The 57,671-nt window shown below is 45.9% G+C and carries 54 protein-coding genes and 1 pseudogene (1 of these 55 running past the window's edge); 23 read left to right on the plus strand and 32 right to left on the minus strand.

Translation table 11 applies throughout. The features are described 5' to 3' along the window. On the plus strand, window positions 1–290 hold a 290-nt coding region (locus tag RIB93_RS26610), incomplete at its 5' end, for a hypothetical protein (RefSeq protein WP_446377330.1). A gap of 360 nt (window positions 291–650) precedes the next feature. On the opposite strand, the gene RIB93_RS26615 is transcribed toward RIB93_RS26610, so the two are convergent. Further along, window positions 651–863 carry a hypothetical protein gene (locus RIB93_RS26615; protein ID WP_446377332.1) on the minus strand — a complete coding sequence of 71 codons (213 nt, stop codon included), beginning with the start codon at window positions 861–863 and terminating at the stop codon, window positions 651–653. 123 nt (window positions 864–986) lie between these two features. Beyond that, on the minus strand, window positions 987–1,655 hold the full coding sequence (locus RIB93_RS26620; RefSeq protein ID WP_446377334.1) for a histidine phosphatase family protein: 669 nt from the start codon (window positions 1,653–1,655) through the stop codon (window positions 987–989). A gap of 140 nt (window positions 1,656–1,795) precedes the next feature. Here RIB93_RS26620 and RIB93_RS26625 point away from each other — a divergent pair, with 140 nt between their 5' ends. Then, entirely contained in the window at window positions 1,796–5,743 is a 3,948-nt protein-coding gene (locus RIB93_RS26625; protein WP_446377336.1) for a PAS domain S-box protein, read from the plus strand. 638 nt (window positions 5,744–6,381) lie between these two features. Further along, window positions 6,382–8,859, plus strand: coding sequence for a response regulator (locus RIB93_RS26630; protein ID WP_446377338.1), 2,478 nt, complete (start codon window positions 6,382–6,384; stop codon window positions 8,857–8,859). 331 nt (window positions 8,860–9,190) lie between these two features. On the opposite strand, the gene RIB93_RS26635 is transcribed toward RIB93_RS26630, so the two are convergent. The 3 genes from RIB93_RS26635 to RIB93_RS26645 form a co-directional block, all read right to left on the minus strand. Continuing rightward, window positions 9,191–10,207, minus strand: coding sequence for a serine/threonine protein kinase (locus tag RIB93_RS26635; RefSeq protein WP_446377340.1), 1,017 nt, complete (start codon window positions 10,205–10,207; stop codon window positions 9,191–9,193). Window positions 10,208–10,292: 85 nt separating this feature from the next. Further along, window positions 10,293–10,538 (minus strand): hypothetical protein, encoded by a 246-nt coding sequence (locus RIB93_RS26640; RefSeq protein WP_446377342.1) that lies wholly within the window; start codon window positions 10,536–10,538, stop codon window positions 10,293–10,295. Window positions 10,539–10,540: 2 nt separating this feature from the next. Further along, window positions 10,541–12,001, minus strand: a complete 1,461-nt coding sequence (locus RIB93_RS26645) for a PAS domain-containing sensor histidine kinase (protein WP_446377344.1) — start codon at window positions 11,999–12,001, stop codon at window positions 10,541–10,543. A gap of 523 nt (window positions 12,002–12,524) precedes the next feature. On the opposite strand from RIB93_RS26645, the gene petJ reads away from it, so the two are divergent. Next, complete coding sequence (gene petJ, locus RIB93_RS26650; RefSeq protein ID WP_446377346.1) at window positions 12,525–12,857, plus strand: cytochrome c6 PetJ; 333 nt, start codon at window positions 12,525–12,527, stop codon at window positions 12,855–12,857. Between the two features lie 273 nt (window positions 12,858–13,130). Here petJ and RIB93_RS26655 read toward each other — a convergent pair whose 3' ends face one another. The 10 genes from RIB93_RS26655 to RIB93_RS26700 form a co-directional block, all read right to left on the minus strand. Beyond that, window positions 13,131–13,601 carry a DUF29 domain-containing protein gene (locus tag RIB93_RS26655; RefSeq protein WP_446377348.1) on the minus strand — a complete coding sequence of 157 codons (471 nt, stop codon included), beginning with the start codon at window positions 13,599–13,601 and terminating at the stop codon, window positions 13,131–13,133. A gap of 131 nt (window positions 13,602–13,732) precedes the next feature. Beyond that, a complete protein-coding gene (locus RIB93_RS26660; protein ID WP_446377349.1) occupies window positions 13,733–14,683 on the minus strand; it encodes a F0F1 ATP synthase subunit gamma in 951 nt (316 codons plus the stop codon). Window positions 14,684–14,757: 74 nt separating this feature from the next. Then, on the minus strand, window positions 14,758–16,275 hold the full coding sequence (gene atpA / locus RIB93_RS26665; RefSeq protein WP_446377351.1) for a F0F1 ATP synthase subunit alpha: 1,518 nt from the start codon (window positions 16,273–16,275) through the stop codon (window positions 14,758–14,760). Between the two features lie 133 nt (window positions 16,276–16,408). After that, the gene (gene atpH, locus RIB93_RS26670) at window positions 16,409–16,966 is read right to left on the minus strand and encodes an ATP synthase F1 subunit delta (RefSeq protein ID WP_446377353.1); all 558 of its coding nucleotides are present in this window, start codon (window positions 16,964–16,966) and stop codon (window positions 16,409–16,411) included. Window positions 16,967–16,968: 2 nt separating this feature from the next. Further along, a complete protein-coding gene (locus tag RIB93_RS26675) occupies window positions 16,969–17,499 on the minus strand; it encodes a F0F1 ATP synthase subunit B (RefSeq protein WP_446377355.1) in 531 nt (176 codons plus the stop codon). Between the two features lie 169 nt (window positions 17,500–17,668). Beyond that, window positions 17,669–18,163, minus strand: coding sequence for a F0F1 ATP synthase subunit B' (locus RIB93_RS26680; protein ID WP_446377357.1), 495 nt, complete (start codon window positions 18,161–18,163; stop codon window positions 17,669–17,671). 151 nt (window positions 18,164–18,314) lie between these two features. Then, window positions 18,315–18,560 carry an ATP synthase F0 subunit C gene (atpE, locus tag RIB93_RS26685; RefSeq protein WP_006102085.1) on the minus strand — a complete coding sequence of 82 codons (246 nt, stop codon included), beginning with the start codon at window positions 18,558–18,560 and terminating at the stop codon, window positions 18,315–18,317. Window positions 18,561–18,707: 147 nt separating this feature from the next. Beyond that, window positions 18,708–19,448 carry a F0F1 ATP synthase subunit A gene (gene atpB, locus RIB93_RS26690; RefSeq protein ID WP_446377359.1) on the minus strand — a complete coding sequence of 247 codons (741 nt, stop codon included), beginning with the start codon at window positions 19,446–19,448 and terminating at the stop codon, window positions 18,708–18,710. Window positions 19,449–19,644: 196 nt separating this feature from the next. Further along, entirely contained in the window at window positions 19,645–19,998 is a 354-nt protein-coding gene (locus tag RIB93_RS26695) for an ATP synthase subunit I (RefSeq protein ID WP_446377361.1), read from the minus strand. Window positions 19,999–20,262: 264 nt separating this feature from the next. Further along, window positions 20,263–20,478: a hypothetical protein gene (locus RIB93_RS26700; RefSeq protein ID WP_446377363.1), complete on the minus strand. Its 216-nt coding sequence runs from the start codon at window positions 20,476–20,478 to the stop codon at window positions 20,263–20,265. A gap of 6 nt (window positions 20,479–20,484) precedes the next feature. Between RIB93_RS26700 and larC the strand changes: the two genes are divergently transcribed. The 7 genes from larC to RIB93_RS26735 all read left to right on the plus strand — a co-directional run bounded on the left by larC (window position 20,485) and on the right by RIB93_RS26735 (window position 28,238). Next, the gene (larC, locus tag RIB93_RS26705; RefSeq protein ID WP_446377365.1) at window positions 20,485–21,774 is read left to right on the plus strand and encodes a nickel pincer cofactor biosynthesis protein LarC; all 1,290 of its coding nucleotides are present in this window, start codon (window positions 20,485–20,487) and stop codon (window positions 21,772–21,774) included. 89 nt (window positions 21,775–21,863) lie between these two features. Continuing rightward, on the plus strand, window positions 21,864–22,076 hold the full coding sequence (locus RIB93_RS26710) for a DUF2997 domain-containing protein (protein WP_446376848.1): 213 nt from the start codon (window positions 21,864–21,866) through the stop codon (window positions 22,074–22,076). Between the two features lie 13 nt (window positions 22,077–22,089). Further along, window positions 22,090–22,632, plus strand: a complete 543-nt coding sequence (locus tag RIB93_RS26715; RefSeq protein ID WP_446377367.1) for a nucleotide exchange factor GrpE — start codon at window positions 22,090–22,092, stop codon at window positions 22,630–22,632. A 128-nt stretch (window positions 22,633–22,760) separates the two neighbouring features. After that, window positions 22,761–24,371 (plus strand): Hsp70 family protein, encoded by a 1,611-nt coding sequence (locus RIB93_RS26720; protein ID WP_446377369.1) that lies wholly within the window; start codon window positions 22,761–22,763, stop codon window positions 24,369–24,371. 192 nt (window positions 24,372–24,563) lie between these two features. Further along, window positions 24,564–25,382: an aminotransferase class IV gene (locus tag RIB93_RS26725; RefSeq protein WP_446377371.1), complete on the plus strand. Its 819-nt coding sequence runs from the start codon at window positions 24,564–24,566 to the stop codon at window positions 25,380–25,382. Between the two features lie 163 nt (window positions 25,383–25,545). Beyond that, window positions 25,546–27,384, plus strand: a complete 1,839-nt coding sequence (ftsH3, locus tag RIB93_RS26730; protein ID WP_446377373.1) for an ATP-dependent zinc metalloprotease FtsH3 — start codon at window positions 25,546–25,548, stop codon at window positions 27,382–27,384. A gap of 200 nt (window positions 27,385–27,584) precedes the next feature. Beyond that, complete coding sequence (locus RIB93_RS26735) at window positions 27,585–28,238, plus strand: Uma2 family endonuclease (RefSeq protein ID WP_446377542.1); 654 nt, start codon at window positions 27,585–27,587, stop codon at window positions 28,236–28,238. A 92-nt stretch (window positions 28,239–28,330) separates the two neighbouring features. On the opposite strand, the gene RIB93_RS26740 is transcribed toward RIB93_RS26735, so the two are convergent. The 4 genes from RIB93_RS26740 to RIB93_RS26755 form a co-directional block, all read right to left on the minus strand. Continuing rightward, window positions 28,331–29,878: a hypothetical protein gene (locus tag RIB93_RS26740; protein WP_446377375.1), complete on the minus strand. Its 1,548-nt coding sequence runs from the start codon at window positions 29,876–29,878 to the stop codon at window positions 28,331–28,333. Next, on the minus strand, window positions 29,875–30,621 hold the full coding sequence (locus RIB93_RS26745) for an ABC transporter ATP-binding protein (protein WP_446377377.1): 747 nt from the start codon (window positions 30,619–30,621) through the stop codon (window positions 29,875–29,877). The genes RIB93_RS26740 and RIB93_RS26745 overlap by 4 nt, the downstream gene beginning before the upstream one ends. Window positions 30,622–30,633: 12 nt before the next feature. Beyond that, window positions 30,634–30,765 carry a hypothetical protein gene (locus RIB93_RS26750; protein ID WP_446377379.1) on the minus strand — a complete coding sequence of 44 codons (132 nt, stop codon included), beginning with the start codon at window positions 30,763–30,765 and terminating at the stop codon, window positions 30,634–30,636. Between the two features lie 414 nt (window positions 30,766–31,179). Beyond that, window positions 31,180–31,683, minus strand: coding sequence for a hypothetical protein (locus tag RIB93_RS26755; RefSeq protein ID WP_446377381.1), 504 nt, complete (start codon window positions 31,681–31,683; stop codon window positions 31,180–31,182). A gap of 167 nt (window positions 31,684–31,850) precedes the next feature. Here RIB93_RS26755 and RIB93_RS26760 point away from each other — a divergent pair, with 167 nt between their 5' ends. Continuing rightward, entirely contained in the window at window positions 31,851–32,381 is a 531-nt protein-coding gene (locus RIB93_RS26760; protein ID WP_446377383.1) for an NUDIX hydrolase, read from the plus strand. Between the two features lie 119 nt (window positions 32,382–32,500). On the opposite strand, the gene RIB93_RS26765 is transcribed toward RIB93_RS26760, so the two are convergent. From RIB93_RS26765 to RIB93_RS26780, 4 genes are all read right to left on the minus strand, one after another. After that, the gene (locus RIB93_RS26765) at window positions 32,501–32,749 is read right to left on the minus strand and encodes a DUF2283 domain-containing protein (protein WP_446377385.1); all 249 of its coding nucleotides are present in this window, start codon (window positions 32,747–32,749) and stop codon (window positions 32,501–32,503) included. Further along, window positions 32,746–33,009: a DUF4258 domain-containing protein gene (locus RIB93_RS26770; protein WP_446377387.1), complete on the minus strand. Its 264-nt coding sequence runs from the start codon at window positions 33,007–33,009 to the stop codon at window positions 32,746–32,748. The genes RIB93_RS26765 and RIB93_RS26770 overlap by 4 nt, the downstream gene beginning before the upstream one ends. 148 nt (window positions 33,010–33,157) lie before the next feature. Continuing rightward, the gene (locus RIB93_RS26775; protein ID WP_446377389.1) at window positions 33,158–33,400 is read right to left on the minus strand and encodes a toll/interleukin-1 receptor domain-containing protein; all 243 of its coding nucleotides are present in this window, start codon (window positions 33,398–33,400) and stop codon (window positions 33,158–33,160) included. Window positions 33,401–33,977: 577 nt separating this feature from the next. Next, window positions 33,978–35,054 carry an ATP-dependent 6-phosphofructokinase gene (locus RIB93_RS26780; RefSeq protein WP_446377391.1) on the minus strand — a complete coding sequence of 359 codons (1,077 nt, stop codon included), beginning with the start codon at window positions 35,052–35,054 and terminating at the stop codon, window positions 33,978–33,980. Window positions 35,055–35,669: 615 nt separating this feature from the next. Here RIB93_RS26780 and RIB93_RS26785 point away from each other — a divergent pair. The 4 genes from RIB93_RS26785 (at window position 35,670) to RIB93_RS26800 (ending at window position 40,053) form a co-directional block, all read left to right on the plus strand. Beyond that, entirely contained in the window at window positions 35,670–36,215 is a 546-nt protein-coding gene (locus tag RIB93_RS26785; protein WP_446377393.1) for a hypothetical protein, read from the plus strand. Window positions 36,216–36,349: 134 nt separating this feature from the next. Then, complete coding sequence (gene pstS, locus RIB93_RS26790) at window positions 36,350–37,369, plus strand: phosphate ABC transporter substrate-binding protein PstS (RefSeq protein ID WP_446377395.1); 1,020 nt, start codon at window positions 36,350–36,352, stop codon at window positions 37,367–37,369. A gap of 217 nt (window positions 37,370–37,586) precedes the next feature. Further along, window positions 37,587–39,233, plus strand: coding sequence for an iron uptake porin (locus RIB93_RS26795; RefSeq protein ID WP_446377397.1), 1,647 nt, complete (start codon window positions 37,587–37,589; stop codon window positions 39,231–39,233). 46 nt (window positions 39,234–39,279) lie between these two features. Further along, the gene (locus tag RIB93_RS26800; RefSeq protein ID WP_446377399.1) at window positions 39,280–40,053 is read left to right on the plus strand and encodes an HAD-IIA family hydrolase; all 774 of its coding nucleotides are present in this window, start codon (window positions 39,280–39,282) and stop codon (window positions 40,051–40,053) included. A gap of 148 nt (window positions 40,054–40,201) precedes the next feature. Here the strand turns inward: RIB93_RS26800 and thrC are convergent, their stop codons facing one another. The 3 genes from thrC to rimO form a co-directional block, all read right to left on the minus strand. Continuing rightward, window positions 40,202–41,320: a threonine synthase gene (gene thrC, locus RIB93_RS26805; protein ID WP_446377401.1), complete on the minus strand. Its 1,119-nt coding sequence runs from the start codon at window positions 41,318–41,320 to the stop codon at window positions 40,202–40,204. Window positions 41,321–41,573: 253 nt separating this feature from the next. Then, complete coding sequence (locus RIB93_RS26810; protein WP_446377403.1) at window positions 41,574–42,968, minus strand: DEAD/DEAH box helicase; 1,395 nt, start codon at window positions 42,966–42,968, stop codon at window positions 41,574–41,576. Between the two features lie 115 nt (window positions 42,969–43,083). Further along, window positions 43,084–44,421, minus strand: coding sequence for a 30S ribosomal protein S12 methylthiotransferase RimO (gene rimO, locus RIB93_RS26815; protein WP_446377405.1), 1,338 nt, complete (start codon window positions 44,419–44,421; stop codon window positions 43,084–43,086). A gap of 537 nt (window positions 44,422–44,958) precedes the next feature. On the opposite strand from rimO, the gene btpA reads away from it, so the two are divergent. Together btpA and RIB93_RS26825 are read left to right on the plus strand one after the other, a co-directional pair. Further along, window positions 44,959–45,810: a photosystem I biogenesis protein BtpA gene (gene btpA / locus RIB93_RS26820; RefSeq protein WP_446377407.1), complete on the plus strand. Its 852-nt coding sequence runs from the start codon at window positions 44,959–44,961 to the stop codon at window positions 45,808–45,810. A 57-nt stretch (window positions 45,811–45,867) separates the two neighbouring features. Beyond that, window positions 45,868–46,839 carry a vitamin K epoxide reductase family protein gene (locus RIB93_RS26825; RefSeq protein ID WP_446377409.1) on the plus strand — a complete coding sequence of 324 codons (972 nt, stop codon included), beginning with the start codon at window positions 45,868–45,870 and terminating at the stop codon, window positions 46,837–46,839. Between the two features lie 40 nt (window positions 46,840–46,879). Here the strand turns inward: RIB93_RS26825 and RIB93_RS26830 are convergent, their stop codons facing one another. Next, entirely contained in the window at window positions 46,880–47,305 is a 426-nt protein-coding gene (locus RIB93_RS26830; RefSeq protein ID WP_446377411.1) for a DUF1824 family protein, read from the minus strand. A gap of 261 nt (window positions 47,306–47,566) precedes the next feature. Here RIB93_RS26830 and RIB93_RS26835 point away from each other — a divergent pair, with 261 nt between their 5' ends. The 5 genes from RIB93_RS26835 to RIB93_RS26855 all read left to right on the plus strand — a co-directional run bounded on the left by RIB93_RS26835 (window position 47,567) and on the right by RIB93_RS26855 (window position 51,130). After that, on the plus strand, window positions 47,567–47,761 hold the full coding sequence (locus tag RIB93_RS26835) for a hypothetical protein (RefSeq protein ID WP_446377413.1): 195 nt from the start codon (window positions 47,567–47,569) through the stop codon (window positions 47,759–47,761). A gap of 108 nt (window positions 47,762–47,869) precedes the next feature. Then, on the plus strand, window positions 47,870–48,757 hold the full coding sequence (locus RIB93_RS26840; RefSeq protein ID WP_446377415.1) for an inositol monophosphatase family protein: 888 nt from the start codon (window positions 47,870–47,872) through the stop codon (window positions 48,755–48,757). 144 nt (window positions 48,758–48,901) lie between these two features. Beyond that, window positions 48,902–50,263, plus strand: coding sequence for a D-alanyl-D-alanine carboxypeptidase (locus RIB93_RS26845; RefSeq protein ID WP_446377417.1), 1,362 nt, complete (start codon window positions 48,902–48,904; stop codon window positions 50,261–50,263). A 210-nt stretch (window positions 50,264–50,473) separates the two neighbouring features. Further along, window positions 50,474–50,686: a hypothetical protein gene (locus RIB93_RS26850; RefSeq protein WP_446377419.1), complete on the plus strand. Its 213-nt coding sequence runs from the start codon at window positions 50,474–50,476 to the stop codon at window positions 50,684–50,686. A gap of 18 nt (window positions 50,687–50,704) precedes the next feature. Then, on the plus strand, window positions 50,705–51,130 hold the full coding sequence (locus tag RIB93_RS26855; RefSeq protein ID WP_446377421.1) for a type II toxin-antitoxin system VapC family toxin: 426 nt from the start codon (window positions 50,705–50,707) through the stop codon (window positions 51,128–51,130). Between the two features lie 76 nt (window positions 51,131–51,206). Here the strand turns inward: RIB93_RS26855 and RIB93_RS26860 are convergent, their stop codons facing one another. The 5 genes and pseudogenes from RIB93_RS26860 to RIB93_RS26880 all read right to left on the minus strand — a co-directional run. Further along, window positions 51,207–53,513 (minus strand): pentapeptide repeat-containing protein, encoded by a 2,307-nt coding sequence (locus RIB93_RS26860; protein ID WP_446377423.1) that lies wholly within the window; start codon window positions 53,511–53,513, stop codon window positions 51,207–51,209. Window positions 53,514–53,874: 361 nt separating this feature from the next. Beyond that, on the minus strand, window positions 53,875–56,010 hold the full coding sequence (locus RIB93_RS26865; RefSeq protein ID WP_446377425.1) for a pentapeptide repeat-containing protein: 2,136 nt from the start codon (window positions 56,008–56,010) through the stop codon (window positions 53,875–53,877). Between the two features lie 32 nt (window positions 56,011–56,042). Further along, the gene (locus RIB93_RS26870) at window positions 56,043–56,222 is read right to left on the minus strand and encodes an RRXRR domain-containing protein (protein WP_446377427.1); all 180 of its coding nucleotides are present in this window, start codon (window positions 56,220–56,222) and stop codon (window positions 56,043–56,045) included. A 491-nt stretch (window positions 56,223–56,713) separates the two neighbouring features. Then, complete coding sequence (locus RIB93_RS26875) at window positions 56,714–57,361, minus strand: GTP-binding protein (RefSeq protein ID WP_446377429.1); 648 nt, start codon at window positions 57,359–57,361, stop codon at window positions 56,714–56,716. A gap of 198 nt (window positions 57,362–57,559) precedes the next feature. Continuing rightward, window positions 57,560–57,671 (minus strand): annotated as a pseudogene (locus tag RIB93_RS26880) (protoglobin domain-containing protein); its annotated part runs 143 nt beyond the window's last position; the annotation flags it as partial.

Here is a 57,671-nt window from a genome sequence, read left to right on the forward strand (position 1 = left end):
ACGCGATCGCACACCAATCCTCCCAATCCTGTAGGGGCGGGTTTAGGGATTCAATCATCACACACACCGCAAACCAAACAACGAAACCCGCCCTTCTCCACCACCAAACCACGAAATCTAAATCCTTCACGCGATCGCACACCAATCCTCCCAATCCTGTAGGGGCGGGTTTAGGGATTCAATCATCACACACACCGCAAACCAAACAACGAAACCCGCCCTTCTCCACCACCAAACCACGAAATCTAAATCCTTCACGCGATCGCACGCCAATCCTCCCAATCCTGTAGGGGCGGGTTTAGGAATTTAATGATCACACACACCCCAAACCAAACAACGAAACCCGCCCTTCCCCACCACCAAACCACGAAATCTATCCTAATCCTTCACGCGATCGCACACCAATCCTCCCAATCCTGTAGGGGCGGGTTTAGGGATTCAATGATGATACACACCTCAAACAAAACAACGAAACCCGCCCTTCTCCACCACCAAACCACGAAATCTATCCTAAGATTTCAGGCGATCGCACGCCAATCATCCCCATCATGTAGGGGCGGGTTTAGGGATTCAATCATCACACACACCCCAAATAAAACAACGAAACCCGCCCTTCTCCACCACCAAACCACGAAATCTATCCTAAGATTTCAGGCGATCGCACGCCAATCATCCCCATCATGTAGGGGCGGGTTTAGGGATTCAATGATGATACACACCTCAAACAAAACAACGAAACCCGCCCTTCTCCACCACCAGATCACGAAATCTATCCTAATCCTTAACGCGATCGCATCCATTAATCGAATGTTATTGGTGACGCAGGGCGGGTTTTGGATAAATGTTATTGGTTTTTTCGCCAATTTTGTCCCTAAACCCGCCCCTACAGATTAATCGAATGTTATCGGTGGGGTAGGGCGGGTTTTGTATGAATGTTATTGGTTTTCCCGTAAATTTTGTCCCTAAACCCGCCCCTACATATTCATTTATTGAAAAATTCCACCTTTCTCTATAAAATCTGGGATAATTAAACGATGCCATTCTAGTTTGATCAACTCAGTATTACCAAATTTCTGACCCAATACATCCACCGAACTGGTATTTTCCGTGATGATCCCAACCAGAATGCGGATTGAACCGATGTGACTACAAATCATAACTTTATTCACGTCACTGGTTTGTGTCACCTGAGCCAGATCAATCAAAAACGAGAAAATTCGTTGGGCTAATTGGGCATAACTTTCGCCATTTTCTGGTGCATAATTTAAATCGCCAGCCGCATATTCGGGAATAAATCGGAGTTTGCAACCTTCTAAAACACCCAAATTACGTTCATTCAGTCGCTTATCTTTGTGGATGCTGCTCACGCTAATATTGCCGTTATTTATAGCAATATCTAACGTTTTATAGGCACGTTTTAATCCAGAGGCAAAAGCTAAACTGTACTCTGGATCAAGTTGAGTTCCTAATACCCTAGCTTGTGCTTCGCCTTGCGGCGTTAAGTCTACATCCTGAGAACCCGCAATTCGCTTTTCGGCATTGACGGTACTTTGAGCATGACGGAAGATGTGTAAAGTTACCGGAGTTGCTAAAATCAAAGGGTGCTGTAGGTGGTTGCGGATGTCTTGCCAACTGAGAATTTTGTCATTTGCCATGCGTCACTTGTCCTTTGAGGCAATCGGGAACAGGGAATGGGGAATACCCCATTTTAATGCGTCATACTACTATTTAGCATTTAGGTGAACGTCTTACACAAAAGTAATACACCCTAAGATACTCGACGCAACGACTAATCATGCGAAACATCATCAAAAAAAATCGCCCATTTTCTCTGAAAACTGTTCTAATTGTTCCCTTCGTTTTACAAATTATTACTGCTGTGGGATTAGTCGGATATTTGTCCTATCGCAGTGGGCAAAAAGCCGTTGAATATCTGGCAAACCAATTACTTGAAGAAACCGCCGAACGAGTCAGCGATCGCGTCAACAGTTATTTTGCCCAATCTCGTCAATTTATTGCCCTGAATCAATTGGCGGTTGAACAAGGGGATTTAGATCTAACCGATGTTGATCAAGTTTACAGGCGACTCTGGCAGCAAATACAGGTCTTTGATGCTCCGACTGCACTGGGCTATACGAGTCCCACAGGAGTGCATATTGGGGTGGGACGGGATAAGTTAGGTCTAATTTCTCCTCCAGGTTCTTATATTAAATCTGAGTTAAAAGGGACTGCCCCAGGAACGCGAATCTATTCTCTACTTGATCAAGCGGGTCAAGTGATTAAAACGCTTCAAACACTGCCCAACTGGGACCCCAGAAAACGCTCCTGGTATCAAGAAACCCTTCAGAAAAACACCCAGATTTGGACAGAACTTTATCCGTATGTCGGGCTACCTGTTGCCGGGATAGATCTATCTGCTCCCGTTGGTCGAAACGGCGTTTTTAAAGGCATATTCAATTCTGTTTTTATGCTTAATCACATTAGTTCGTTCCTGGAAGAATTAGACATTTCTAGCTCTGGACAAGTATTCATTATAGAACGTTCTGGAAATTTAGTCGCCACCTCAACGCAAGAACAGGCTTTTGTAAAAAATATTCAGGGCAAACAACTAATCCGACTCAAAGCCACTGAAAGTCGTGAGCAGTTAACGCGGACGACGATGCAAGCTTTACTCAATCAAGAGGATAATCTGGCATCAATTCAAAACGCAAATTTTACCTTTATCGGTGATAATTCTATCCCAACCTTATCCCAACGCCATTTTGTTCACGTTGAGCCCTATCAAGATGACTATGGCTTGGATTGGTTGATTGTCTCGGTTGTGCCAGAGTCGGACTTTATGACGCAAATTTATGCGAATACTCGCACGACAATTATCCTGTGTATCGCCACTCTCATTATCGCCACAGGATTGGGTATTATCACTGCCCGTTGGGTGACTCAACCGCTACTTAAATTAAACCAATCTGCCCAAAAACTTGCTCAAGGAGAATGGGACAACCCTATTGTAATCCAGCGCCACGATGAAGTCGGAGAATTAGCGAACTCCTTTGCTCAGATGGCAACTCAACTGCAAACCTCGTTTACTGAACTTCAGACTCTAAATACGGCATTAATTGAGAGTGAAAACCGCCTGAACCAAATCCTAGAAGCGATTCCAGTTGGGGTATCCGTTCATGATATTAGCGGACAAATTATCTACGCCAATCAGACATCAAAGCAACTCTTGGGGATGGAAACGTTACCGGAAGCGACAACCGCAGACTTATCGGTAACCTTTCATGTTTATCAGATGGGAAGTGAAGACTTGTATCCTGTCGAACAAATGCCTCTGGTTCGGGCATTTCAGGGTGAAAAAGTGAGAGTTGATGACATAGAAATTCGCTTACCCGATCGCAGGATTCCTCTAGAAGTCTATGGCACCCCAATCTGGGATAAAACCGGAACCATTGTCGCCGCGATCGCCACATTTTTTGATGTCACGGAACGTAAGCAAACGGAGCAGATTTTAGCCGACTATAACCAGACTTTAGCGACTCAAATTCGCGAACGAACAGTAGAACTCAATGAAGCTCAACGCCTCGCTCATTTAGGCAATTGGTCATTCGATATAAACAGTCATAAAATTGTTTGGTCGGATGAGATTTTCCGCATTTACGGACGTGATCCGAGTCAAGGTGAACCCAGCTACGAACAGCTTGTGCAACAAATCCATCCCGATGATGTTGCCCTGTTTCAGCATTATGTTGAACAAGCCATTACCCAAGGAAAATCCTACGAAAATGAAATGCGAATTTTGCTGAGTGATGGTTCAATGCGGTATGTTTTTGGCAAAGGAGAAGCCGTGTTTAATTCATCAGGACAGGTGGTTCAACTGTTTGGCACGGTGCAAGATATTAGCGATCGCAAATTGATCGAGCAACAGTTACGGGAGAGTGAAGAAAAATTCCGCCAATTGGCAGAAAATATCCAAGATGTTTTCTTTATTCTCTCCCACAGCGGAGAAATGCTCTATATTAACCCCGCCTACGAACAAATTTGGCAGAGAACTCGTCAAAGTTTGTATGACAATTCTCGTTCTTGGTTAGACTCCGTTTTCCCAGAAGACTATCCGTCAACGGTTGCTGCAATGGAACGACAATTACAGGATGCGACTGACTTTGATCAAGTCTATCGAATTACTCGACCCAATGGAGAAATCCGTTGGATTCGCGCTCGTTCATTTCCGGTTCCTCATCAAAATACTTACCGCTTTGTCGGGATTGCGGAAGATATTACCGATCGCAAACAAATCGAACTGGCATTAACAGAAGCCAAAGACGCGGCTGAAGCAGCGAACCGGGCGAAAAGTACATTCCTGGCGAATATGAGTCACGAATTGCGAACCCCCTTGAACGCGATTATGGGGTTTACTCAATTGATGCAGCGCAGTAGCACGTTTCCGGCTGACTATCAAGAGAATGTTGATATTATTTACCGCAGTAGCGAACATCTACTCACCCTAATCAATCAGGTATTAGATTTATCCAAAATTGAAGCGGGACGGATCACCCTAAATGAAACCGTTTTTGACCTGTATGCCTTGTTGCACGACGTAGAAAAATTGTTTCAAATTAAGGCAAGGGACAAGGGATTACAGTTACTGTTTGATTACTCCGATCAAGTGCCTCAATATGTACAAACCGATGTGGTGAAACTGCGCCAGGTGTTGATTAATTTACTCTCGAATGGCTTTAAATTTACTCAGGAAGGCGGGATATCGGTGAGAGTTTCACGGGGTATCGATGCCGGGGAAACGTCCACAACTAATGAAGCAGACAATATATCCCTCAAGTTTGAAATTGAAGATACAGGCGCGGGAATGGCGGCGGCGGAATTAGAGAATATCTTTGATGCATTTGCTCAAAGCCAAACCGGGAAACAGCATCAGGAAGGAACGGGTTTAGGGTTATCGATTAGCCGTGAATTTGTCCGACTCATGGGCGGTGATATGATAGTGGCGTCTCAAGTGGGACAAGGTACTGTTTTTAGGTTTGAGATTAGAGTTAAATTAGCACAAGCAACTCACGTTCCCAGCCAACACTCTCAACGACGTATTATTGCTTTAGAACCGAACCAACCCTGTTATCGAATTCTAATTGTTGATGATCAGATCGATAACCGCAAACTGCTGATCCAACTCCTCAATCCCCTGGGATTTCTCCTCCAAGAAGCGACAAATGGCAAAGACGCGATCGCGATTTGGCAGCGTTGGCAACCTCACTTAATCTTTATGGATATGCGGATGCCGATTATGGATGGGTATGAAGCCACGCAACGAATTAAAGCCACCACTCAAGGGCAAGCCACGGCGATTATTGCCGTCACCGCTAGCAGTCTCGACTCCGAGAAGGCAATTGTTCTCTCCATCGGGTGTGATGGATTTATTCGCAAACCCTTCCGGGATGGGGAGATTTTTGAGGCGATTCACCAGCATCTGGGTGTGAACTATGTTTATGAAGACACAACAACATCAACTCCACCCAGCCAAACCCAAGCCCATTCCTTAACCCCAGACTCTCTAGCTGTCTTACCCGCCGATTGGCTACAGGCTTTTAGTCAAGCGACAATATTGGGTGATATTGAGTTGATGCTGAGTCTGATTGAGGAAATTCGCACCTCTCACGAGTCTCTTGCCAATGCCTTAGCTGAGTTAACCAATCGATTCGAGTTGGAGGAACTATTAACCTTGATCGGCTTGTAGTAAGGGAACCTCAGCTATAAATTCCGTTGGGTTGAGCGAAGTCGAAACCCAACCAATCCCAATGTAGGGGCGCATGGCGTGCGCCCATAAAATCGGTGAGCCAGTAGGGTGGGCATTGCCCACCAGCCATAAGTCATATCATGTCCGGTTGAATACCCATAATTACGGTGAGGGTTAGTAGGGGCTTGGTTACCAAGCCCGATTTACACCAAGCCCGATTTACGAATTTTCATAGAAGGAGCAGTTTTGTAAAGATTTTGTAAAGATTTTGAGATATCTGCTGTATAATTGAATCTGGTATTCAAATTTAGTTAATATAACTTCAAGCAATAAATCCTCCGGGTCAAAACGCTGACGTTATGACTAATGTGACGGAACCTCAGAAATTCAGTCTCTTATACTCTTCCTCTTGAATCGTAAAACGAATACATCCCCTAGATTATCGTTTCCAGGGGTCAGATAGGGTGCAACATTCTGGAAAATTAGGATGACAGAATAAAATTTAGTCACGACTACGACTAAATTTTAATGGCATAAAAAAAGTAAATGCTAATTAATATAGCATTTTCCCATTAAAAAATATTGCCGTCTGTGTCTTTTGACACAGCGATTGAGCACAACAAGCTTAAATTTAACAAATGATCAAAAGATTATTTTCTAGTCCCCAAATCTTAACCCGCCAAAATAACATTTCAAAAGAAACCATCTTAATCGTTGATGACTCTCCTGACAGTTTAAGTGTTTTACGAAAACTTTTAATCGAACAAGGATATACCGTCAGAGTATCCCTGAATGGGCGACAGGCACTTCAGTCTGTTGACCTGATGCAGCCCGATTTAATTTTACTTGATATTTTAATGCCCGACATGGATGGGTATCAAGTCTGTCAACAGTTAAAAGCCAATCCGGAAACCCAAGCCATTCCGATTATTTTTATCAGCGCCTTAAAGGAAACCTTGGATAAAGTCAAAGCCTTTGAAACGGGCGCGGCTGACTACATCAGTAAACCCATTGAAATCCAAGAAGTTTTAGCCCGAATCGAGCATCAGTTACACATCTTACGACTACAACGGCAACTGAAGCAAGAAAATGCCCGATTAACCGAGGAAATCCAAGACCGCCAAAACACTGAAGCCAAATTGTGTAAAAGTGAAGCGTCACTCTTGCAAGCCCAAAGAATTGCTCAAATCGGGAATTGGGAATTTGATGTCCGTACCCGCCGCATTACTTGGTCAAGGGAACAAGATCGTATCTTTGGACTTGATCCCAACCAGTCAGAGATTACCTACGAAGACGTGGTTCAACGCATTCATCCCGATGATCAACCCCTATTTGAAGACAGTGTGCAGGAGGCGATCGCCTCAGGACAACCTTACGATATCGAGTTTCGAGTTGTACGTCCTAATGGTCAAATTCGCTATGTTGAATCCAGAGGAGAAGCAATTATTAATGACCAAGAACAAGTGATTCAACTTTTCGGTATTTCCGTGGATGTGACCGAACGCAAGCGGCGAAAAGAAGCGTTGCGATTACTAGCAGAAGGAACCGCCCCCACCACAGGGGATGAATTCCTGCATTCTTGTGTGCGTTATTTAGCGGAAGTTCTCCAAGTTCGTTACGCCTTAATTGCGACATTTGCCAATCCTGCGGGTACGCGAGTTCGCACATTATCCTATTGGACGGGTGAAACTTGGCATGAAAACATTGAGCATGATCTGAAAGATACTCCCTGTGAAAATGTATTGGCGGGTAACGATTGCCACTATCCTCAAAACCTGCAACACCTGTTTCCCCAGGCTCGCTTTTTACAAGAAATTAATGCTCACAGCTACTTTGGCAGTCCCTTGAAAGATTCTGAGGGGAATGTGATCGGTATTTTAGCAGTGTTAGACGATAAAAAAATGCCACTATCCGTTGAAAAACGGATTATTTTACAGATTTTTATCGCCCGTGCGGGGGCGGAACTGGAACGCATGCAAGCTGAAGCAGAACTGCAACAATCGGAAGCACGAGAACGGCAAAAAGCACGAGAACTGAAACTGACGCTATCGGAATTAAAACAAACTCAGTCTCAACTGGTGCAATCCAAAAAAATGTCTAGTCTGGGGCAAATGGTTGCCGGAGTCGCCCACGAAATTAACAATCCAGCGACGTTTATTGCTGGAAATATTCCAATCGCTCGTCAATATTTTGAGGATTTACTTAAATTAGTTCAACTGTACCAGGATGTTTGCCCTGAGGCTCATTCAGAGATTCAAGACTGTATAGAAGAGATTGAATTAGAGTTCTTACAAGCGGATCTGCCGCAAATAATGCACTCTATGAATGTCGGTGTGAATCGAATTCATCAGATTGTCACATCACTACGGCGATTTTCTGGGCTGGATGAAGCCAAACAGAAAGCGGTGAATATTCATGAGGGGATTGATACAACGCTGGTTTTATTAGAACACCGTTTGCGGGAAGCTAATATTCAAGTGATTAAAGCGTATAGTCAATTTCCCTTAGTGACCTGTTACAGCAGTCAGTTCAATCAAGTTATTATGATGTTGATGGAAAATGCGATTGATGCGTTGCAAGCCGATCGCAAATTTCACAATTCCGAATTAGGATTGGTTCCCACGATTAAAATTAGCACCGAACTCAGGCAAAGTAAGACGAAAGCAGGGGAAGCTGGGGGAGCTGGGGGAGCTGGGGGAGCTGGGGGAGCTGGGGGAGCAGGGAAAGCTGGGGAAGCTGGGGGAGCTGGGAAAGCTGGGGAAGCTGGGGGAGCAGGGGAAGCTGGGGGAGCTGGGAAAGCTGGGGGAGCTGGGGGAGAAAAAATTAAACTTAGAGCTTATCCGAGCCGTATTGAGAGTCAAGGGTTTTCAAGTGCTATTCCTGCTGCCCCGGAGTTTATCGTGATTCGGATTTCTGATAATGGAATCGGCATAAGTGAGGAGATACAAGAAAAAATATTTGACCCATTTTTTACGACTAAACCTGTGGGAAGTGGTACAGGTTTGGGGTTAGCGATTAGCCACCAGATTATCGTGGACAAACACAAGGGTAATATTCAGTGTGTTTCTGTACCGCGTCAAGGAACCGAGTTTATCTTAGAAATTCCTTTAACTTAAAGCGACTGAGGGACACAGACAGATCCCCGACTTCTCCAAGAAGTCGGGGATCTTGCTTAGAAACCTGAAATATGCTGTATCTAATAATCATCGCAGAGTTATAGCAACCGCCATAGCGGTTAGGACACATCATTTATGTAGAGACGTTGCATGCAACGTCTCTACAATGGTGCCGAAAGTCCTAATCGATGTGTCTACTGCTATAAGTAGTCGGACAAAAGAAAACGGTACTGTATTAAGTTTTGTAGATTAACCTCAAACCCTTACTGTTCCCTGTTCCCCGTTCCCTGTTCCCTAATCTCAACCGTTAACTTTAATTGTGTCCACCCACTTATTCTTCGGTTTCTAGTGATTTTAAGTATAAGGGAGATGAGGTGGAGGAGTTGCCGTCTGGAGAGGATTCTGGAATAGTATTATCCCAAAATCCTGTTCCGCCAAGACTGGCAGATACCACGCCAGCAACAATGCCAACTACCCCTAAAATCCCAACAACCATCGCCCAACGGGGTTTTTTGCCTAATCCAGAAATCACACCATCTCGCTGTAGTCCCAACAATTTTAACCAATCCAGCACCGACTTGGGACGTGCTTCTGGTTCGAGTTTCATTCCCGCCAAAATCGCTTTATTGACGCGCTTAGAAATTTGAGGATTAATCTGTTTTGGGGGAATTAAATCCGCCTTACCCTTTTGGCGATCGCTAGAGGTGGCGGGTAGCTTCCCGGTTAAGAGTACATACAGCGTTGCAGCCAGAGAATAGACATCCGTAAAGGTTCCGCGCGATCGCGTCTTCGACTTGAGTTCAATCGGGGCAAAAACTTCATCTTGCCATCCCAAGGTTAAGGGATACTCAAATTTCCCGCCTAGGTCAAAATCAATCAGTACCGCCTGATATTGACCCGCCCTCACCATAATATTGGCAGGTTTTACATTCTGATGTAGCAATCCCCGCTGATGGGTGGCGATCAGCGCTTCCCCCATCTGCTGGATATAACTCAACGCTTCCTTTTCGGGTAACACTCGTTGAGACAGGTTCCCTAGACTCTTTCCCCGAATGAACTCCATCGCCAGACAAAAAAACTGTCCTTCAACGAATGTCTTGTACACCTTGACGACATGAGGATGCCGACAGCCTTCTAGCCGCCGCGCCTCATTGACAAACTTACATTTGAGACTTTCCCGACGTAAAGGAGTCAGCTTTTTGAGTCGATCCTCATTCAGCGTTTTGATCACCAGTTCGTTTCCTTGTGCGTCTGTCGCTAGGTAGGTAATACTGAAACCCGCCTTGCCTAATGTTTTCTCAATGGTGTATTGACCATTGTGTAGTTTCTGCCCTATTGTCCACGCCATCGCCTGTGCATTTAAACCCTTTGTTCCTATTTTGGCAGATTTATTATTCGTTATTTGTCATTCGTCTTATGTCATTCGTCTTATGTCATACTCGCTTCGCCAGAAGCAAGCTACGTAAAGTCGGGGCGGGTGTAGGGTGCGTTAGCGTTCGCGCAGCGTTCCCGTTCGCGCAGCGTTCCCGAAGGGTAGGGTAGCGTAACGCACCATTTCCAACGATAGTAGTCAAACCCGCCCCTACACAATTTCCCTCATCTCCCCCATCTCCCTCATCTCCCTCATCTCCCCCTGCTCCCCCCGCTCCCCCTGCTCCCCCTGCTTCCATCTCCCCCATCCCTACTGCACCAAGGGAATCGCCACGATAAACTGGGTTCCCTTTCCCTCCTGGCAAATACAGCGGATTTGACCCTGATGCTTGTCCACGACGATATTATGGGCGATGGATAACCCTAACCCTGTCCCTTTGCCCGTGGGTTTGGTTGTAAAGAAGGGATCAAATAATTGCTCCTGAGTCGCTTTTGGCATTCCGGGTCCATTATCAGCAATGGTAATCACCACCCACTGCGTCTGAGAAGCGCGATCGCACTCTAACACCATCCCCGGCTTCTGCCAATCCTCTCCGCTTTTTACCGCAGTGGAAATTGTAATGTGTCGCGGTTCTGGCTGATTTTCAAAGGCGTCAATCGCATTGGCGATCAGATTCATAAACACTTGATTAAGCTGACTGCCATAACACATTACAGGTGGCAATTCCCCATACTGTTTAATCACCTCAATTTCCGGGCGTTCCGCTTTGGCTTTGAGGCGATTGTGCAGAATCAATAAGGTACTTTCTAACCCTTGATGAATATCAACTCGTTGCATCTGTTGCTCATCCAGCCGTGAGAAGTTTCGCAAAGACAACACAATGTCTCGAATCCGGTTGGCTCCGACTTGCATCGATGACACCATTTTCGGTAAATCTTCAACAATAAACTCGATATCTTCTTCCTCAACAACCGCTTGAATTTCCGGTATCTCCATTGGGCAATGTTTCTGATAAAGCGCCAACACTTGTAACAAAGTGTTCACATCCTCGCGAGTATGCACCAGATTTCCGTAAATAAAATTGACCGGATTATTAATTTCGTGAGCAATTCCAGCCAGCAGTTGACCCACACTGGACATCTTTTCGCTTTGAATCAGTTGACTTTGGGTGAGTTTAAGCTTCTCCAATGCCTCTTCGAGTTGTTGAGCCTGTTGTCGCGCCTTCAGTTCCGATTGTTGCAAGGCTTCCTCGACTTGCTTACGCTCGGTGATATCAAAGCGAATGGCTAAATATTGGTAGATTTCTCCCTGTTCATTTAAAAAAGGAACAACAGTAGTATCCACCCAATAATAGGTTCCGTCTTTAGCTTTATTTTTGATTTCGCCTTTCCAGACTTTGCCCGATGCGATCGTCGTCCAGAATTCTTTAAAAAATGCTGGCGGATGATGACCCGATTTGATCAAGCGATGGGTTTTGCCAATTAACTCTTCTCGACGATATTGTGATAGTTCGCAAAATTTATCATTGACATAGCGAATCACACCCTGTTTATCGGTAAGTGCCACAATTGCGGCTCGATCTAAGGCAAATTCTAAATCTGATAATTCTTTAAGTGTTCGCTCCAAATTCCTATTCACAAAGCTTTGTTGTCCAATCCCTAGAGTCGCTAAACTTTCTATGCCTACAGCGTCTTTGAATCCTGTATTCATTCGTCCCTTGGTTTGACAATTATAAGAACTCTCTTGCTGATGAAGCTTTTTTGCTGTCATTTTAGGTTTCCCTTTACTTAACTAAATATATTTAGATTCACGGATTAACCACCGCTTTGAGGATATTTTATGTGTTTTTTAATCAGTAAGATGTGATTTACTTCACCAATTGGCGGTATTTATCGTAAAAAAAATCGAGAAAATTTGAGTTTTGTATCAAATAGTATGAGATTTATTACAAACCGTTTTCAAACTTAATCTTTCCTTGAAAGTTAATCAATGTTCCGGATTGCTGATTCATCGTTCAAGCTCTAATTTAATTTTTTCTCCCCCAGCTCCCAGACGTAGCATGCTACGTCTCTACATCCTCCCCCAGCTCCCTGCTCCCGGCGTCTCGGCTATTTGACTTGGCACGAAACTCTGGATTAGGCGCGTATCCTGGTAAAATTTGTAGAAAGGCAGACACTATTGCATCATGCCTATAGCATCGGATTGATGAATTAGGTCAATTCTGTCCCACATTGCTGCAATTCATAATTGAGCAATAATACTTACTGTCTGTTTTGAGAAGAGGAGAACTACTTTGAAGAAAATTCTGTCCATCATTTTACTCGCCGTCGCTGTGTTTGGTTTGGCATTCAGCCGTCCGGCTCTAGCTGCTGATACGGTAAAGGGTGCCAAAATCTTTGCTGCCAACTGTGCCGCTTGCCATATAGGGGGCAACAACATTGTTATGGCACAGAAAACCCTGAAAAAGGATGCCTTGGAGAAGTATGGCATGGACTCCATCGAGAAGATTGTCTACCAAGCCAAAAATGGCAAAGGGGCTATGCCTGCCTTTATCGGACGCTTAAGCGATTCCGACATTGAAGACGTTGCGGCTTATGTGTTAGAGCAAGCTGAAACGGGCTGGTAATTCAGATCCGTCACACTGTAGAGACGTAGCATGCTACGTCTCTACATTCTTGTTTGGGGTGGGTTAATTCTTGGGAGCAGGGCGGGTTTATTCACATCTGTTGTCAGGAAACATAAGATCATAGTCAAACCTGCCCCTATTGATACCAAATCCTGGTTAACTACCCCCTTTATGGGTGCTGAATGGGGTGTAGGGTATGGGGAATAGCAGCCAAGCAATCAAGGGGGTGACAAAATCGGGCGTTCAAGTTTACACCAATGACGCCCCTACCCCCTACAAGTCTTCAAAAAACCAATCTTCCTTTAACACATCTTCACTCGATGCGGGAGGAACTTCTGGGAAAAATTGTATGGGTTTATCCATTAAACGCGCTATGACTTTTTTGGCATCCTGATACGTGTTAGGGAAAATTTCTACTAAGTAAGGTTTTAAACTGGGACTATCTGACAATTCATCTCGAATCTGTTGCCGAAATGTAGTGATTTCGGATTTCCACTTATTTTTATTGTATTCTTTTTCTGATTCCCAGTAACGCAGCTTGAGCAAGTGTTCCCAAAGTCGGGTCAAGAGACTTTTAACCGCTCTTCTATTGTTTTTTCCCATGCTTTCCAATTCATCCAATAAATTTTCCCAATCAACATGGGTAAATTCTCTGGAGCGGAGTTGTTGTATCGTTGTCTCTAGCCAGAGGTGATAATCTTGATTGTATAAGGTTGAGGTATTTTGCTCTGTTGATGTTTTCATCAGCTTCTGGCAATTATTGGGAAGGGGCGATATTAGTGGTAGAGACGTAGCAGGCTACGTCTCTACATAAATATTAAACTATAGGTGCTGGGCGCGGGCGCTTTCGCATTGCGCCCCTACCTCCCCTACGGCTAACCACCAAGAGCGCTGGCACCGCCAACGACTTCCAGAATTTCTTGAGTAATGGAAGCTTGTCGCGCTTTGTTGTACGACAGGCTGAGCGTGCCAATCAATTCAGTCGCATTATCGCTGGCGTTGTTCATCGCCGTCATCCGGGCAGCTAATTCGCTAGCGGCTGACTCTTGTAATGCCCGCAATAACTGGTTATTCAAATACAACGGCAGTAAGGCATCCAGAATTTGGACTGGATCTTGTTCAAAGATCATGTCACGGGGTAAGGGGCGGTTTTCTGTAGTCACTTTTTCCCGTTCCACCTCAAAGTCACCGCCGCGAGTGGTGAGGCGGAAGATTTCATCATCTTGTGCCTCTAATCCTTGAGCGGTTAAAGGCAACAAGGTTTGTACCACGGGGCGAGAACTAATTAAGGAGACAAACTTGGTATAAACCAGTTCAACCCGATCCACGGTGTCTGATAGGAACAACGAGAGCAATTCATCGGCAATCATTGAGGCTTCGGTGGAGGTGGGGATTTGTTCTAAGCCTGTGTATTTGGCGTCAATCGGCTGATCCCGGCGCTCAAAGTATTGAATGGCTTTGCGCCCGATTAAGACATATTTGTAGTCGATGCCTTCTTTCTGGAGTTCCTTGGCGCGGTTTTCGGCACGGCGGATCACGTTGTTATTGTAACCACCACACAAACCGCGATCGCCGGACACGACGAGTAAGCCAACAGACTTGACGTCCCGTTGTTTGAGCAAAGGCAAATCAGCTTCTTCAAACCGGAGACGATTCTGCAACCCGTAGAGGACTTGCGCCAAGCGATCGGCAAAGGGACGAGTGGATGTCACCTGTTCTTGGGCGCGACGCACTTTCGCCGCTGCCACCAGACGCATCGCTTCGGTAATTTTCTGAGTATTTTTGACGGATTTTATGCGATCGCGAATCGCTTTTAAATTAGGCATAGTTTGTTTATTGTTAACTGTTGATTGTCCATGGTTCATGGCGTATTACCGATGAACCATGAACGATGAACGCATTACGCAGAGACTAAGAAAGTCTGCTTGTACTCAGCTATGGCTTCCTTCAGGACTTTTTCGGCGTCTTCGGTGATAACTTTCTTATCCTTGATAATTTCACCAAACTGGGGCTTGCTGGTCTTCAAGTAATCCCGCAGTCCATTCGCAAACGTGCTAACTTTCTCCACGTCAATGTCATCTAAGTAGCCATTGAGACCTGCGTAAACGATCGCGACTTGCTCATACACGGCTAAGGGTGAGTATTGGGCTTGCTTGAGCAGTTCCCGTAACCGTGCGCCCCGTGATAATTGGTCTTGGGTGGTTTTGTCTAAGTCTGAAGCAAACTGAGCGAAGGCTTGCAGGTCATCAAACTGTGCCAAATCCAGTTTGAGTTTACCAGCTACCTTTTTAATGGCTTTGGTTTGGGCGGCAGAACCCACTCGTGATACAGAAATACCAGGGTTAATCGCCGGACGTAGACCGGAGTTAAATAAGTCAGCCGACAAGAATATCTGACCGTCAGTGATCGAAATCACGTTGGTGGGAATATAGGCGGATACGTCACCGGCTTGGGTTTCAATAATTGGCAGCGCGGTCATACTGCCCCCACCTAAGTCGTCATTCAACTTAGCTGCCCGTTCTAACAAGCGGGAGTGGAGATAGAATACATCCCCAGGATAGGCTTCCCGACCCGGTGGACGACGCAGCAGCAGGGACATCTGGCGATAGGCTTGGGCTTGCTTGGATAGGTCATCGTAGATAACCAGGGTCGCTTTGCCCTTATACATAAAGTATTCGGCAATAGAGGCTCCGGTATAGGGTGCCAGATATTGCAGGGTGGCGGGGTCACTGGCGTTAGCGGCAACGACAACGGTGTAATCTAATGCCCCTCTCTCTTCCAGGGCATCGACAACCTGAGCCACGGTGGATGACTTTTGACCCACGGCGACGTACACACAGATAACGTCTTCTTCTTTCTGGTTGAGAATCGTATCGATCGCGATCGCGGTTTTTCCGGTTTGGCGATCGCCAATAATTAACTCCCGTTGTCCCCGTCCAATGGGAATCATGGCGTCAATGGCGGTAATCCCTGTTTGCAGGGGTTCATACACGGAACGCCGTGCAATAATACCCGGTGCCGAGGATTCAATTAGACGAGATTCTCCGCTTTGAATCTCTCCCTTGCCATCAATCGGTCGTGCTAAGGCATCGACGACACGACCAATTAGTGCTTCACCCACGGGAACCTGAGCGATTTTCCCGGTTGCGGTTACAGAACTCCCTTCCTGGATGTCGCGCCCTTCACCCATAAGTACGGCACCGACATTATCTTCTTCCAAGTTCAGGGCAATCCCAACTGTACCATCTTCAAACTCGACCAGTTCCCCAGCCATGCACTGGTCTAAACCATAGACCCGGGCAATGCCGTCACCGACTTGCAGGACGGTACCCACGTTAGAGACTTTGACCTCTTGGTCGTATTGTTCGATTTGCTGACGAATAATGCTGCTAATTTCGTCGGGTCTAATGCTTACCATTCAACTAATCCCTCTAATTTTTTGTCATTTGTCTTTTGTCATTCGTCCTACTCGCTTGCGCCAGAAGCAAGCTACGTCATGTTCAGAAACCATCAACGATGAACCATGAACCATGAACCATGAACGATGACCATTAAGTCGAGCGACTCAAGCTCACACCAATACGACGCAGTTGTCCGCGCAGACTAGCATCAACCACTTGAGACCCCACTTTAATAATCACACCACCGAGTAAATCGGCGTCAACTTGGGTTTCTAGTTCTACATCTTGAGCATTGGTCATGTTGAGAACTTTTTGACGCACCGCCTGCTTTTGGTCGTCATTGAGTTCAACAGCGGAGACGACTTCAGCTAAAACCGCTTGTTTTAACTCTCGCAAAAGTGCCTGATACTGCTTACATACGTCTGCCAGAAACAGAATACGCCGCCGATCTACAAGAATCTTTAAAAAATTCACCAGATAGGGGTGAAGTTGCTCACCGCCGATTTGTTGTAAGACAGCTTTTTTGTCCTCGGCTTTGACAATCGGATTCCCTAAAAATTGCTGCAATTCCTCTGATTCTTTCAAAGTATCGAGCAACGCGGCAACATCTTCACCGAATTTATCCACGAGGTTATGTTCTTGAGCCACAGACATCAAAGCCTCTGCATAAGGCTCAACCACCTCAGCACTAAATGAACTTCCTTTCATGATTATCTGGCTCCTACTCGCTCGATGCTGCGGTCAACTAAGGTATGCTGTGCCGATTCGTCTAACTGACTTTTAAGTTGGGACTCGACACGCTCCATCGCTAGGGCGACCACTTGCTGGCGAAGTTGTGCGATCGCACGTTCCCGTTCTGAGTTTAAATCCTGAACGGCTGACGCTTTCATCCGTTCCACATCTTTAGCCGATGCAGCCAAAATTGATTCTCTAGCGGCGTTGGCATTTTCTTCTGCTTTTGCCCGAATCTTTTCGGCTTCCCCTTGCGCTTGTGCCAGCTTTTGCTGGGCATCCGCTAAGGCGGCGGCAGCATCTTTCTGCTGCTTTTCGGCATCGCCAATGGATTCTTCAATACTGGAACGTCGCTCCGATAGGGTATTCCCTAAAAATGATCGCCCAAAGTAAATCAGTACCCCGATAATAATCACCAAATTAATTACATTGGTTTCTAAAATATCGAGGTTGAGACCAAAGCCTCCTTCGGCGGTAGCTAACATTGAAAAACTACCCATAATAGCCATATACACCTGCTTGAATTGAGAACTGCTATGCGGCTTTACCGCTAACGCTGGGTAACGTTTAAACGGGCTAGAATTTTTGTCCGGCGTTATTTTTGATCACACCACCGACAAAAGACTAGGGGTTAACCTCTCGCTTTCCCCCTGCTTCGCTACCCTGATAAAGCCGACATTACTTAACCAACTCTGGTCCGACAAGTTTTTCCAGAATCTGACGCGAAAGCGAATCCACTTCTTGTTCTAAGGATGTCATCGCTTCAGCTTTTTGTTGGTCAATTTCTTTTTGGGCTTGCTCTCGTTGTGCCTGGGCTTCCGCTTGAGCTTGAGCCATTTTTTCAGCCGCTATTTTCTGAGCGTCAGCTTGAGCAGCGGCAATAGTCTCTTGTGACTTGCGACGAGTGTTCGCTAGTTCTTGCTCATACTGTTTTGCCAGATTCTGAGCTTTTTTTAACCTTTCCTGTGCTTCTAGTCGGTTCTGGCGGATGTAGTCATCCCGTCCATCAATGGCTTGGCTAAGCGGCTTATAAAACACCGCATTCAATATCGCCACCAAAATTAAAAATTGCAATGCCATCAGAGGTAGGGTGGCATCAAAATCAAATAACCCCCCTTCTGTGGCTGCCTCTTCTGCTGTTTCAACAGCTAGTAAAATTGTCCAATGTATCATGATGTTTTGGTAATCCCACAGCGCACAAAATCGTTAGCTTTTCAGTTGGGATGGGATAGCAATCTTCTATCTTCTATAGGTGTGAGATCTCCATGTCAACAGCATCCAGACCACAGTCATTAGGGTCTGAATGCTCTTGTGGCATAAAGCGTTACGAGAAGGGGTTAGCGAATAATAAGACGAGAGCAACCACCAGACCGTAAATTGTCAGCGCTTCCATGAATGCCAAACTCAGGAGTAAAGTCCCCCGAATTTTACCTTCAGCTTCAGGCTGACGGGCAATCCCTTCTACAGCTTGTCCCGCCGCATTTCCTTGACCAATTCCCGGACCAATTGCCGCTAAACCAACAGCTAAAGCAGCAGCAATAACAGATGCAGCAGAAATTAATGGGTCCATGATATTTTTCCTCGCTTTTGATTTTTGACTAAATAACAAACAAACGTGCGTGAAACGCTTACCCTAAACTAATTCGCTAGACACAGCCGAATTCTTGGATTGTTCACGAGACGGAAGTAGCAAATCTTGATCACTAGCCTTAAATCGCTAATGATGATCTTCCATCGCCTCCCCGATATAAGCCGCTGCTAGGGTAGCAAAGATCAGCGCCTGAATCGCACTGGTAAATAAACCCAATGCCATCACCGGGAGAGGTACGAACAGCGGAACCAACAGCACCAATACTGCCACCACCAGTTCATCTGCCAAAATGTTGCCAAACAGACGGAAACTGAGGGAGAGAGGTTTGGTAAAATCTTCCAGAACCTTAAACGGCAGCAGGATGGGAGTTGGTTGGGCATAACCAGCAAAATACCCCAAGCCCTTCTTGCTCAGACCCGCGTAAAAATACGCTAAGGAGGTCAGCAGCGCAAACGCCACTGTAGTATTAATATCACTGGTTGGTGCCGCTAATTCACCTTCGGGCAGCTCAATCAGCTTCCAGGGAACAAGTGCCCCAGACCAATTTGCCACAAAAATGAACAAAAATAACGTCCCCACAAAGGGCACCCAGGGACGATACTCTTTTTCCCCGATCTGATTTTTGGCTAAATCCCGCAAAAATTCCAGGGCATACTCCATAAAATTTTGGAGCCCACTAGGAATGCGCTGAACGTTTCGGGTAGCAGCAATCGAGGCAATGACAAGAATGGCAATCACGACCCAGGAGGTAATAAACACCTGACCATGAACCTTCAAATTACCAATATGCCAGTACAGATGCTGACCAACTTCTAATTCAGCAAGGGGGAAAGCATTATAGAACGCCAAACCATCTATGATTTCCATCCGGAGATTTCCCCAGCTATCTTCTATCCTTTGGTTGAAACGACTACACAGAACGGATTAACAATTGTCCATCGAACAATTGCTAAGTCTGTTTCCTGCTTCATCCAAGGGAGTTTACTCCTTTGTCCACAGGCGTTGAGTTCGGGTGTAGCCCACCCTACTTTTCGGAAGCGTTTGCTGTCCTGATAACGGGAACTTACTTCGACGTAGGCAACAAGGTGCTTTGCAGTATATAAGCAATGAGCGCAGCTTTATACGTCAGAAATCCTAAAAATATGGGCAGAATGCGTAAACTCTGCCATTGACTGGCAACGACTAATAGCCCAATCAATAAAGCCAACCGAGTCGAACTCGGACGCCTCTTTTGGACACCTAACCGCTCAACGTCTTTCGCCAACATTCTCAAGTAAACCACACCAACGCACGCCCCGATCAAATAATTCAAGGCGATGTTGAGTGAGTAGAAAATCCAGACAGAGACAAAAATCACCCCTGTCATTACTAGAGTCACCGCCAACAACGTTTGTTTAAGTTGGTAGTACTCTTGCATTGAGGAACTTTCAGGGGAAGTCTGAGAACTCCCTGGCGGACTTTCCTCCGGTGTGGGCTTAGGTTGTACAGAGTTGTCTGACAAGTTCACAGGCAGCAGCAAACGCTAGTCCATCTAAATTTGGCTGGATTGCATCTAGCCATAGGCGATCATACCACGCCAAAGTAACAATACTTAAAGAATTTTTAATCGTTAGTGGTCATTGGTCATTAGTCATACTCGCTCCCTTGAGAAGCAAGCTACGTAAAGTCGGGGCGGGTTTAGTTACATCTGGGTGCAACCAAAAAGATAGTAGTGAAACCCGCCCCTACACAATCTCCCCCAGCTGACACGCCGAGCGAAGTCGAGGTGTTCCCCAGCTTCCCCAGCTCCCCCGGCTCCCCCGGCTCCCCCGGCTTCCCCAGCTTCCCCAGCTTCCCCAGCTCCCCCAGCTCCCCATTCCCCGTTCCCTAGAATAGACGTAGACCCTTCAGGATTCAAAACATAATGCCAAAGCTCGCCTACCTTGACTGTCAGAGTGGAATTGCTGGTGATATGTGCTTAGGGGCACTCGTGGCAGCAGGAGTGCCGTTAGAGTATTTAAGTGAAAAGTTAAAAGGGTTGGGAATTGACCATGAGTATTGGTTAAAGTCAGAATCAGTCCACCGCCAAGGTCAATTAGCCACTAAAGTCCATGTGAATTTGCTCACTCAAGCCCATCACCATGATCACGCTGAACCGTCAGACCATGAGCATAGCCGACACCTGGCAGATATTGAACACCTAATTACAACCGCCGGATTACCTTCACAAGTCGTCGATTGGAGTTTGGCAATCTTTCGCAACTTGGCGGAAGCAGAAGGGGCTGTTCACGGGATGGCACCCGAAACCGTGCATTTCCATGAAGTAGGCGCGACAGATGCCTTAGTGGATATTGTCGGCACTTGTTTGGGGTTGGATTGGTTGGGCATTGACCGACTCTACTGTTCTCCCTTACCCACAGGAGGCGGTACAGTACAAGCTGCCCATGGTCGATTGCCTGTTCCTGTTCCTGCTGTTTTAAAATTGTGGGAATCTCGGCAAGTCCCTATTTATAGTAACGGTATCGATCGCGAATTAGTCACACCCACGGGTGCAGCCATTGCGGTTACCCTTGCCACTCAATTTGGACCCCCTCCGGCGATGATTCTGCACAAAATTGGTCATGGCGCGGGAAGCATTGAATTAGCGATTCCCAATATCCTGCGACTCTGGATTGGAGAAGCCTCCGAGTTTGGGATTCAGCTTCAGGGACGAGATACAGCTAATCTCATCAATGATGACCCTTGCCAAGAAACGGTTTGTGTGATAGAAACCCAAATTGATGACTTAAATCCCCAAGTGATTGGGTATGTCTTTGAGGTGTTATTTAATGCTGGGGCGTTGGATGTATTTACCCAAGCGATTGGCATGAAAAAATCTCGTCCTGGGATATTACTCACAGTGATTTGCCCACCGGAAAAATTAACCGTTTGTGAAGATATTTTATTTAGGGAAACCACAACCCTGGGTATTCGCCACTTTACCCAGCAACGCACGATTTTGCAACGGGCAATTCAGGGAGTCGAGACGACGTATGGGGTGGTGCGGGTAAAAGTTGCCAGTCGCGCCTCAGGAGTTCAAAATGCCATCGCCAACGTCCAACCGGAATATGAAGACTGTGCCGCGATCGCACGAGACTATAATTTATCCTGGCGGGAGGTGCATCAACTAGCACTTGATGCCTGGTATCGTGCCAATAATCCACCATTGCCGTGATGTGGGGTGTGGGGTGTGGGGTGTGGGGTGTAGTGGCATGGCACCTCAGTCCTTTAAACTGTAGTTAATTATTGGGTTCAGAAAGAATTATGGCAGAGTATCAAAAGATCGAATATCGCATTGGCAAAGATGGCAAAATCACCGAAACCGTAATTGGTGCGACTGGCTCAAGTTGTACCGAAACCACCAAAGGAATTGAAGCGGATCTCGGAGATGTAGAAACTCAAGAATTGCTGCCAGAATACTATGAAGGTGACGAAACCATAACTACAGATCAAACCACGAGCCTAAATCAATATTAACAGGAGCGGTAACATGGCTCATGATCCTAACCTCTTGGGGCTAGGTTTGCTGCTGTGGTTTGTCTTCACCACTTTCCTTATTAGTCGCTTTGGTCCAAAAAAAAGACCTGAAAACCATTCAGCCTCAGCTTCAGTTGCTGACTCCACTCAAATCGAGCAATTAGAGGCACAATGTCAGCGGCTACGGTATGAAATTGAAGCGCGATCGCAGCAATTATCGACAGATATCCAAGATACCACCTTTGAACAACTACGCCCCCTACTGACTAATTATCCCACCGCTTGCCGGATGATTGAAGAACGCCCGGATTTACCGGCTAAAAATTTAGTCGCCCTCTTGACTCCATTAGAAAATCTAATCCAGAATTGGGGATATGAACCCATTGGTCAACCTTGGGAACAGGTTCCTTATAATTCCCAACTGCACCAACCTGATGTTGACGATATCACAGAAGGAGAACTCGTTTATATTCGATTTGTCGGCTATCGAGATAATGATCGAATACTTTGTCCCGCTAAAGTCAGTCGTACGCTACCGAGGGGAGTGTCACACTAGAGAGATGATAGAGATGATAGAGATGAGAAAGATGATGGAACAAACTTGTCTGTGTAATCAGTGTCAATAAGCTTTCACCTCCCTACCCCTATCTCTCCAATAAATCCGTGAAATCAGTGTTTTGACAAATGACCAATACAGTTGCCATTGACTTCGGTACAAGCAACACAGTTGTCAGTATACTTGAAGCCGATACCAATAGTCCCAAAACTATCCGACTGGGTTCACTCTCTCGCCTGTTTAAAACGAACTCAAGTGAGCCAGATATCCCCGTCATCCCTACTTTAGTTTTTATCAAAGACAATAACCAAATACTTCTGGGAGAACAAGTTCGTTCTCAGCGCCTCGGACAATCTCAACCTTCTCGCTTTTTCAAAGGCTTTAAACGAGATCTAGCGGCTGATTTTCAACCGCCGCCTCGTCTGATTAATGGTGAATCTTACACGGCTGAATCGGTTTCCGAACAATTTATCCAATCTATCTGGAAGCAACTCAAAGCCCAAAAAATTAACCCTTATCAGCTAATTTTAACTGTACCTGTGGGTGCATTCGAGCGCTATTTAGATTGGTTTCGCGAGGTGGCACGTCGCCTAGATGTGGAACAAATTAAACTAGTAGATGAATCCACAGCAGCGGCGTTAGGCTATGCAGTACAGCGTCCCAGTTCCTTAGTATTAGTGGTGGATTTTGGGGGTGGAACACTTGATTTAAGTTTAGTTCGCACTGCACCCTTCGGCTTCGCTCACGGTCAACCCCAATTGGATGCAGCCAAGCGCGATCGCGAAACAGTATTACGGGCAGAAGTGTTGGCGAAATCCGATGCATACATCGGCGGGGAAGATGTGGATAGTTGGATCGTTGAAGACTATTTGTATCAGCAAGGATGGTCAAGGGAAGAGATTGGTGAGGTGGGCTGGCAGAATTTATTGGAGTTAGCTGAACGGTTAAAAATTCGCTTATCCAATACTCAGGATGCGAAGGAAAGTTGGTTAGATGAGGAGACATTTACCTCATACAACTTGCAACTGGATCGGGATAAGTTAGAAGAGATTCTGGAAAATCGCCAGTTTTTGGAACAATTGCGGGAAGCGTTGGATGAAGTTTTAACGATTGCTCTAGGGAAAGGAATTAGTAAGAGTGATATTGAACAGGTGTTGTTAGTGGGAGGGAGTTGTTTAATTCCCGCTGTACAACAGTTAATTCGGTCTTATTTTGGCAAGACAAAGGTTAAGTTAGATAAGCCCTTTGAAGCCGTGGCGCATGGGGCGTTAGCGTTAAATCAAGTGGCGAGTGTAGATGATTATTTGCGCCACAGTTATGCCATTCGCTTATGGGAACCTTATGCTAAAAGTTATTCCTATTTCACATTATTTGAAAAAGGGATACAATATCCCTGTGAACGGGGGGAACCGTTGACGTTACAAGTCGCCCTGGAAGGACAACGGGAAATACGTTTGGATATTGGCGAAGTGGCGGAAATGGCACAAGCTGAAGTGACCTATGATAGTTTAGGACGAATGACCAGTAGTCAGTTATCAAAGCAAGCGGCATATCGTTCCTTGGATAGCGATCGCGAACAGGTTTGTGTGGCACATTTAGATCCACCGGGACAGGTGGGAGTTGACCGAATTTCGGTTCAGTTTGAGGTAGATGAACGGCGGGTGCTAGTAGCGACAGTCAAGGATTTACAGACGGGAAAACTGTTAGTTGAAAAAGGCGCGATCGCGAAATTACAATAGGGGGTTTGGTTTATTTGTCTACTATCAAATCCGGGTTAACTACCACCGTTATAACCCAGTCCTTACCTGGCGGACTACTGCAGCGTGACGGAAATACTGTAGGGGCGGGTTTAGGGACTAAATTCGGCTATTTACCAATAAATGAACAACAAAACCCGCCCTACCTTACAAATGACAAATGACGAATGACGAATGACAAATCAAGTCAGTTATTGGTATGACGGTAAACTTATTCTAGGCGATCGCATCGAACTCGCCATCAATGATCCCGGTTTGATTTACGGCGCGACAACGTTTACCACTCTGCGCGTTTATAACTCTTCCCTCACCCACCCCTTAACCCATTGGGACGCCCATTGTGCGCGTTTACGTCACAGTTTACAGGTGTTTGGCTGGCAATTCCCAGACTGGAAACGCATCCGCTACGGTGCAGAACAATTACTCCCCTCGTTTCCGGTGTTGAGAATTGTGGTTTTCCCGGATGGGCGAGAATGGATTACAGGGCGTCCTCTCCCGGCTGATTTAAGCGAACGCCAACAGCAGGGGGTTATCGCTTGGTTAGCGGAAGTGTCACACTTGCGCCGTTCTTTACCTACCTATAAAACGGGGAATTATTTGGGCGGATGGCTGGCGCTGCAAACGGCACAACAACTCGGCGCTCAGGAGGCTATATTAGTTGATGATCAGGGGAATTGGTTGGAAACGAGTACGGGGAATCTTTGGGGCGCTAAAGATGACTGCTGGTGGACACCACCAATTGAGGAGGGGATATTACCGGGAGTAGCGCGATCGCACCTCATTAGTCGCCTTGAACAACAAGGATTAAAAATTTGCCAAGTTCCCTGGACTCCAAAATTGGTGCAGGAGTTTGACGCGATCGCTTATACGAATAGTGTCATGGAAATCATCCCGATTCACACCGTTCTCACGGCAGATCAACGGTTTGAGTATCGCTCCTGTTCTGGTGGTTTAGCACCGTTGCAGCGTTTATTTGGGGAGTCTCACAAATAATTCCAACTTTAAATTATACCACATCAAGAGAAAATTTGCTAATTCCCCCAGTTTACCAAGAACCAACTTCGCCAAATAGTCTGATAGACGTTAACATTAGTTAATATAATCAGCCGATTCGACGCCATCAGATCACATCCTAAGTCTTAGGAGGAAATCAGTAGTGAATAAGAAATGGAGAAATGCGGGGCTTTATGCACTACTAGCGATAGTAGTCATCGCCTTGGCAACAGCATTTTTAGACCAACCGTCCCAAACGCGGGAAAGTTGGAGATACGACCAGTTCATTGATAACGTTAAGAGCAAGAAGGTCGAGATCGTTCAACTCAGTTCTGACCGCACTCAGGCTATGGTAACCGCTCAAGACGGTACCCAGTACCAGGTCAACCTGCCTAACGATCCAGAACTAATCAGTATTCTCACCAACAATAACGTAGATATTAAAGTTCGACCTCAGAGTGATGATGGGTTCTGGTTCAGAACCCTGAGTGGACTCTTCTTCCCGATCCTGCTTCTGGTCGGTTTATTCTTCTTACTGCGACGAGCGCAAAATGGTCCGGGTTCTCAGGCGATGAACTTCGGTAAGTCCAAAGCCCGCGTTCAAATGGAACCGCAAACCCAGGTCACGTTTGGGGATGTCGCCGGGATTGAGCAAGCCAAGCTGGAACTCAACGAAGTGGTTGACTTCCTCAAAAACGCCGATCGCTTCACCGCCATTGGTGCGAAAATTCCCAAAGGCGTGTTGCTTGTGGGTCCTCCGGGAACGGGTAAAACCCTGTTAGCGCGTGCTGTTGCTGGGGAAGCTGGTGTACCCTTCTTCTCTATTTCCGGGTCTGAATTCGTGGAAATGTTCGTAGGTGTGGGTGCGTCTCGTGTCCGCGACTTATTTGAGCAAGCCAAGAATAGTGCTCCCTGTATCGTATTTATCGATGAAATTGACGCCGTAGGTCGTCAACGGGGTGCTGGCTTAGGCGGCGGTAACGATGAGCGGGAACAAACCCTGAACCAGTTACTGACGGAGATGGATGGGTTTGAAGGCAATACGGGTATCATTATTATTGCCGCCACCAACCGTCCTGATGTTCTGGATGCAGCATTATTGCGCCCTGGTCGGTTTGACCGTCAGGTGGTTGTGGATCGCCCCGACTACGCCGGACGCTTGGAAATTCTCAACGTTCACGCTCGCGGCAAGACTTTATCCAAGGATGTAGACTTAGAGAAAATTGCCCGTCGGACTCCTGGGTTCACCGGTGCTGATTTATCAAACTTGCTCAACGAAGCCGCAATTTTAGCCGCACGGCGCAACCTCACCGAAATCTCCATGGATGAGGTGAATGACGCCATCGACCGGGTATTGGCTGGACCGGAGAAGAAAGACCGGGTGATGAGCGAGAAGCGCAAGCGGTTAGTGGCGTATCATGAAGCGGGTCACGCCTTAGTGGGTGCATTAATGCCCGATTATGACCCAGTGCAGAAAATTAGTATTATCCCACGCGGTCGGGCGGGTGGATTAACCTGGTTTACGCCCAGTGAAGACCGGATGGATTCCGGGTTATATTCCCGTTCCTACCTGCAAAATCAAATGGCGGTGGCTTTAGGGGGTCGAATTGCTGAGGAAATTATCTTCGGTGAAGAAGAAGTGACGACGGGGGCGTCTAACGACTTACAACAAGTCGCCCGTGTCGCCCGACAAATGATCATGCGCTTCGGAATGAGCGATCGCTTGGGTCCTGTGGCACTAGGACGGCAAAATGGCAATATGTTCTTAGGACGGGACATTGCCTCAGATCGGGATTTCTCCAACAGCACGGCGGCGACGATTGATGAAGAGGTGCGTCAGTTGGTGGATGAAGCCTATCAGCGGGCGAAAGATGTCTTGGTGGGTAACAAATACATCTTGGACAAATTATCTGCCATGTTGATTGAGAAAGAAACCGTCGATGCAGAAGAACTGCAAGAACTGTTAGCCGAAAACGACGTGAAGATGGCGGCGATCGTCTAGTTCTTAGTTCGGTAATAATCATCATCATCTTGAGGGCAGCGTTAGCATACGCTGTCCTTTTTTTGCTATGGCACTACGAGGATACGTTAGGACATTCCCCTGTTGCCTGTTACCCAACAGAATCTAGGGCTAAAGCCCTTACTACAAGCCGACGCGATCGCTCAATTACCATGGAAAGCAAGCGATACCCAATGACGACCATGGTCAGTTCAGTTCCCCTACCGACGAGTTCTCAACCTGTGGGTGAAAAGCGAGTAACCTTTCACCATCTCAACTGGCAAGCTTACCAGCAAATCCTCCACGCTTTAGGCGAAAATCGCGCTGCCAGCCTCACTTACAATCTTGGTATTCTGGAGATTACTATGCCCTTAGAAGACCACGAATTTGCGGCTCGACTAATTGAATTATTTATTCGCATTTTAGTGGTCGAAATGGGATTAAAAATCAAAACGATGGGATCGACTACCTTAGAACGAGAAGACCTCGATCGCAGTCCAGAACCGGACAATGCTTATTATATTCAAAATCAACATTGCGTCGCTGGGCGCAAGGTAGATCTCCAACATGATCCACCGCCGGATTTAGTGGTTGAAATTGATATCACCCATACCGATATTGACAAATTACAACTCTACGCCAGTTTGGGAGTCCCGGAATTTTGGCGCTATAACGGGCGGATTTGGCGAATTTATCAATGGCAAGCTGGACAATATCAGGAAGTAGAATCTAGTCTAACTTTTCCGTTTATTACCAAAGAAAACCTCTACGACTTTCTCGAACAAGCTCAACAGGATGAAGTAGAAGCAGAACAAGCGTTTCGCGCTTGGGTACGGCAACAGGTTCAACCGTCTTAATTTCTGGGATACTGTTTTCTTAAAACCTTCTGCCCTCTGTTTTTCAGCAAGGTGTAATGAGAAAACTGTTCCCTGTTCCCTCACCACCCCAATCAAAACCCTAATGAACTACCAAGCTGACGACTGCGCCAATACGCGATCGCAATCAAACCACCAATCACCGCCAGCGCGATCGCCGCTAATCCAATATGCCCCTGACCCGCTTGAAAGCCCAAAAACCCCCAAGTCATTACAGACGCGACTTCCAGCATCCCTAAAATGACATCCCCTTGACGTTCCTTGTGCCGTTTAAACATGTTTGCCAGAGGTACAGGGTGCGAATTCCACAGGCGCAATATCGCGTTACAACTCGTCGCCCCCAAAAAAACCAGCAGCGCTAGCCACCAGGGTTCACCTTTAGCCAGCAAAATGATAAAAATAGGAGAGAAAAGTATCCAGACGGGAATTAAAGCTGCTAATAATTTAACCTGGCGCAACGTGGTTCCCTGAACCGGAGAAGCCTTCAACAAATCCGGCGCCTCTTCTCCAGAGACACAGATGCGGGTTAAGGACGAAACTAAGGCGCTCCCGACAATAGACACTACTGTGGCGACAAAGGTAGTTAAACTTGCCAGCATTTGTTCCTGGGAACCCCGTAGGACAATAATTAAGGCGGGGATTAAGAATAACATCTGGAGAAAGGTTTGGGAGAGCAAATAAGGATTACGCCAGATAATCCGCCACTCTTTGAACAACGCCATCTGGTGAAAACCCGAGGTAAAGCGAACCGATGCTTGGGGACGGCGTTGCTTACGTTTGTGAGTCATCGACTCTTGCGTCCCCGTGATAAAGGAATGATGTAAAACGTCCACCGCCAGCCAGGTTAATCCAGCACTCACCAACAGCGTCAGCAGCACGGAAACGGGTTCAAAAAACATCGCTCTAGCGGGAAACCAGATGATACTCTCTGCACTTAAAGGATTCCCTGGGCTGAATAGAGGACGCAACTGTTCCCCGATTCCGGCGGTAGGGACATCTATACTCCTGAGGACATTTGGGAGTTGGGACAGCAAAAACAGTAGAGCGGTTAAACTAGCCGTGAGAATTTGTGACCAGGTTCGCGCCCGTCGCGCCCCCAGCCAGCGCACCAACCATAGAGTCAGAAGCATGGCTAAACTGGTTGTGGCTAAGGCGAGACCGATAAATGCGGGGTAAACGCCCAACAGTTGAGGAACGCCGAGAAGGAGTGCGAGAAGACTGATGGGAATAATGAACAGACAATCACTCAGGAAAATCTTCAACGCCACACCCAACAGGCGACTGGCAAAAATGACTTTACTGGACATCGGTGAAGAGACCAGTAAATCCAAGTCTCCTCGCTCAAACAAAGCCACCACACTCTGACTCATGGCTTGAGTAAAAGCGATGAAAAATCCGATTAGCCAGACGGTGACAGCTACCCAGATAGCTGGCGCTGGGATAGAGGAAACTGAAAGGGTTTGGCGTATCTCCGTTAAAGCAAACCACAGGGGAACCAGTACAACCAGGCTCAAAAATCCCAGGACAATTCCCCAGGTTTTCAGTCCCGGTTTACTGTTCAATTCACGCCACCACAGGTGCAATTCATGGCGCAATAGCCAGGGTAATGTAGCCACGTTCATACTTTCACCTCCTGATTCTGTGTCAACTCCAGGAAGACAGTTTCCAACGTTCCACCTGCTTCACCACTGCGCCTTCTGAGTTCATCCAATGTCCCCTCAGCGACTAACTGACCGTAATTGAGAATACCAATATCTTCTGCCAAGCGTTCGGCAATTTCCATGATATGGGTGGTAAGAATTACAGTATTGCCCTGTCGCACATAGTCCACTAACATCGTTTTGACTAACCGAGCCGCCGCCGCATCCAGTCCGGTGAGAGGTTCATCTAGGATAATGACTTTGGGGTGGTGAATAAAAGCACCAGCTAGAGCCAGTTTTTGCTTCATCCCTCGGGAGAAGGTTTCGGTTAAGTCAGTGCGTACATCCCAGAGGGAGAGTTGCTGCAACAGAGTTTTGGCGTGAGATTGCGCTTCCTCCGCCGGGATACCCCACAATCCGGCGACAAATTCTAGATATTCTAATGCTGTGAGTTTGTCGTAAAGTAAGGGATCTTCGGGGAGATAGGCTAATTCCTGTTTAGCGACGCTGGGAGTACGGGTAATGCTGTGACCTAAAATAAGAGCATCCCCGTCATCGGGTTTCAGGAGTCCAGCCACCATGCGTAATGTCGTGGTTTTGCCAGCGCCATTGGGACCAAGGAGGGCATAAAATGAGCCTTGGGGAATTTGCAGGCTCAAGCGATTAACGGCTTGGTGAGAACCGTAACGTTTGCTCAGAGAAATTAGTTCGAGTGCTAATGTCATAAGTGAAGGTTTCTAGGCATACTCTCGTTCCCAGTTTGGAGAAGGGAATGTGGTTTTGGAGGCTCGCGACTCCAGCCGCACCAAGGCATTTCCAGCTTTAATTTGATACGGATAGAGGCTTGTGTCCAAATTTATGTAGCTCATCCATTTCAGAAATATAGTCAGCCAGGTATGGGTGGTGCGAGGATCTTGCTATCAGCTATTTTCAATCTACAAGCTCCATAGGTGATAACAAATCACCCAACGGATTCATCCAACTGGGGGATTTTGATTATCCGTCGGGGATTTGGAGTCGCGATCGCTTATTTCAATTCTTCTCTAGTTTACTGGCGATTCAAGGTTTATAAACTTAGCTTACTCGGCGATTCATCTCACGGTCTAATCTTTGATTGAATGTAGGAGGATGTCACAGAAATACGCCTTATATCCAGTTGTAGTCTTCAAAATTGTTCCCGTTTCCCTCACTTTCATTACAATCTTGATTCAGCTCCTCCCGTAGAGGCAAGCTTCATGCCTACTACGAACAACAACAACAAAACGTCTTGTAGCCACTTAGCTTCAAAATGAAAGATAGGGAACGCTAGTTTTAACGGGGCGAATATATTTGGAATTAGCCCGCACGAAACAAATGTCATTCATTTGGTTGTTGGCGGTTGGCATATCAATGATTACTTTTACCCAGGGTAAACCCCGTTCATCTCTAATAATGGTTGCACCAGCAGGCGCGTTGTCAGCAATGAGAACTGTCTGTTTAGGGAAACGTCGCACCACAGACCATTCTCCGATATTAAAATCATCTTGCCAACCACTAGGGCGAAAGTCTTCTAGCCAAAATTGGCGGAATTCTGGCGAGATGCGACAATTCAAGCCTCTGGGATCAGGATCAACAACCTGCCAACTCCACCAGCTATTCGCGGAGGCGGTATAATCATTTTGAGCGTTGGTTTGGGGTAGGGGTGGCAGTTCGTTGGCAAGAAGTTTGCCAGGGAATAGGGCTAACCCCATGGAGATACCCAAGGTAATAGCGTTGAAGTGGATTGTCTTATTTACACGAAGTTGCATTTCTGTCAAGCTAACTCTACTTATCTATCTTAATGTATGATTTTTGGGCGTTTTTTCGTGGATTGATTGGTGGAGTAGGGCGGGTTTTGTTGTTTGTTTAGGGGTGACAAGTAGAGTGAGTGGCTAAACCCGCCCCTACAATTGCTCTTATAATTGATGTATAACTTATGATGAGTAAAGAGAAAATTATTTTTAGTACCGATTGGATTACAGTTAAGGAAACAGCTTGGGGGTATCACTACCTAGAACGCAAGGGACGAGATTCTGTAGCGATATTTCTGATTAGAAAACGTCAGAGTAACACAGGGGACTATGAGGTTCTGATTAGACAGCAGCCGCTTTGTATCCATATTCCCGATATTAATCAAGAGCATAAACTCTATCCTTGTCCCATTACTGGGGGTATTGATGCAGGGGAATCGCCAGAGGAAGCGGCGATTAGAGAGGTGCATGAAGAAGCGGGATTTTCGGTTCAGGTTCTACCCTTGGGAAAATATATTGTCGGAACTCAAACCAATGAGATTTGTTATATGTATTATGCCGATGTAACGGGTGTAGAACAGGAAAAGGCACAGCAAGATGGCAGCTATTTTGAATCGATTAGCCATAATGAATGGCATCCGTTAGGTTATTTGAATCAATGCGATTATTCAGCCTGTCAGATTGGGTATTTTCGGCTCAAATCTATTCTTGAATAAATACGGGGTGGTTGATTAAAATCGTAGGGGCGCACCGACGTGCGCCCTTTTTTAGCGTGCGGTAAAAGGGCTTTGTTTGTAGTAAGCACTTTAGTGCTTTAACGCCTAGCTTTAGAGGTTTAAACCAGGGTAAGCCAACCTAAAACATCTCTTAACAGCTTTTTTTCCTCCTGGGTGAAAGGAAAATTCACATTTTTGATCGAGTCGGGGTTTTTTTGACTTAGATTTAAAATCTCAATGCCCACAATGGTATCATTTTCGTCAAAATCATAAACAATGCCGGGGCTGATTTCTTCAGACGCAACAATTCTTGAATCCTTAAGTCGGAAATAGACGGCTTCAGTCTCTTGATCAAAATCTATCCTCATAATGTCCCCTTACGCTTGCGATCAAAATAAACAGAGATAATTATCCAAGGGTTATAATTAGGATTGTAGATAACTCGTAGAACTCTGTCCCCATATTCAGGGATAGTCTTAAAAGCGTGTCTCTTTGTATAATCTTCTGAGTCTAACTCTAACAGATCGGGATTTGACAGGGTTCTTTCGATCCACTCTTGCTGAATATTGCGCTCCAGCATCCTTGCTCTTGCGTGTTCGGTAAGAACATAATCAGGTTTTGTTGACATTTATAGGACTTACGCAAAGGCTCTACAGGTAGGGTGTGTTAGCGCGGCGTAACGCACCTTAACCAGTATATCTGGTGTGGCTGCGTAAGTCCTGATTTAATAGGCAAATAGTAGGTTCGGTCTCGTTCCTCGACCCAACAAAACTATATCATGTAAAAATTGCGTCTTTCTCATAACTCACCCACTGGGAATTAACACTATCAGGGGAGAGAACCAGAACCAAAATATCTGCATTAGCCAACCCGTCTTCCAGCTTATCCGGTATTCTATCACCGGGGAGAATCTCCCATTTATCCAACCAAGCATCAATCCCTTCTCGGGTACGTAAATCCGTTGCTAGACGCTCAACAAAGGGTTTGTCAATACTGCTATGACTGATAAACGCTTTCATTATTTCAGATTATTAATATTGGGATTATTATAAACTCCTCTCGGTGTTTGATGCATCATCGGACACCCCCTCAATCGGGTAAGAGCAAGGCAATGCCGTGTCCCTGTTGCCAGTCTTTATTACCCCCTTTTGCCATGGCGATTGAAATCGCTGCTACACAAACCAAGCCTGCCTCCGCAGGCTGAATTGAGTCCGCGCAGGCGGAGCTTGGTTTGTATAGCCCCAGACTTTTAGTCTGTGGGCGATTGGCTTGAACCAGTTTTAGGGTGAAATTTGTATCATCACTAACAAACGCCTTGATCCCATTTCCCTAAAATCCTTCACACCAAGCCAGCCGATCGCAGATGTAGTGGAGTGGATACGGGCGATCGCGGCAATCAATTAAATTTTGTCATTCGTCATTTGTCATTTGTCATTTGTCATTTGTCATTCGTTTACTCCCCCAGCTCCCAGACGTAGCATGCTACGTCTCTACATGGCTCCCCCAGCTACCCCAGCTTCCCCTAACGGTACTTAGACAAAAAATGAAGTAAAAATTGTGCCAGAAACTGTCTAAGTACCGCCGTGAGGGTATCAATTACAAATCGCCAACGTAGGTGTCGAGGGCTTTAGCGGTTTCCACTAGAGGATGATGAGTATCCACTAAAATCGGACTGTTGCTAGTCACCTCATCAATGGGAATGCTGACAACAACTCCATTTTGCCAAGCGACCATTTTTTGATAATCATCCTTGGCAATTAAATCGACAGCCGTTTTGCCAAAGGAGGTAGCCAGCAAACGGTCTAACGCCGAGGGCGCACCACCCCGTTGAACATGACCTAATACCGTCACCCGTGCTTCAATCGTATCCCCACTAAAGTGAGAAATCTGATCCGCGACATAATCTCCGATACCCCGTAATCGAATCTCACCGAGGGCGTCTGTGTAGTAGCGTTCTTGACCCTCAATGGTTTTCGCCCCCTCAGCCACAACCACGATCGCAAAGCGGCGATTCCAGCGATCGCGCAGGTCGGTGATATGCTTACAAACACCACTAATGGAATAGGGAATTTCCGGGATCAGGATGACATCAGCACCGCCAGCAATCCCGGCATTTAGGGCGAGATGTCCGGCTTCGCGTCCCATCACCTCAACCACCATTACGCGATCGTGACTGGCGGCTGTATAGGAGAGGCGAGATAAAGCATCAACAATGGTGTTCACCGCCGTATCAAAACCAACAGCTAAATTGGTGAACGCCACATCATTATCAATCGTCTTGGGAACACCCACAATATTCATATTCCCTTTATGGGCAAGCTGATTCATAATCGCCAGACTCCCGTCACCCCCGATGACAATTAAGGCGTCTAGACCTAATTTCTGATAACCAGCGATAATCTGTTCGGCTTGAGCCTCGGTATCCCCTTTATTAATTGAACCGAGGATAGTACCGCCCGTACTGAGGAGTGGGTCAATTCCCCGACTATCTAGACCATGAACATTCAGTGAGACTGATTTGCCTTCCAATAAACCTTGGGTGGCGTAGGGAATGCCTAAAACTTCCCAATCATAGCTCAGAGTAGCATGTCTAACCGCAGCGCGAATGACCGCGTTTAATCCGGGACAGTCACCGCCACTGGTGAGTAGACCAATCCGTTTGCGAGTTTCCATAGGTCGATCTCAAGTTGTGTTCTATTGTGGATGTGAATCGTTTGAACGAAGGCTGTTTGATGCATCAAATCCAGATTTACTCCCCAGACAGTCTGACGACACCCTGGAACCACAACCACAGTTTTACTGTTTGGGATTAGAATCAAGCTGAATTAGGATTGAGTGCAAGTCCGCTTGAGTGGTGCAGTTGTGGCACTCGTCTTTTGAGAGTCGTTTGCCTCAAAAATGCTTGATCAGTGGTACGTCTAGGGTAGTCAGCGTTAACCCATATTGGCAAACAGGGTTCTAAATCCCTTCATGGCAAAAACCTCAACCTTTCCTGTGTTTGTGAACATCTAGTCCAAGATAGCCAATTTTCTGTGAGCTGAGAGTATCAAGCAGCACTGTGATTAAGACAATGATGATTAGAAAGCCCTGCTTCAATCCAAAACATGGCTCAACCAGGTCTTAGAGGAATTTCCTTTGTCATTAGATTAGAACCGCTTTCTTGACAAATGCACTTTATTGTGCATACATAAATACTCAAACTTTCTTCAAGAGATTTATGACTTGACAAAATTATCGGGCTTGTGTATTTTCTAGAGATTGAAAGAAAAACAAAAAGCAAAGACGTTAATGGCTTTCAGTACAACGACTAAGTGGAGAATAGTGATAGCCACAGGAATGGCTATTCTTACCTCCTCCATTAATTTAGGTGAAGCAAAGGCTCAATCCATCCCTAATCCCCAAACTGTTTTGCTCGCCCAAACCTTTGGCGGAATTGAACGACAAATAGCCCTTGAGGACGTACCCCTTCCAGTTATGGCGGCTGCGCGAACGGTAACGGGTGGTGAACCCACAGCGGCAAATATTGAAATGAAGCCGGATGGGTCTATTGTTTATGAATTAAGAGGTCAAAACCAGCAAGGCTTTGAATTCGTTGCTGATGCGACTCCCAATGGACAAATTATTGAGGTAGACGAAGAAATTGAGCGGAGTGCGGTTCCCGAAGATGTGATCAAAGCACTCAAACGGTGGGAACCCAACGCCTCCATAGTCAGTACGTGGCGCAGTACCCGTCTAGGACAATTTGTCTATGAAATTGTGCTTGATAATGATTTCTGGTTTGAAATTCCGGCGGATACGCAGCAAATCACTATTCATAGAGTACAGCGTTCATAAGTCGGCGGGAAACATTAACGTTAAAGGCTGGGGAGTGTCATTTATTCTTTCTCCTTTGTCCTGGGTAAGGATTTGAGGAGTATTGACTTTCCCCTACTTCGGTGAAAAATTGTTGCTCACGACACCAGAGACCTATGAAGACATTTACATTTGCGAATTGGTCGAAATTTATAGCTGTGACATTAACCGCAACGACTATTCCTTTGACGATAAGTGCTGTTTCTGCTCAAGTTCTTAAAGGGTTTGGCGCTTCGTTTCCTGAACCCCTTTACCAACGCTATAGCACTGAATACGAAAAGGAAACTGGCAAAACGTTTGAATACACAGCCATTGGCAGTGGCGGTGGGATTCGCAAATTTATGGAGCGAGCCGTAGACTTTGGGGCAACCACATTAATTCCCACTCCGATTGAGGAAAATCAAGTGGAAGATGGATTGCTGATGGTACCGACTGGGGGAGGGGCGGTTGCTATTGTTTATAATCTTAAAGATGTCCCCACGAATATTAAACTCTCTCGCGAACAACTTGCCAAGATTTTCACGGGTCAAATTGGTAATTGGAAACAGGTGAATCCCCGCTTTCCGAATAAAGAAATTCAAGTTATCGTGCGCTCAGACAGTAGCGGTGCTACCTTTGTTTTGACGAAATACTTGAATAAAATTAGTGGGGGAAAGATAGAAGCCAGCCGAGAACCCGATTGGGGATTTGATATTTTCGCGGCGCGTCCCCAAGATAGTGGCGTGGCGGCAGAGGTGCGACGTATTGATGGGGCAATTGGTTATGTTCAATCAGGTGTTGCTCAGAGGAATAATCTGCCTGTGGCTCGGCTGGAAAATCAAGCGGGACGTTATGTGAAACCGACGTTAGACGAAACCAAGAAAGCACTGGAAAATGTCACGTTTAATGACGATTTTACCACGGACAATATTAATGATCCAGAGGAGGGTTATCCTTTGGTCAGTTTAACCTGGCTACTTATTTATAAAAGATATTCCAATCAAACCCAAGTCCTTGAAACTCAAGACGTGTTGAGATGGATCATGACGCGGGGACAAGAGTTTAACCAAGAACTAGAATATACGAGAATTCCTGAAGATGTCGCCCAAAAGGTGATTGAAACGGTAAATACAGAATTGAAGGTTCGCCCCTATTAAAATTCCGAGTTTTCTTTTCAGGGGAATAAACTAGGGAAATGGGGAAAGTCGGGGCGGGTTTTACGACTATCTTTTCGGTTGCACCCAGATGGAATTAAACCCACCCCTACACAGCCGTTAAGTTCACCTCAATAGTCACGGAGGTCTTGCATTATAGACAGTGAAACGTTCAGATAAAAAAATCGGGTTGGGGATGAAGAGGAACCAAGGAAAAATCATGAAGAAACAGAGTGCGCTATTGCCCGTAACATCAGCCATACTGGGTTATAATCTGCTAATTTTATCCCCAGTTTCAGCACAAATTGATCCGATTAATCTACCGTTCGCTGATCCGCCGACACCCTCACCCTTTGAGTTACCCATTGAAGACGCTAACCAACCGGATTCCTCCCTGGCTCAAATCACCCCAGTGAGTGAATTGCGGGATGTGAGTCCGAGAGATTGGGCGTATGAGGCATTGCGGAGTTTGGTGGAAAAATACCGTTGTTTAAGGGGTTCAACTGACCAAACCTTTGAGGGCAATCGGGCGTTAACCCGTTATGAATTTGCGGCGACACTGAACCTTTGTTTGAGTCGGATTGAAGGGTTAATTAATGACGCCAAAACCAGTGGAATTACTGAAGACGATTTAGCCACGGTGCAACGGTTACAAGCCGACTTTGCCACAGAATTAGAGACAGTGATTACAGAAGTAGATACTCTAGATGCAGCCGTTATGCGTCTGGAGGATCAGACATTCAGTACGACAACAATTTTACGCGGCAGTGTAAATTTTAATATAGCTGGGGCGTTTGGCGATCGCCAGGCGGTTCCTAGGGGCGAAAAACCCTCAGCAGACTTGGATGAAACGCTCACCCTCTCATCCCGTGTTAGCCTTAGCTTCGATACCAGCTTTACGGGTAGAGATCGATTGCGAACCCGGATACAAGCTGGGAATGTGAATAATTTTGGCAGTAGCGTGACGGGAACCGATATGACTCGTCTGATTGGTGCGACAAATACGGGCAATGATGTGAGCATTGGTACTCTATTTTACGAATTCCCCCTCGGCGATCGCGGCATCGTGGCGATCGCGCCAGCGGCTGATTTTCCGACTCGGATTTTTCCGGCGCTGAATCCGGTTTCTTCTATTTCCAATTTTGGTGGTGAAAGCCCGATTTACTCCTTTGCCTTTGGTGCAGGAACCGTCGCCTACTACCAATTTACCGATGAACTTGCTGCTGGGGTGAGCTATTTAACCACGTCGGGTAGCAATCCAGATGAGGGACTTTTCAATGGTCAATATACGGCTTTAGGTCAGGTAACGTTTACCCCATCAGACGAGTTGAGCATGGCGTTAACCTATGGTCGATATTATGCCCCTGAACCGGGTTCAACGGTTAATATTACCGCGTCGAAGGGCAGTGAATTGGCTCAGTTACCTTTTGGTGAAAGTACCGCTACTTCCTCCAACGCTTTGGGCTTACAATCGACCTATAAGTTAAACGATCAGATGATTCTAGGTGGTTGGCTGAGCTACTTTCAGGCAAATGCGGAAGGTTCACCGACTGTGAGTGGTTTGAGTGGTTCATCCGGCGTCGATGCAGAGATCTGGAGTTGGGCAATTACACTGGCTGTGCTGGATGTGGGGAAATTAGGTAGTCAATTCAATTTTGTGGTGGGGATGCCGCCGAAAGTGACTGATAATGATATTGTTGAGCGAGAAGATGAGGATACCTCGTTACATTTTGAATTATCCTATACTTATCCCCTAAGTGATCGAATTTCGATAACTCCCGGCTTGTTGATGATTACCAATCCTGAACATAATGCAAATAATGATACCCTTTGGGTGGGATTGATGCGAACCAGTTTTAGTTTTTAGGTTGACGGGGTGATATTTAGTCCAGAATTGTTAAGACTAGCAGTAGATGAATGAGCTACGCGGCAAACAGGCATTTATTTGTGATATGGATGGCGTGATTTACCACGGCAACCGCTTACTGCCAGGAGTGGAGGCATTTTTGGACTGGTTAAAGGCGTCGGACAAGAAATTTTTGTTCCTTACCAATAGTAGTGAGCGATCGCCTCGGGAGTTGCGGGAGAAGCTAAAACGGTTGGGCGTAGAAGTCCCGGAGGAACATTTCTACACCAGCGCCTTGGCAACGGCGGCATTTTTGGCTCAACAATGTCCCGGAGGAAGTGCCTTTGTGATTGGGGAAGCAGGGTTGACAAATGCGCTGTACGATGCTGAGTTCTCAATGAACGATACCAACCCCGATTATGTGGTGGTAGGCGAGACGCGCAGTTATAGCTTTGAGAAATTAGAACATGCGGCGCAATTAGTGATTAAAGGGGCAAAGTTAATTGGTACAAATCCCGACTTAACTGGACCAAGTGAGAAAGGAATTGTGCCAGCGACAGGGGCGTTAATTGCACCCTTGGAACTGACGACGGGGGCGAAAGCCTATTTTGTCGGCAAGCCAAATCCCCTAATGATGCGTCATGCTCTGAAGAAGCTAGGCTGTCGTCGTGAGGATACAGCCATCATTGGCGATCGCATGGACACTGATATCATTGCTGGGATTGAGTCAGAAATCGAGACGGCGTTGGTGTTATCTGGAGTCACCCGCCAAGAGGATTTAATCCATTTTGCCTATCGTCCCCACTATATTTTGCCAGGAGTGGGGGATTTAGTCCCTTGACATAGACTAAACCTAGAAATCTAGATCGCAAGTAATCAACCGGACATGATATAGTACCAAATCAGGGTTAGCTACCCCCGTTATAATCCAGTCCGCGCAGGCGGACTTTGTTTGTGTAGCAGCGATTTCAATCGCCGTAGCTTACTATTCAGCTTGAACTGAATCCCATCACCTCAGCAACGGCAGTGGTGGTTGGCTCAATTCCTCGCTGTAATTGGTTGTTGCAATGTTGAATCGCCGTATCCGGATCTTTTAGCCCATTCCCCGTCAGCACACAAACCACTGTTGCTCCCGTCGGCACTTGATCTTTCACTTTCAATAACCCCGCCACCGATGCAGCGCTAGCGGGTTCACAAAATATTCCTTCTTTTGATGCCAAGAGGCGATAGGCTGCCAGAATTTCCTCATCGGTAACGCTATTAAATTCTCCCTGACTGGCATCTTTTACCGCAACAGCTTTATCCCAACTGGCTGGATTGCCAATCCGAATCGCGGTGGCGATTGTTTCCGGATGCGCTACTGGTTCACCCAGAATCAACGGCGACGCGCCAGCCGCTTGGAATCCCATCATCCGAGGTAAGCGATCGCACAACCCATGTTGATGATACTGGCAAAAGCCCATCCAGTACGCCGTAATATTCCCCGCATTTCCCACCGGAATACACAACCAATCCGGGGCATTCCCTAAATTATCAACAATTTCAAATGCGCCCGTTTTTTGACCTTCCAACCGATAGGGATTAACCGAATTCACCAACGTTACCGGATAATTTGCCGCTAACTCCTGGACAATTCGCAAGCAGTCGTCAAAATTTCCCTCAATTGCCAATACCTGCGCCCCATAAACCAATGCCTGCGCCAACTTCCCCAAGGCGACATACCCATCCGGAATTAATACAAACGCTTGCATATCACCCCGAGTCGCATAAGCCGCAGCCGAGGCAGAGGTATTTCCGGTGCTGGCACAAATAACCGCCTTTGCCCCGGCTTCCTTTGCCTTAGAAATCGCCATGGTCATGCCTCGGTCTTTAAAGCTACCTGTAGGATTAAGACCATCATATTTAACCAATACCTTGACTCCTTTGCCTACCGCTTCTGAAAGGGCAGGGGTGGGGATCAGAGGCGTATTTCCCTCCAAGAGAGTCACTACGGGAGTTGAGGCGGTGACGGGTAAATAAGACCGATAGGTCTCAATTAAACCCGACCATTGACAAGGTTTAGTAAAGGTATCTGTAGTTTGAGGGGTATTGGTAGCAGACAGAGTCATGGGTAATTTTTTACTGGATGTTGGTCATATACATACAAATGACCCGAAAAAACGTTTGAGTGACCAGACACGCAATAGCACATCTGTAGGGGCGGGTTTCACCATTATCGCTGCTTGCCACCCAGATGTCACTAAACCCGCCCTAACTAAGTGCAAGAACTCTTGGACAAATGACATAAGACAAATGACATAAGACAAATAACATAAGACAAATTCATCCCACGCCTATTGGTCATGGGATGAACTCAATCAATTACCGAGAACGGTTATGAGTGACCGATTCTTTGGATTTGTTATTACGACGCTTCACCAGTTTCGGACGTTCTACTTTGTTATCAACCTCGATGGCAGCTAACTCCGGTTGCGTGTGGTCGTAGACCATTTGCAAGGCAGCGGCAGCGATCGCGTGGGGGTCGTATTCTTCACTCAACTCCCGCACAATCGGCAGGAATGATGCCATCCGTTCGCCAGCCAGTGCCTCGCGTAACTCGTCTTGCAATTTCTCCAAGCGCCGCGCTTCGATTTGCGATCGCGTGGGAATCCGAGACACCTGTAAGTTCTGCCGGACTTTCCGTTCAATCTGGTGCAGTTTGCGCCGTTCAAAGGGTTGAATCAAGGAAATCGCGGTTCCGGTTTTCCCGGCACGACCCGTACGACCAATCCGGTGAATATAACTTTCCACCTGATCAGGCAAGTCGTAATTAATCACATGGGTGAGATGATCCACATCCAGACCCCGTGCGGCAATATCCGTCGCCACCACCCAGCGCACCTGACTCTGGCGGAATCGGGACAACAAGCGCTCCCGTTGGCTTTGGCTCAGGTCACCATGATACTCATCCACACTATGACCAGCCGCTTGTAACTGGCTAGTGAGTTCCGCTGCTGACCGCCGTGTCCGCACAAAAATTAGGGCGGCTTCGGGGTCTTCCAGCGCCAAAATTGGCTGTAAGGCTTTGGATTTTGAGCAGCCACGAGGGATCATATAAACCCGCTGCTCAATCCGTGCTGGGGTGGCTTTGGATAGTTCCACGGTTACCGTCACCGGGGATTTGAGGAACTGGTTGACTAAATCCCGAATTGCCTTCGGCATTGTTGCCGAAAAACAGGCACTCTGGCGTTCTTTGGGGGCTTGCTTGAGGATTTTCTTGACATCATCGATAAAGCCCATGCTCAACATTTCATCGGCTTCATCCAAAACCACCCATTTGACTTGATCCAATTTCAGATCTCCTCGATCCAGCAAATCGATCACTCGTCCTGGCGTCCCGACAACCATTTGAGCATTACGTTGTAAGAGACGAATTTGGCGATCAATGGATTGTCCTCCGTAGACGGTGACTATACCGACACGGCGATTGCTGGTCAAGTCCCGAATGGCATCTGCCACTTGTCGGGCTAATTCCCGTGTTGGGGCAAGAATTAAGGCTTGTACGCCTCGGGCATTGGGATCAAGCTGTTCCAAAATCGGCAAAGAAAAGGCAGCGGTTTTCCCTGTACCGGTTTGAGATTGAGCGACCACATCTCGCCCTGCCAACAGTTCCGGAATGGCTTGAGATTGAATGTCCGTTGGTGTATCAAAACCTAATTTTTCCAGTTGATGGAGACACTCTTCAGATAAGCCCAGATTATTGAATGAAAGGGTCATAATTTAACGGTTGTTGTGAGTTTTTCGTGATGGTTAAGGTCAGTCGTCAGTGATCAAGTGTCTGGGTTAAGGAGTTGGCAATCGCCAACATTCCCTTACCCTGAATCGACTCGAGTTAACCGACAACTAACAGTGGACTAGGGACTACAGAACCATAGAGGTCATAGATGCCAGCATCGGTGATTTCTACTTCCACGATGGTCCCCAAGGGGGCTTCGCCTTGGACGTAGACTAATCCATCGACCTCAGGGGCAAATCGAGTTGAGCGACCGATCCGTTTTCCGGTTGAGGGGTTCTCTTGCTCAATCAGAACGTCAACGATCTTGCCCACTTCACCTTGGTTTTTTTTCAACGTAATCGGCTGTTGAACTGCCATCAGCGTCTGGCGACGCTCCTCCATGACGGCTTGGGGGACCCGATTGGGCAAGTTGTAGGCTGGTGTACCCTCTTCGGGAGAAAAAGTAAAGACACCAACGTGGTCAAACTCGTGATGCTGGACAAATTGCAGCAAATGGTTAAAGTGCTGCTCTGTCTCGCCAGGAAACCCGACGATAAAGGTAGTCCTCAGCACCGCATTCGGCAAGGCGGCTTTAATGTGATCAATAATCTGATCATTCACTCGCCCCTGCCAAGGACGGTTCATTGCACGCAGGACTTCTGGATGGGAATGCTGTAGGGGTAAATCCAAGTAAGGCAGAACATTAGGCGTTTCCTGAATTGCTGCCATCACTGGCTCGGTTAAACCCGTCGGATAGGCATAGTGCATCCGAATCCAGGGGATATCCACCTTACCTAATGCCCGCAACAGTTCAGCTAACTTGGGTTCTCCATACAGATCGACGCCATAGTTGGTTGTGATTTGAGAAATGAGGATTAATTCCTGCACGCCTTGGGACGCCAATTGTTCAGCTTCCGCCACAATTGATTTAATCGTTCGCGATCGCTGGTTTCCCCTCAGATACGGAATAATGCAGAAGGCGCACCGATAGTTACATCCTTCTGCTACTCGCAGGTAAGCGACTCCTTCTGAGGTTGTGCGATAGCGCGGCGTTGTTTCATCCGCAATATAGGTGGGTTCGGCTGAAACGGCTTTGACCCGTTCTCCTGCTTCTACCCGTTCTATCACTTCGACGATGTTCTGATAATCGCCTGTTCCGACTACAGCTACAGCTTCTGGCAATTCTGCCAACAATTTCTCTTGGAAATGTTGTGCCATGCAGCCAGCAATAACAATTTTCTTATTGGCTTCTGCTAGCTCAACTAACGTGCGAACCGATTCTGTCCGCGCTGCCTCTATGAAGCTACAGGTATTTACAATAACATATTCGGCTAAATCTTCGTTGCTATCGACTGGGTAGCCCGCTTGAACCAGCAGACCCAGGATATGCTCCGTATCAATACGATTTTTTTCACAGCCTAAATGAGAAATGGCAATGGTTGGCTTGTTGCCCATGCGGTTATCTACTACAATCGGCACTAGAGTGGAGTAGCGCTTGATTTCCAGCGCTCCTAATCAGTAAGCATGAGTCGTGAGCAGTTCCCTGTTACCCTTCTGGAGAGAACGTCTCCAGAGTTCAGGCGGATTCAATCCTGATCACTTAATTTTTTCCCAGCTTTACTTGATTCATAGGGGCATAGTCTTAGAGTTTACCCACGCTCCACCAGTCCGGATGTTCTTTGGTTGCTCTAGTTTAACCCCGTTACTTATTTATATAAAATTTTATTAATATATGCAATACACTCGGTAACTTAATCTAACTTGACGCTTGACTGGGGGAAGGGCGACTATTAGCGAGCGTCGGCTGACGTTACCCTACTTAGCGGTTAGTGCTTAAGAATTAGGCAATGGTTAGGATTCTGAGAGATTTATGCTGTTATATACCATGGTATATCTCATTTGTCAATCCATCGAATGAGTTAGATAGAGAATCTCTGTGGTTGTCAAACCTGAGTATATTCAAATTCTTGTGAACGGTTTTCAGGTAGATACGTGAACTTACAACAAATTTTCAAAACACCCAATCCCATCATTGGCGTTGTGCATCTGTTACCCCTGCCAACGTCTCCCCGTTGGGGAGGGAGTTTAAAAGCGGTGATTGATCGAGCCGAACAAGAGGCGACAGCACTGGCATCAGGGGGAGTTGATGGGGTAATCGTGGAGAATTTTTTTGATGCTCCCTTCACCAAAAACCAAGTCGATCCGGCTGTCGTCAGTGCGATGACCTTAATTATGGGACGATTGATGAATTTGGTCACGTTACCCGTGGGGATCAACGTGTTACGCAATGATGCCCAAAGCGCGATCGCGATCGCCAGTTGTGTCCAAGCCCAGTTTATCCGGGTGAATGTTCTCACTGGCGTCATGGCAACGGATCAAGGGTTGATCGAAGGACAGGCTTATGAACTGTTGCGGTATCGCCGAGAACTCGGTAGTGATGTACAAATTTTAGCTGATGTCCTAGTCAAGCATGGACGCCCCTTGGGATCACCAAATTTGACCACGGCGGTACAAGAAACGATTGAACGAGGGTTAGCCGATGGCGTCATCCTCTCTGGATGGGCAACAGGTAGTCCTCCCAGTCTAGAAGACTTAGAATTAGCATCAGCCGCCGCTAATGGAACGCCTGTATTCATCGGTAGCGGTGCCAACTGGGAAAATATTCCCACCTTAATGCAAGCCGCCGACGGGGTGATTGTCTCCAGTTCCCTGAAACGACGGGGACGAATTGAGCAACCCATTGACCCGATTCGCGTCAGTCAATTTGTGGAAGCGGTACGACGTGGTGTTAACACGACAGCGTCACCGAAACCAATGTCTTCGGTCAAGTTACATTCTAAGTAGGAGTGAGCCATAAATTTCTCGCTTATTCCTGAAATTGTTAGTGCTGATAGACAAATTATGAGACGCCGACGTTCTGCTCCCTGGATTCATCGCCACTCCCGCCCAATCATTGGTGCGATCGCGATTCTTGGTGCTTTAGATACGGCTTACCTTACCTTGGTGGAAACTGGGGTATTTAAAGAAGCCGTATGTCCCACAGGCGGTGTAATCAACTGTCAAGCTGTCTTAAGTAGTAGTTATGCTTGGCTTTTTGGTGTTCCCCTGAGCTTGTTTGGTTTTTTAGCCTATACTGCGATCGCGGTATTTGCCTTTGCCCCCCAACTGGTCAAATCCTCGGCTAACAAAGACTTTCGCCGACAAGTAGACGATGGGAGTTGGCTGCTGATGTTTGCTGGCGCAACCGCCATGGTTGTCTTCAGTGGCTACCTTGTCTATCTCATGTCTGTTGTCATTGGGGCATTTTGTATCTATTGCCTGGTATCCGCTGTCTGTTCAATCGCCCTATTCGTGCTGACGATCATTGGGCGTGAGTGGGAAGATGTCGGACAACTGTTTTTCACGGGCATTGTTGTCGGTATGGTGGCGCTGATTGGCACCTTGGGTGTCTATGGAATGAGTGGTGAACAGACAACGGCTGGCGGAGTAGACGGCGGCGTGATTCCTCAGATATCCACTGCGCCCACAGCCCCCTACGGCTGGAAAATAACCACCACCTCTGGCGAAGCGGAAATGGAACTCGCTCGTCATCTTACCGCCGTTGGTGCTAAAAAATATGGTGCGTTTACTTGTCCCCATTGCCACGATCAAAAGGAGTTATTTGGCAAAGAAGCCTTTAGCGAAATCGATTATATCGAGTGTAATCCGGCTGGGAAAAATCCGCAGCCTCAAGTGTGCCAAGCAGCGGGAATACAAGGGTATCCCACTTGGGAAATTAATGGTCAGTTGTATCCTGGGGTTCAGAGTTTGGAAACATTGGCAGATTTAACGGACTACCAAGGAAAACGCGACTTTAAGTACCGATTGCGTTGATGAGAACTGTAGAGACGTTGCATGCAACGTCTCTACACGGTTAATCTGACAACGCAAATAAATCGAGGGGGAGATGACCGTACATTTCATTAATTCCCCCCTCAAATGAGGATTGACAGGACACTAAAACACCGCGATGCTCACCCGTATAGGAATCGATATAACACAATCCTGAATTGCCGTTATATTTGATATAGACAGCGCCCTCAATCGGAGTGAGATCGAGATTCGGTTGATACCCTAAAGCTTGAGCATAGGTTTTGAGCGCCGATAAACCCTGAGCGGCTGTATCCGCACAAATACCAAAAATTTGATAATCTGAATGCTCGGCAAGTAACGCGATGGCTTGCCGAATTTTCTCTTTGTCGGAATCTGACACCACAGGTTGACTCTCAATACAGTTGAAGGGTTCGAGGAGTGCTTGAGCGTCTGAGATGGTGAGAGGGGTAAAGTTTTGGGTAGACATAACTGGTGATGACACTAACGTGATCGATGATATAGCAAAAGGCTTCAAGGCAGAGGTTTCCAAGGCAGAAGGGAGGACAAAAGCGGATTTGGTATCACTTCAACATGATATTGATCACTCAATTTATGTAAAACTAATCACATATTTTTTTATTTATTATCACAAGCTATCAGAGATGTCGATCAAGATTTAGTAAACATTTTTACGCAAAAATAATATTTATACATAAGAAAAAATCAAAATAAAAAATATACAAGATTTATGAGTACCTGTCCCTGCTGCTCCCATCCCTTACTTCGGCACATTAGCCACCATCGCCTCTACTGGTTCTGTTCACACTGCTGGCAGGAAATGCCCAGGGTTGATACCACTTGTCATCAACCTGTCCAAGAACTAGAGCGGCTATTTAATCTGCCGACTGTCTCCAGTAAGACTAAATTAGTCAGTCACCTGTAGTACATATTTACTGAGTTTATGCCCATTAGTCCAGGTAATATTTACTGTTCATAGCGTATTACCAGGAAACATTGAGGGTATAGATCTCCCCAGAGGAGTTCTTGAATTATGGATTACTTACCAATCTGTTCAGCAATTGCCGCAAATCTAGCCACTTTTTTAGACAATCTCCCTTACCAACATCAGTTAATCATCAATGGACAAGCTAAACATGAAATTAATCGCCAAGCGGGTGAAATTATCTGTTCTTGTTTAGCCGACTATCCCATCAACCTTTATCTCCAAGGAGAACACCCCAAGCTAAATCCTTACGCTGGCTATTCTATATTTGTCGATCCAATCGACGGAACATCCAACTGGTTACGTCAAGTGGGTGACCCGTCTTTAGTGATTGCCATCACGTCAAAAAGATTGGATGTGACTTTAGGAGATTTAGAATTTGCTTATGTACAAGGATTACGCACAGGAAACTGCTACTATGGAACCCGGAGCGCTGCCTATTTCAAAAGTGCTCACAGTCAAGACTACACTCAGATTTACTGTCACTCTCAAGTCTCCCTAGAGGACGCGATCGCATACTTACGTCCCGGCTATAATCGGGCAAAAGAAGCATTGAGCGGCAGTTTCCCCTTGTGGTTATGCTGTCGGGATATTCGCTCGATCGATAACTCAGCTATGGAATTTTGTGAAATCGCCCGAGGCGCTGCTGATGTTATGGTCGAATGTCGTCATGCTTCGGAAAATTATAATTTGCTCGCCTATCCAATTTTAAAAGCAGCCGGCGGTTATTTAGTTGATTTTCGCGGCAATTCTCTGGAGTCTCTCAGTCTGGACTCTGAATATATTGTCGATTATGTCACCTGTGGTTCCGGCTATTTATTACGAGAGATTCTCCATATTATTCAGCGCTGGGAACAAAACCACGAAAAAAGTTTCCGTAGTTTTTTAGGGGAAATTGAGCGGGAAAACCAAGTTTTGGGAAGTCAAATTGCTTGATTTGTCATTCGTCATTCGTCATTTGTTATTTGTTATTGGGCGCTGTAGGGGCACCATCCTTGCGCCCTACCTCCCACATAAGATGAGAAACGCTATAGTACAGTCTAGATTGGGAAATCATAATCCGTAATTCGTATAATTCCAATGTTCAAATCCCTGCCCTTGACAACTGCACTATCCCTAACCCTCCTCTCCTTTACCGCCGGATGTTCCCCTCAATCTAATCCCTCCCAACCTTCCGCCAACGAAAACGATATCGATACTGTCTCAGTCGCCGACAGTCCAGCAGAAGCGGAATTGGCGCAAAAACCAGCGATTCCCTCACTCGCTTCCCCGGATAATCCCAATCCGGCGATCCAAGCGCAAATTGAGCAGTACATGAATGGTTTAGCCGCCAAAGGATTTGCCAAGGAAAATCATGGGATCTGGATTCAAGCGGGGGATACTCTACTGGCGAATTATCAAGGTACTGTTCCCTTACCTGCGGCTTCTATCACCAAAATCGCCACATCCCTCGCCGCTTTGCAAACCTTTGGTCCCGATCACCAATTCATCACCCTGATTGGCGCAACGGGTGCTGTGGAAAACGGGGTTCTCCAGGGAGACTTAGTGATTGAAGGGGGAGACGATCCATTCTTTGTCTGGGAAGAAGCGATCGCTCTCGGTAATCTCCTCAATCAGATGGGTATCCAGCAGGTAGCGGGTAATTTAATCATCACAGGCAAATTTTACATGAACTTTGAGTTTGCTCCACTCAAATCAGGGACTCTTCTCAGACAAGGATTAAATAGTCAACTTTGGACTCCCGCCGCCCAAACCCAGTATCAAACCCTACCCCCAGACACCCCCAAACCTCAAGTTGCGATCGCGGGTTCGGTACAAATCTCCCCCACCCCTCCCAGCAACGTCCAACCCTTGATTCGCCACTATTCTTTCCCCCTGGCTGAACTGATCAAAAAAATGAATCAATATAGTAATAATAAAATGGCGGAAATGCTCGCCAACTCCGTCGGGGGAGCGAATGTTGTCGCCCAACAAGCCGCCGCCGCCGCAGGCGTTCCTCAAGCGGAAATCACGTTAGTTAATGGGTCTGGATTAAGCGATCAAAACAAAATTTCTCCCCGTGCGGCTTCCGGTTTATTTCTCGCCATTGCCCGATATCTTCAACCTTATAATATGAGCCTTGGCGATGTCTTGGCGGTTGTTGGACAAGATGAAGGGATTTTAAACGAACGTCCGCTTCCCCCATTCACCATTGTTAAATCAGGAAGTTTAAATAATGTCAGCGCTTTAGGCGGAGCTTTACCCACCCAGCAGCAGGGAATTATCTGGTTTTCGACGATGAATAGGGGTTACAACTTAGAAGGATTTCGCGCCCAACAAGAAGCACTGCTGCAAAGTTTTATTAGCCAGTGGGGAGGCGTTCAATCATTACCTGAACCATTACAACCCAATCCCGAACGAGTCAATAAAACCTCTAGCAATGAAATTGTCAATGAATTATGAGGAAATAGAGAATGGGAAACAGTGACATAAGACATAAGACATAAGACTAATTTTCAGATTGGTTCGGCAATATGGGATGTGGAGGAAGGGGATTTCGCCAGACATTGCGATCGCAGCCCATTTTTGGTGGCAAGGCTAATTTCGCCGTGATTCAGAGAAAGCGGGCTTGCTATAATAGGGCAATAATTCCGAACTACCACCTCTTTAACTATGACTTCCCAGCAACTTGACAACCGCTCTCAAGGTCTCGAAGCGCGAGTTGCAGCCTTAGAGTCAGAGCTAGCCCAGTTGAAGCAACTACTTGCTGGCTTGCTTGAGCAGGAAACTCCTTGGTGGATGAAAGTGGCAGGCAGCTTTGAAAATGATCCCACATTTGATGAAGCCGTTCGTCTGGGTCAAGAATGGCGGCAGTCTGTTGAGTAGCTTTCCTAGCGCTTTACGATGTACATTCTCGACACCGATCATCTCAGTCTTATCCAGCGTAATGGGCAAGAGGGCAGACGCATTCTAGCAAGGTTGGCAACCGTTGAAGCAGCAGAGGTTGCCGTCACTATCATTACCTACGAAGAACAAGTTAGAGGTCGTCTCAGTGTAATATCTAGGGCAAAAACGTTAGACGAGCAGCTACTGGCATATCAAGGGCTACAACAGCTTTCAGATAATTATCGCTCGATTGTGGTCATTCCATTTAATCGTGATGCTGCTCTAGAACACCGACGCTTGAGAAAAAGATATCCACGTCTAGGTAATATGGATCTGAAAATTGCCGCGATTTCTATCGTAACTAATGCAATATTACTTACTCGTAATACATCAGATTTTGGACAAATTAAAGAATTGCAAATAGAGGATTGGTCAGGAGTATAGATAAAATAAGTACCTGGACATAAATTCTATACCCTGTACTAAAAAATGATAAGGAGCTTCAAAGCCTTATAAATGACTAATTTTCAGATTGGTTTGGCAATAGGGAATGTGGAGGAAGGGGATGTTTCCAGACATTGCGATCGCGGGATGTTAACTTACTCAACTCAACCGTAGCCCCTAACTGTTCTAATTCTCGCCCCTGAGCAGCAGACAACCCCGCATTTTGCTTAAATATAGCTCCCTCAACCTTCACACCACTCAGATTGGCATTGAACAGATTCGCGCCTGTGAGATTTGCCTGTCTCAAATCCGCATTCGTCAAGTTGACATGACGCAGAAACGTATGACTTAAATCGGCTCCCCTGAGATTTAAATTACTTAAATCAGCACGACTCAAATCAGCGCGACTCAGATTTGCCCCTTCTAAATTAGCATGACTGAGGATAGCCCGACGCAATCGCACCTCCTTTAAATTGGCTCCCCTTAACATCGCCTGATTCAGTTGAGCATTGCTGAGATTCGCTTGGCTCAAATCGGCTCTGAATAGACTGGCTCCGCTCAGATTTGCCTGTTCTAAAATTGCCCCCTCTAAAGTCGCTTGATCCAATTGACTGCGCTGTAAGTCTGCACCTGTTAAGTTCGCCTGACTCAGGTTTGCCTCACTCAAGTCAACCTCACTTAAATCCCCGTACTGGAGGCTAGTTTGTCGTAAATTGGCATTCTTGAGATTGGCACCTGTGAGAATTGCCTGATTCAAATTTCCATGGCTGAGATCCGCCTGTTGGAGGTTGGTATGTCGCAGTTTCGCCCCAATCAAACTGGCGCGACGCAGATTAATATTTTGCAAGTTTGAACGACTCAGATTGGCGTTATTTAGGTTAGCGCCATTGAGATTGGCACAATTCAAGTCAGTAACCGTTAAATCAGCCCCCATGAGTATGGCACTACTTAAATTAGCGCCCCCCAATTTAGCCAGACTCAAATTCGCCTCACTCAGATCAGCACTGCTGAGATTTGCTTCCCGCAAATCGGCAGCACTCAAATCACTATTACGAATGTCAGCCCCCTTCAGATCACTCCCGCGTAGATTAGCACCTTTCAATTGGCAAAAAATGCGGTATGCCTCCAAATCAGAAACCGCTGATTCGCCCTTCTTAATTTTGACGACATCAAATTGCACGTTCTCGGTATAAATAGCAAAAACAACATTAAAAATGTCCAAAAAATGAATAAAAAATCGGCATTCTGTTTCCGAATATTTTTCGTAATATCGAATTAAATTGGCAATACAATTATCTAAATGAGTGCGAACATAATTACACAATAAAATAATTTTGAGCAGGAGAATTACAATTGTCAGAGGACTGCCTTGGCTGGTGAGAGTGATAAAGAGTGGCGAGGGTTCCTGCCCATTTTCTGTGGTTAAAAATTCCAAGGTGCGCCGACAAGTCCGCAGTAATAGCTCCATGGTCGTCGTTTCCTCATTGTATGACTCATAGAGCATCTCTAGTTTTTCGGTCAGAGTCTTTTTAAAAAAATCAATCGACTGATGAGGACTCGTTGAAAAGAGTAAATAGTCGAGTAATTTCTGCTTAAAGTCTCGATAAGTCAGCGTTTTGCTCTGCTGAACAAAAACATCAGCCGTATGGGAATAACTGTGCAGAAACTTACGCGATATCAGTTGTTTGAGCAGACGAATGATTCCATTGCCCAGTCGAGTGGGATTCGGGGGCGGTTCCTTTTTAAAGGTTGGCGAATTACAATGCACGGTGTACATTGCTAGCTCAAATTTAAACTTCTCTTTTAACCGTTTTGCCGTTTTCTTAGCTAATTCCCGCTGCTCAACTGGATTTTGAGAATCTAAATATTGCGGTAACAATAAATAATAAGCATAGCGATGACTCCACCCTCGACGTTCGGTACGGCTTGAGGTAAAGACTTTAAGTTCTTGATAATCCTGGCTTTCAATAAAATTAGCAATCCACGTTCTCAAACGATTCAGGGTCTGAGATACAGTAGATTTAACTGAGTCCACCTTAGCCAGCGTTTGAATCAACTCCTCTATCGAGTCTGATCGCCGACTTGCCAACCAATTGTTAATTAAAATATAGCAAGACCGCTTCAGAGTATTTCTGAATTCTTGCTCATTCTTTTGCTCAAGCAGCTCATGCATTGAGCGAGCGACGTCTGGATTTTGCGTACACTCACTGGAAAAAAATAACTGCTTAAAGTCCTGTAAAACAGTTTCAGGAGGATCATTTTCCACTCGATCGATTAGGAATTGAAAAATAACCTCCTGAGCTTGCTGAATCCGTTGCTGCTTTGATTCTCCATCAGCCGAAGAATCGATTTGCTGATTGTCTGGTATGATGCGCCCCTCCATAAATAGGCAAAATCTGAGTTGGCTAATCCTGGTGGTTATCTGTCTCTACTGCTCCATAGCGGCGACAGTCTCTGCCTCTAGTTTAACCTTTTCCCAAAATATCCTTTATCGGAAATATTTATTGTAACCAAAATCCGTAGCATCTTGGGGAGCGGGGATACAGGGGAGATAAAAGAGATGGGGGAGCAATAGTCCAGACGTGCTATGGCGTATCTGGGAGATGGAGGCGGGTTTAGTAACATCAGGACTGAAAAAAAACGATAATACGTAGGTGGGAACAATTAAAGTTAACCGCAGAGATCGTTATACTCGCTTCCCGAAAAGAAGCAAGCTACGTCTTATATAAGCGTTTGAGGGCTCTTTACCCAATAATTGCACCCTGTTGTTTGAGTTCTCGCTTCATTGGCTCAGAGAGTCCAGAATTATTTCCAAATCGAGTTCCCTTAACCTTCACATCCGTGAGATTTGCATTAAACAGGTTGGCACCAATAAGATTAGCATGATTGAGATTTGCCCCCGTCAAATTAACGTGACGTAGCAAAGCTTTACTCATATCGCTTCTACTGAGGTTACTATTGCTCAAATCTGTGCGAGTTAAGTCCGTTTTCTGAAGATTGGCATGACACAAACTGGCATAACTGAGGTCAGCCCGATCCAAGTTAGCACTACTTAAATTGGCGTGGTTTAGCTGAGTCCAATTGAGTTGAGCGCATCTAAGATTAGCATCCCTGAGATCTACATTCTTAAGATTGGCTTTACTGAGATCAGCATTGCTCAGATCAGCATAGCGCAGATTGGCATTCACTAGATTCGCAGAATTCAAGCTAGCATTACTTAAGTCAGCACTACTCAGATCGGCTTGCTGGAGATTAGCACGACGCAGTTTAGCGCTCTTTAAAATTGCACAGCATAGATTAGCTTGTCGCAGGTCAGCACAACGTAGATTTGCTTCACTGAGATTCGCACCGCTCAAATTAGCATCTTGAAGCATCGCACCGCTTAACTCCGTGCGATTAAGCATGGCACCGCTTAAGTTTGTCTGACTAAGTTTGGCAAGACTCAAGTCGGCTTTGCTCAAATCAGCCCCCGCCAAATCAGCCTCCCGTAAATCTGCTGCTCTGAGATCCATATAACGGATATCTGTTCCTCTTAAATCAGCGCTCCGCAGATCCGTTCCTTTCAATTGGGAAAAGACGCGATAGTTATCAAGATCCATAACATAAGCATCTGGCTCATCGTCATTATCACTAAGTTTAACGATGTTATATTGAGTGTCTTCGGTACAAATAGCAAAAATAATCTTGAAAACTTCCAAGAAATTAATCAGCCACTGACAGTCTTTTTCAGTAGAATTTTCGTAATATCGAATTAATTGGGCAATACAAACATCAAGATGCGTTTGAGCATATTTACAAATTAAAATAATTTTCAGGAGAATCACGACTAAAGTTAAAGGGTTACCACGATTCGTCAACAAAATAAATAGAGTCGAAGGTTTTCGACCATCTTCAATTGTTAGCACCTCAATCATTCGCCGACATGTTCGTAGTAGTAAGTTACCACTAATCGGTTTGAGATGATGATTTTCATAAAGACTATCTAATCGATCAAATAAATACTTATCCAGTATTTCCGAATAAACGGGAGTGTTAATTAAAAATAACAAATACTTTTTTAAATCCTGTTTAAAGTCTTGGTAGCGTTTATTTGGAACGTATTGGTTTAAATGATCAGCATAACTTCGGCAATTAACCAATAGTTGCCGAGAGCTTATTTTTTTAATCAGTTGGATTACGTGAGGACCTAGACGAGTTGGATTAATAATTTTTTTCTCGGAGTTTAAATTAGAAGAATCATATCGAGCCGTATACATGGCTAGATCGAACTTAAATTTTTTCCTCAGCCGTCTAGACAGATTTTTGGCAGTTTCTCGCTGTTCAATTGGATTGCGAGAGTCCAGATATTGGGGAACTAATAAATAAGATGTATACCGATAACTCCAGTGCTGTTGTTCGGCTTCCGATTCAGCCGTATAGGGAGCCGAAAATAATTTAAGTTCTTGATAATCGTGGCTATCAACAAAATTAGCAACATACCCTTTTAGCCGAGTCATGGAAGGGGATAGAGTCGTCGGCTTCAGCGGAGGATCACCAACTAATTCAATCAGGTTTTGAATAAAATCATAACGGCGTTTTGAAGACCAGTTATTAATTAAAATATAACAAGATCGTTTTAAAGTATTTCTAAATTCTTGGTCATTTTTGCTGGCAATAATTGTATCAAGTGCCGTTTTTACATGAGGCTCACTCGGCTCTTGACCAAATATAAATAATTGGCGAAACTCTTGTAATACAGTTTCTGGGGGATTGTGATGAACAATTTTGAGCAAAAATTGATAAATAACTTCTTGAGCCTGATGAATATTTAAGTCAGACCCAGAAATGTCCTCACCTGATAAATTCAATTGTTCGCCTTCTGGCAAGATGCGCCCCGTCATGATCAAAAAAAATGTTGACAATAATTAAAGTATTAAAATTTTGTCATCGAAAATCGGGATTGGTAAGGGGACGAATGGAAACCCCTGTCATTTATGTATAGGGAGGAATTTATTCCCTTACACCGAACACAGTCCGACAGGACTTCCCTTGCCCGTGCCGGATGACACGGATTAAGAGGTTTTCGGTTTTTGTCTACCACGAATACAAACATGAGTTTGATATCTCCCTTACGGGGTGAAAGTTTGCCTCGAAGTTGTTATTTATTAGGCGGTACTTTCCTCAGCATACTGGCTTAACTCTTGTAGACCTGTTTAATGCTGAAGTTTCAGAGATTGTAACTGGCACGCATCCCAAGGTGAGAACTTTAACTCTCTTCTTAGCCGAGCCGTATAGGGGCGTGCAAGGGAGATTTGCGCGGGTCAGTACTGACCACCTCACTGCACTAGCCAAATTTTGCCGACGGGAGAAGGAGCAATTGCGATCGCATAAGTCAGCTAACCCTTGCTAAGACGAGTCTACTCTTTATCATACCTTAGTCTAGCTTTCTGGGAAGTCACCCAAAAGCGGCGATCCCTCCCACCGTCTTGGCTGGGGTAGTCAGGATAGCCATTGTGTCCTGTCTTCACCATTGATGGTTCAGACCAGATTCTTCGCTTCGCTCTGATAAGACAGGTTAGAACGAACGCAACTTGGTATCAAATCCTATAGCCCGGATGAAAACCGTTGCTTGGGCCACTGATACTTCGTTCTTGACTTCAGGGAGTCAGCTTGACGACTACCTCCGACATTTCCCAAGGCGGCATTTCCTTTGCTCTTACTACTTTGTAACAATTGGTGAGCCATTAACACCATCAATGATTCAAAAACTGACGTTTTTTCATTAGGATTTACTGTAACAATGGGCGGTCGGTTTTGATTATTCATAAAGCCGAGGGCAAAGGCAACATGCTCTTGTCCCAAAGCGCCAGGTAAATCCATACAAGTTAGACCGATTATCATCGGAATTTGGACTCGGCTGTTCATAAACGAGATAATTTCGCGAGCATCATTAAAAGAGCTAGAACGATTGGCTGCCACCAGTAAAATATAGGCATGAGCGCGACGAATCAATAAATCCCACATAAAATCAAAGCGCGATTGACCGGGAGTTCCATAAACTTGTAACTCCATATCCCGACCTAAAATGCGCGTACCGAAATCGAAAGCAACAGTTGTGCGTTTCTTCATTAACGATGTGTCATCTGTCGCTTTGCGTTCTGTGTCAATCACTGTCGTTTGACTAAAGGTTCGTACAAAAGTTGATTTACCAGCACCCACTGTTCCGGTTACGACAATACGCATTGTTTCCATTATATTTTTCTCCGCAGTATTTCACCTAAGTTTATGAATGTCAAATCCGTTAAGCGAGTAAGCGAGTAACTTCTTTACAGCACACCTCTGTAAAAAAATATAAAATTACCCAGAATTTCACTACACCCAAAATTAATTAGCTAATCTTTAGTCTTGTCTAACCATTTAGATGGAACTGGCTCCGGCGGCAATGAGTCGCTTAAATAGACGTTCAGCATAAGCATTACCCCAGTCATCCATACCCGTAAACATTTCGTAAAACCACTGAACAAAGGTTTCCCGGAGCCGATGGATGCGATCAGTTGTGTGA

It is taken from the genome of Coleofasciculus sp. D1-CHI-01, from assembly GCF_040218875.1.
GTDB lineage: Bacteria > Cyanobacteriota > Cyanobacteriia > Cyanobacteriales > Coleofasciculaceae > Coleofasciculus.

Excerpts from the sequence above, each read along its gene's own strand:
- RIB93_RS26620 (WP_446377334.1), bottom strand. The coding sequence starts at position 1,655 with ATGGCAAATGACAAAATTCTCAGTTGGCAAGACATCCGCAACCACCTA.
- RIB93_RS26625 (WP_446377336.1), top strand. The coding sequence starts at position 1,796 with ATGCGAAACATCATCAAAAAAAATCGCCCATTTTCTCTGAAAACTGTT.
- RIB93_RS26630 (WP_446377338.1), top strand. The coding sequence starts at position 6,382 with ATGATCAAAAGATTATTTTCTAGTCCCCAAATCTTAACCCGCCAAAAT.
- RIB93_RS26635 (WP_446377340.1), bottom strand. The coding sequence starts at position 10,207 with ATGGCGTGGACAATAGGGCAGAAACTACACAATGGTCAATACACCATT.
- RIB93_RS26640 (WP_446377342.1), bottom strand. The coding sequence starts at position 10,538 with ATGGGGGAGATGGAAGCAGGGGGAGCAGGGGGAGCGGGGGGAGCAGGG.
- RIB93_RS26645 (WP_446377344.1), bottom strand. The coding sequence starts at position 12,001 with ATGACAGCAAAAAAGCTTCATCAGCAAGAGAGTTCTTATAATTGTCAA.
- RIB93_RS26655 (WP_446377348.1), bottom strand. The coding sequence starts at position 13,601 with ATGAAAACATCAACAGAGCAAAATACCTCAACCTTATACAATCAAGAT.
- RIB93_RS26660 (WP_446377349.1), bottom strand. The coding sequence starts at position 14,683 with ATGCCTAATTTAAAAGCGATTCGCGATCGCATAAAATCCGTCAAAAAT.
- atpA (WP_446377351.1), bottom strand. The coding sequence starts at position 16,275 with ATGGTAAGCATTAGACCCGACGAAATTAGCAGCATTATTCGTCAGCAA.
- atpH (WP_446377353.1), bottom strand. The coding sequence starts at position 16,966 with ATGAAAGGAAGTTCATTTAGTGCTGAGGTGGTTGAGCCTTATGCAGAG.
- RIB93_RS26675 (WP_446377355.1), bottom strand. The coding sequence starts at position 17,499 with ATGGCTATTATGGGTAGTTTTTCAATGTTAGCTACCGCCGAAGGAGGC.
- RIB93_RS26680 (WP_446377357.1), bottom strand. The coding sequence starts at position 18,163 with ATGATACATTGGACAATTTTACTAGCTGTTGAAACAGCAGAAGAGGCA.
- atpE (WP_006102085.1), bottom strand. The coding sequence starts at position 18,560 with ATGGACCCATTAATTTCTGCTGCATCTGTTATTGCTGCTGCTTTAGCT.
- atpB (WP_446377359.1), bottom strand. The coding sequence starts at position 19,448 with ATGGAAATCATAGATGGTTTGGCGTTCTATAATGCTTTCCCCCTTGCT.
- RIB93_RS26695 (WP_446377361.1), bottom strand. The coding sequence starts at position 19,998 with ATGCAAGAGTACTACCAACTTAAACAAACGTTGTTGGCGGTGACTCTA.
- larC (WP_446377365.1), top strand. The coding sequence starts at position 20,485 with ATGCCAAAGCTCGCCTACCTTGACTGTCAGAGTGGAATTGCTGGTGAT.
- RIB93_RS26710 (WP_446376848.1), top strand. The coding sequence starts at position 21,864 with ATGGCAGAGTATCAAAAGATCGAATATCGCATTGGCAAAGATGGCAAA.
- RIB93_RS26715 (WP_446377367.1), top strand. The coding sequence starts at position 22,090 with ATGGCTCATGATCCTAACCTCTTGGGGCTAGGTTTGCTGCTGTGGTTT.
- RIB93_RS26720 (WP_446377369.1), top strand. The coding sequence starts at position 22,761 with ATGACCAATACAGTTGCCATTGACTTCGGTACAAGCAACACAGTTGTC.
- RIB93_RS26725 (WP_446377371.1), top strand. The coding sequence starts at position 24,564 with ATGACAAATCAAGTCAGTTATTGGTATGACGGTAAACTTATTCTAGGC.
- RIB93_RS26735 (WP_446377542.1), top strand. The coding sequence starts at position 27,585 with ATGGTCAGTTCAGTTCCCCTACCGACGAGTTCTCAACCTGTGGGTGAA.
- RIB93_RS26740 (WP_446377375.1), bottom strand. The coding sequence starts at position 29,878 with ATGAACGTGGCTACATTACCCTGGCTATTGCGCCATGAATTGCACCTG.
- RIB93_RS26745 (WP_446377377.1), bottom strand. The coding sequence starts at position 30,621 with ATGACATTAGCACTCGAACTAATTTCTCTGAGCAAACGTTACGGTTCT.
- RIB93_RS26750 (WP_446377379.1), bottom strand. The coding sequence starts at position 30,765 with ATGAGCTACATAAATTTGGACACAAGCCTCTATCCGTATCAAATTAAA.
- RIB93_RS26755 (WP_446377381.1), bottom strand. The coding sequence starts at position 31,683 with ATGCAACTTCGTGTAAATAAGACAATCCACTTCAACGCTATTACCTTG.
- RIB93_RS26760 (WP_446377383.1), top strand. The coding sequence starts at position 31,851 with ATGATGAGTAAAGAGAAAATTATTTTTAGTACCGATTGGATTACAGTT.
- RIB93_RS26765 (WP_446377385.1), bottom strand. The coding sequence starts at position 32,749 with ATGAGGATAGATTTTGATCAAGAGACTGAAGCCGTCTATTTCCGACTT.
- RIB93_RS26770 (WP_446377387.1), bottom strand. The coding sequence starts at position 33,009 with ATGTCAACAAAACCTGATTATGTTCTTACCGAACACGCAAGAGCAAGG.
- RIB93_RS26775 (WP_446377389.1), bottom strand. The coding sequence starts at position 33,400 with ATGAAAGCGTTTATCAGTCATAGCAGTATTGACAAACCCTTTGTTGAG.
- RIB93_RS26780 (WP_446377391.1), bottom strand. The coding sequence starts at position 35,054 with ATGGAAACTCGCAAACGGATTGGTCTACTCACCAGTGGCGGTGACTGT.
- RIB93_RS26785 (WP_446377393.1), top strand. The coding sequence starts at position 35,670 with ATGGCTTTCAGTACAACGACTAAGTGGAGAATAGTGATAGCCACAGGA.
- pstS (WP_446377395.1), top strand. The coding sequence starts at position 36,350 with ATGAAGACATTTACATTTGCGAATTGGTCGAAATTTATAGCTGTGACA.
- RIB93_RS26795 (WP_446377397.1), top strand. The coding sequence starts at position 37,587 with ATGAAGAAACAGAGTGCGCTATTGCCCGTAACATCAGCCATACTGGGT.
- RIB93_RS26800 (WP_446377399.1), top strand. The coding sequence starts at position 39,280 with ATGAATGAGCTACGCGGCAAACAGGCATTTATTTGTGATATGGATGGC.
- thrC (WP_446377401.1), bottom strand. The coding sequence starts at position 41,320 with ATGACTCTGTCTGCTACCAATACCCCTCAAACTACAGATACCTTTACT.
- RIB93_RS26810 (WP_446377403.1), bottom strand. The coding sequence starts at position 42,968 with ATGACCCTTTCATTCAATAATCTGGGCTTATCTGAAGAGTGTCTCCAT.
- rimO (WP_446377405.1), bottom strand. The coding sequence starts at position 44,421 with ATGGGCAACAAGCCAACCATTGCCATTTCTCATTTAGGCTGTGAAAAA.
- RIB93_RS26825 (WP_446377409.1), top strand. The coding sequence starts at position 45,868 with ATGAGACGCCGACGTTCTGCTCCCTGGATTCATCGCCACTCCCGCCCA.
- RIB93_RS26830 (WP_446377411.1), bottom strand. The coding sequence starts at position 47,305 with ATGTCTACCCAAAACTTTACCCCTCTCACCATCTCAGACGCTCAAGCA.
- RIB93_RS26835 (WP_446377413.1), top strand. The coding sequence starts at position 47,567 with ATGAGTACCTGTCCCTGCTGCTCCCATCCCTTACTTCGGCACATTAGC.
- RIB93_RS26840 (WP_446377415.1), top strand. The coding sequence starts at position 47,870 with ATGGATTACTTACCAATCTGTTCAGCAATTGCCGCAAATCTAGCCACT.
- RIB93_RS26845 (WP_446377417.1), top strand. The coding sequence starts at position 48,902 with ATGTTCAAATCCCTGCCCTTGACAACTGCACTATCCCTAACCCTCCTC.
- RIB93_RS26850 (WP_446377419.1), top strand. The coding sequence starts at position 50,474 with ATGACTTCCCAGCAACTTGACAACCGCTCTCAAGGTCTCGAAGCGCGA.
- RIB93_RS26855 (WP_446377421.1), top strand. The coding sequence starts at position 50,705 with ATGTACATTCTCGACACCGATCATCTCAGTCTTATCCAGCGTAATGGG.
- RIB93_RS26860 (WP_446377423.1), bottom strand. The coding sequence starts at position 53,513 with ATGGAGGGGCGCATCATACCAGACAATCAGCAAATCGATTCTTCGGCT.
- RIB93_RS26865 (WP_446377425.1), bottom strand. The coding sequence starts at position 56,010 with ATGACGGGGCGCATCTTGCCAGAAGGCGAACAATTGAATTTATCAGGT.
- RIB93_RS26870 (WP_446377427.1), bottom strand. The coding sequence starts at position 56,222 with ATGTTTGTATTCGTGGTAGACAAAAACCGAAAACCTCTTAATCCGTGT.
- RIB93_RS26875 (WP_446377429.1), bottom strand. The coding sequence starts at position 57,361 with ATGGAAACAATGCGTATTGTCGTAACCGGAACAGTGGGTGCTGGTAAA.